The organism is Streptomyces sp. NPDC048111, assembly GCF_043202815.1.
Lineage (GTDB): Bacteria > Actinomycetota > Actinomycetes > Streptomycetales > Streptomycetaceae > Streptomyces.
Genome location: NZ_JBIDBD010000001.1, coordinates 1005586 through 1056511, shown reverse-complemented (window position 1 = coordinate 1056511; position 50926 = coordinate 1005586). Strand labels below are relative to the sequence as shown.

The following is a 50926-nucleotide window of genomic DNA, read 5'->3' as shown; positions in this document are numbered from 1 at the left end:
GGAGCTGACTGGTACTAATAGGCCGAGGGCTTGTCCTCAGTTGCTCGCGTCCACTGTGTTTGTTCTGAAGCAACGAACTCCCGCATGCCCTGAAGAGGGTGTGTGCCGGTCGAGTTCAACTTCATAGTGTTTCGGTGGTCATAGCGTTAGGGAAACGCCCGGTTACATTCCGAACCCGGAAGCTAAGCCTTTCAGCGCCGATGGTACTGCAGGGGGGACCCTGTGGGAGAGTAGGACGCCGCCGAACAAATTGTGGGGAAAGCCCCGCACCAGACCGTAAGGAATTACGGTCACGGTGCGGGGCTTTTTCGCGTTGTGGCGGGCGCGGAGGCCGGCCTCTCCCGGCCCGTACCCCCTGTGCATCCTTGGCCCTCGCTGACGGTAGGGTCAGGGGGCATCGTCGGCACATTTCCCACAGGAGGCCCCCGGGTGGAGGTCCAGGAGACTCGCGTTCAGACGGACCGGGTGCTCACCATCCCCAATATTCTCAGCATGGCGCGCCTGGTCGGCGTACCGCTGTTCCTGTGGCTGATCCTCCGCCCCGTCTTCGACGGTCCGAACAGTGACGGCTGGGCCCTGCTGGTGTTGGCGCTGAGCGGTGTCAGTGACTACTTGGACGGGAAGCTGGCCCGGCGCTGGAACCAGATCAGCAATCTGGGCCGACTGCTCGACCCGGCTGCCGACCGGCTGTACATCCTTTCCACCCTGGTGGGTCTCACCTGGCGGGAGATCCTGCCGATTTGGCTGACGGCCGCGCTCGTGGCACGCGAACTGATGCTTCTGGTGATGGTGGGAATCCTCCGCCGGCACGGCTATCCGCCGCCCCAGGTGAACTTCTTGGGCAAGGCGGCTACGTTCAACCTGATGTACGCGTTCCCGCTGCTGCTGCTCAGTGACGGGCACGGGTGGCTGGCTTCGCTCGCGGCGATTTTCGGATGGGCGTTCGCCGGATGGGGTACAACTCTGTATTGGTGGGCAGGAATCTTGTATGTGGTTCAGGTCCGCCGGCTTGTAAAGGCGGACGCCACGGCCGACTGAGCTCGGTGATCACGCGCCCCCGACGGTTCGTCGGCAGCCGCGTGCCGCACCGGAGGCCCGAGTGCACGGGCGCTGTCGGCCAGATCGCCGTCTCGCGAGGAGGACGTTTCCGACATGAAGGCCGTCGTAATGGCTGGTGGCGAGGGCACCCGCCTTCGCCCCATGACCTCGAGCATGCCCAAGCCGCTCCTGCCGGTGGTCAACCGGCCGATCATGGAGCACGTGCTGCGGCTGCTCAAGCGGCACGGGCTCAATGAGACCGTCGTGACCGTGCAGTTCCTGGCATCACTCGTCCGGAACTATTTCGGTGACGGAGAAGAGCTCGGTATGGAGCTCACCTATGCCAACGAGGAGAAGCCCCTCGGCACCGCGGGTAGCGTCAAGAATGCCGAGGAAGCCCTCAAGGACGATGCCTTCCTCGTCATTTCCGGCGACGCCCTCACCGATTTCGACCTCACCGATCTCATTAATTTCCACAAGGAAAAGGGCGCGCTGGTCACGGTGTGCCTGACCCGGGTTCCCAACCCCCTCGAATTCGGCATCACCATTGTCGACGAAGAGGGCAAGGTGGAGCGCTTCCTGGAGAAGCCGACGTGGGGCCAGGTCTTCTCCGACACGGTCAACACGGGCATCTATGTGATGGAGCCCGAGGTCTTCAACTACGTCGAGGCCGACAAGTCCGTCGACTGGTCCGGAGACGTCTTCCCGCAGCTCATGAAGGAAGGCAAGCCGATCTACGGCTATGTCGCCGAGGGCTACTGGGAGGACGTGGGCACGCACGAGAGCTATGTGAAGGCCCAGGCCGACGTCCTCGAAGGCAAGGTCGACGTGGACGTCGACGGGTTCGAGATCTCGCCCGGCGTCTGGGTCGCGGAGGGCGCCGAGGTCCACCCGGACGCCGTGCTCCGCGGGCCCCTCTACATCGGGGACTACGCCAAGGTCGAGGCCGACGTCGAAATCCGCGAGCACACCGTCGTGGGCTCGAACGTGGTCGTCAAGAGCGGCGCCTTCCTGCACAAGGCCGTCGTCCACGACAACGTCTACATCGGACAGCACAGCAATCTGCGCGGCTGTGTGATCGGCAAGAACACCGACATCATGCGGGCCGCCCGGATCGAGGACGGCGCCGTCATCGGCGACGAATGCCTCGTCGGCGAGGAGTCGATCGTCCAGGGCAATGTGAGGGTCTATCCCTTCAAGACCATCGAGGCCGGCGCATTCGTCAACACCTCGGTGATCTGGGAATCCAGAGGCCAGGCGCACCTCTTCGGTGCCCGCGGCGTCTCCGGCATCCTCAATGTGGAGATCACCCCGGAACTGGCCGTACGCCTCGCGGGCGCGTACGCGACCACGCTCAAGAAGGGGTCGACCGTCACCACGGCGCGCGACCACTCCCGTGGTGCGCGAGCGCTCAAGCGGGCCGTCATCTCGGCGTTGCAGGCCAGCGCGATAGACGTGCGCGACCTGGAGAACGTGCCGCTGCCCGTGGCGCGGCAGCAGACCGCGCGCGGCAGCGCCGGCGGCATCATGATCCGTACGTCACCCGGTGTCCCGGACTCCGTGGACATCATGTTCTTCGACGAGCGGGGCGCCGACCTCTCCCAGGCCGGCCAGCGCAAGCTCGACCGGGTCTACGCACGTCAGGAGTACCGACGGGCCTTCCCCGGCGAGATCGGTGATCTGCAGTTCCCCTCCAGCGTCTTCGACTCGTACACCGGGTCGCTGCTGCGCAAGGCCGACACCACCGGGATCGCCGAGTCCGGCCTGAAGGTGGTCGTGGACGCCTCCAACGGCAGCGCCGGCCTCGTTCTGCCGAGCCTTCTGGGACGGCTCGGGGTGGACGCCCTGACGATCAACCCGGGTCTCGACGAGTCCCGGCCGACGGAGTCGGTGGAGAGCCGGCGGGCCGGTCTCGTCCGGCTCGGCGAGATCGTCGCCTCGGCGCGGGCCGCGTTCGGCGTGCGCTTCGACCCGGTCGGCGAGCGGCTCTCGCTGGTCGACGAGCGGGGCCGGATCGTGGAGGACGACCGCGCGCTCCTGGTGATGCTGGACCTGGTCGCGGCGGAGCGCCGCAGCGGGCGGGTCGCGCTGCCGGTCACCACGACCCGGATCGCCGAGCAGGTGGCCGCCTACCACGGCACCCAGGTGGAGTGGACGACCACCTCGCCCGACGACCTGACCCGGGTCGGCCGCGAGGAGTCCACGATCTTCGGCGGCGACGGGCGCGGCGGCTTCATCATCCCCGAGTTCAGCAGCGTCTTCGACGGCGCCGCCGCGTTCGTGCGGCTCATCGGCCTGGTGGCCCGCACGCAGCTCACGCTGAGCCAGATCGACGCGCGGATACCGCAGGCGCACGTCCTGCGCCGGGACATCCCGACGCCGTGGGCGGTCAAGGGCATGGTCATGCGCCGGGTCGTGGAGGCGGCCGGCGGCCGGTCCGTGGACACCACGGACGGCGTACGGGTCGTGGAGGCCGATGGCCGCTGGGTGATGGTGCTGCCCGACCCGGCGGAGGCCGTCACCCATCTGTGGGCCGAGGGACCGGACGACGTATCGGCGCAGGCCCTCCTCGACGAGTGGGCCGCGGTGGTCGACAGCGCAGGTCACTGAGGTCGGCGGGGGGCGGGGGGGGGGGGGGGGGGGGGGGGGGGGGGGGGGGGGGGGGGGGGGCGGGGGGGGGGGGGGGGGGGGGGGGGGCCGGCCGCGCCCCCCCCCCCCCCCCCCCACCGGTGGGGCCATTCGGCGGTAGCGGCGCCGACGTGCGACGATGTGCGGCATGTCGCAGCAGCCCCCCGTTCGGAGCACGCCGTCTCCGCCTCCGCGTCCCGACGCGTCGATGTCGCTGCTGACCAACGTCATGGACCACGCGCTCGACGACGGCTACGCCGAGGCGACCGCCCGGCGCGAGGCCGAGGGCCGGGCCGGAATGCCGCGCACCCTGAAGGCCAAGCTCGGGCTCGCGGCGGGCCTCGTGCTGGCCGCTCTCGTAGTGACGGTCGGCGCCGCCCAGGCCCGGATCACCGCGCCCGTGGTCGCCAAGGAGCGTCAGGAGCTCATCGACCGCGTCGAGTCGGAGACCAAGGCCGCCGACACACTGCAGGACGACGTGGACGGGCTGCGGACCGACGTCGGCGACCGGCAGCGCAAGGCGCTTGAGAAGCACGGCGGCGACCAGGGTGAACTGGTGGCCCTGCTGTCAGGCGCCACGGAAGTGCACGGTCCCGGGGTCAAACTGGTCGTCGACGACGCCAAGGAGACGTCCCAGGGCGACGGCAGCCGGCCCCGCGAGAGCACGACGTTCGCCGACACGGGCCGGGTGCGGGACCGCGACATGCAGCGCGTGGTCAACGGCCTGTGGCAGTCCGGCGCGGAGGCGATCGCCATCAACGGGCAGCGCCTGACATCGTTTTCGGCGATCCGGGCCGCGGGCGACGCCATACTGGTCGACAACAGACCTCTGGTGCCGCCGTACACGGTGCTCGCCGTGGGGGACGGAAAGAAGCTGAGCACCGGTTTCCAGGACAGTGCGGACGGTCAGTACCTGCATGTGCTCCAGCAGAACTACGGGATCAGGTCGAGCATTTCGGCCCAGGGCGACGTGCGTCTCCCGGCGGCGCCGAGCCTGACCGTACGGACCGCAAAACCAATGGCCACGGGCGCCGGCAAGGGCGCGGCCGACACAGGGAAGGGCACATCGTGATCGCCGTACTTGGCCTCGTCGTGGGAGTCGTGGTCGGACTGTTCGTCCGGCCCGAGGTGCCTGCGGTGGTCGAGCCGTATCTGCCGATCGCCGTGGTGGCGGCACTCGACGCGGTGTTCGGCGGGCTGCGCGCCATGCTCGACGGCATCTTCGTCGACAAGGTCTTCGTGGTCTCCTTCCTGTCGAACGTGGTGGTCGCCGCGCTGATCGTCTTCCTCGGCGACAAGCTGGGTGTCGGCGCGCAGCTGTCGACCGGCGTGGTCGTGGTGCTCGGCATCCGGATCTTCTCCAACGCGGCCGCCATCCGCCGACACGTCTTCAGGGCCTGAGGCCGATGAGCGACGCGCAGAAGAACAACGGTCCCGACGGCCCCGGACAGGGACACCCGGCCCCGGAGCCGACCCCGGCCGTGGGCGAACCGGCGGACGCCCCGCCGCAGTTGACGGGACGTCAGCGGCTGGCCGCGGGCCTCTGGCCGCCGAGGGCCAGCCGGGCGCAGCTCATCGTGGCGCTGCTGTTGTTCGTGCTCGGCCTCGGGCTCGCCATCCAGGTCCGCTCGAACAGCGACGACAACGCACTGCGGGGCGCACGCCAGGAGGATCTGGTGCGCATCCTGGATGAACTGGATTCGCGTACGAAGCGTCTAGAGGATGAGAAGCAGCGTCTCGAAGGCCAGCGCACCGAGCTGGAGACCAGCTCGAACCAGGCCGAGGAGGCGCGCAAGCAGACCGTGGAGAAGGAGCAGCAGCTCGGCATCCTGGCCGGTACGGTCGCGGCACAGGGTCCCGGCATCACCTTGACGATCAGCGATCCCCGGGGCGCGGTCGAGGCCGACAAGGTCCTTGACACGGTGCAGGAACTGCGCGCGGCGGGCGCCGAGGCGATCCAGGTCAACGACGTGCGCGTGGTGGCCAACACCTACTTCTCGGACGAGACCGGCGGCATCGGGGTCGACGGCAAGAAGGTCGTGGCCCCGTACGTCTTCAAGGTGATCGGTCGGCCGCAGGATCTCGAGCCGGCCCTGAACATCCCCGGCGGGGTGGTGCAGACTCTGGAGAAGGAGCAGGCCACCGCCACGGTGGCCCGCTCTGAGAAGATCGTCGTGAATGCCTTGCGAGCCGCGAAGCGGCCTGACTACGCTCAGTCGTCCTCGCACTGATGAGGTGGGGCGTGGCTGCTGTCGCACAAGGGCAGAAGGTTGCGGGGGGTCGCCGCTCCGTAACAGGTGCGCGTGGTGGAAACTGTTTGGCGGATACGGACGTTGTGAGGATGTCCGGGTCGGCCGGTGTGTTGATTCAGGGTTCGTCCTGCCCCACGGGCGGGTCTATTTCGGTCAAGGGGAATCGCCCGTGAAGTTGTTTGCGAAGTTGTTCGGCAAGAGCGCACGCCAGGACGGTGGCAACGCCGCCAGGCACCGCGCTCAGCGCCCCGAGGGCGCGGAGGAGCAGGGTGGCGAGCGCCCCCTGTTCCGCGACGAGGTGGCGGGTTCCGGAGGAGACATTCCGGGCGCGTCGTCTGTTGACCCTGCGGGGGCCGGGCGCATAGGTTTCGGGGAACCGTCAACCTCAGGTACGGGTGGAGGGTTTGGCTCCGACCCGTATGCCACCAGTGCCCACGCGGTGCCGCCGCGGCAGGAGGATCCGTCGATGTCGGGCATGCCTGTTTGTACGAGGTGCGGGCATTCCAACCCCGCAGCCGGCCGGTTCTGCTCCAACTGCGGTGCCCCGCTGCGTCCGGGCGTCGTTCCGGAGCGTGCGTCCGAGACCACCTCGACCATCTCGATCTCCGGTCTCGAGGCGTACGACGCCGAGGTGACGGGCCAGACACAGGTGCCCTCGCTCTCCCCGGAGGCGCAGGCCGCGGTCGACGCCCTTCCGCTGGGCTCGGCGCTCCTGGTGGTGCGCCGCGGGCCGAACTCGGGAAGCCGCTTCCTGCTGGACGGTGAGCTGACCACGGCCGGCCGCCACCCGCAGAGCGACATCTTCCTGGACGACGTGACGGTCTCGCGCCGCCACGTGGAGTTCCGGCGCGGCGGGGACGGGCGTTTCACCGTCTCCGACGTCGGCAGCCTCAACGGTACGTACGTCAACCGCGAGCGCATCGACTCCGTCGCCCTGTCCAACGGTGACGAGGTCCAGATCGGCAAGTACCGGCTGGTCTTCTACGCGAGCCAGCGCGCGCTCTGACACCCGGCCAGGGAAGGTCCATGCTGCAGACACCGACGGGCGGTGCCGGATCCGGCACCGCCGCCGCGGGCGGCCGGCTGATGAGCATCGGCGGGGTGCTCAACCAGCTGCGCGACGAATTTCCCGAAGTGACGATTTCGAAGATCCGGTTCCTGGAGTCCGAGGGCCTGGTGGAGCCGCGGCGTACGCCGTCCGGCTACCGCAAGTTCAGCACCGAGGACGTCGAGCGGCTGGCCCAGGTCCTGCGGATGCAGCGGGACCACTATCTTCCGCTCAAGGTCATCCGTGAGCATCTGGACGCGCTGGACCGCGGTGAGCAGCCCGCTCTGCCCGCTCCCGGCGGCTCCCGTGAATTGCTCGACGGGCTGGTCGAGCAGGACGCCGACCGGCCGACGGCCGCCCGGGTGGGCCGAGCCGAGCTGATGGCCGCGGCCGAGGTCAGCGAGGCCGAGCTGGCCGAATGGGAGTCCTACGGGCTCGTCACACCCGGTCCCGAGGGCGGTTTCGACGCCGAGTCGGTGAACGTGGCACGCCTTGTGGCGGATCTGGGGCGATTTGGTCTGGAACCGCGGCATCTGCGTGCCATGAAGGCCGCCGCCGACCGCGAGGCGGGCCTGGTGGAGCAGGTGGTTGCGCCCTTGCGGCTGCACCGTAATCCGCAGACCAGGGCCCATGCGGAGGCCACTACGAAGGAGCTCGCGGCCCTGTCCGTACGGCTGCACGCGGCCCTGGTGCAGACCGCCCTGGGTGTCCGGCTTCACTGATCTTGTAGGTGCCCGACTACCCAAACCTGCCGAGCACGTCCTAGGGTTGCTGTGTGAACGAGCTCGACGTCGTGGGTGTCCGGGTGGAAATGCCCTCCAACCAACCGATCGTGCTCCTGCGTGAAGTGGGAGGCGATCGGTACCTTCCCATCTGGATCGGTCCGGGGGAGGCGACCGCGATCGCCTTCGCCCAGCAGGGGATGGCGCCGGCGCGGCCGCTGACGCACGACCTCTTCAAGGATGTCCTTGAGGCCGTGGGCCAGGAGCTGACCGAGGTCCGCATCACGGATCTGCGGGAAGGCGTCTTCTACGCGGAGCTGGTCTTCGCCAGTGGGGTGGAGGTGAGCGCGCGTCCGTCCGACGCCATAGCGCTGGCACTGCGCACCGGAACGCCGATCTACGGCAGTGACGGGGTCCTGGACGACGCGGGGATCGCCATCCCGGACGAGCAGGAGGACGAGGTGGAGAAGTTCCGCGAGTTCCTCGACCAGATCTCGCCCGAGGACTTCGGCACCAACAGCCAGTGACCCGGCGGCCGTCGCAGGGGTGCCGCGCGCCGCGCGTGCGCCGGAGGGGCTTCAGCGCATTCGAGTAGCCTTTCCCCCAAGAGAGACACGGGAAACCACTCTCAGGGTGATTATCACTCGGCGTGCCGAGTGTGGCGATCGTTGACGCACCCCTGGTGACTGCCTACCGTCGAGTGGGCAGGTCAAGGACGGAGGGTCGGCGTGGGAATGAGCGGCGACGGTACGGCAGGGGGTGCTCCCGGACCCGGTCCGGGGGAGAGCGGGCCGTACCCGCTCCACGGCGGTACGGCCGCCCCGGCCGCCGAAACGATCGGATACCGGGGGCCCACCGCGTGCGCGGCGGCGGGGATCACCTACCGACAGCTCGACTACTGGGCCCGCACCGGCCTGGTCGAGCCCAGCGTGCGTCCGGCCTACGGATCGGGCACCCAGCGCCTCTACAGCTTCCGGGACGTCGTCGTCCTGAAGATCGTCAAGCGCTTCCTCGACACCGGTGTGGCCCTCCAGAACATCCGCGCCGCGGTCCAGCACCTGCGCGAGCGGGGCTTTCGTGATCTGGAGCGGATGACGCTGATGAGCGACGGCGCCACCGTGTACGAGTGCTCGTCCCCGGACGAGGTCGTGAACCTGCTCCAGGGCGGCCAGGGCGTCTTCGGCATCGCGGTCGGCGTGGTGTGGCGGGACGTCGAGGCGGCGCTCTCGCAGCTGCACGGGGAACGTGTCGACACCGGGGAGACCCTGGTGGGGCACAACCCCTCCGACGAGCTGGCCAGGCGGCGCAACCGCGCGGTCTGAAGCCCGGGCCGCGCCGCCCGGGCCGATTGTCAGTGCCGTACGGCAGCATCGGTGGTGTGAGAGCCGCGCCGACCATCCTGCATCTGGACATGGATGCCTTCTTCGCCGCCGCAGAGCAGGCGTCGAAGCCGAGCCTGCGCGGAAAGCCGGTCATCGTGGGCGGGCTCGGCCCGCGCGGGGTGGTCTCGACGGCGTCGTACGAGGCACGGGTCTTCGGGGTGCGCTCGGCGATGCCGATGGCGCAGGCCCGGCGGCTCTGTCCGAACGCGGCCTATCTGGTGCCGCGCTTCCAGCTCTACCGGACGATCAGCGAGCAGGTGATGGAGCTGCTCGGCCGGCTGTCCCCGCTGGTCGAGCCGCTGAGCCTGGACGAGGCCTTCGTGGACCTGGAGGCCGGCGGGGTGGCCTTCGAGACGCGGTCGGCCCGGGAGGCCGGTGAGCGGCTGCGCAGGGACATCAGGGCGGTCACGGGGCTGAGCGGCTCGGTCGGGCTCGCCGGATCGAAGATGCTCGCCAAGATCGCGTCCGAGGAGGCCAAGCCGGACGGCCTGGTGCTGATAGAGCCCGGCACCGAGCGCGGCCTGCTCGCCCCGAAGCCGGTGCGCATCCTGCCGGGGGTCGGTCCGGCCACCGGCGAGCACCTGCGGCGGGCCGGGATGACCACGGTGGCCGACCTCGTCGAGGCGGGCGAGGACGAGCTCGTACGGCTGCTCGGCAAGTCGCACGGCGCCTCGCTGCACCGGATGGCCCGCGGATACGACGACCGGCCCGTCGTCGCCGAGCGGGACGCCAAGTCGGTGTCGGTGGAGGACACCTTCGACGTGGACCTGCACGACCGGCTGCGGATCACCCTGGAGGTGGGGCGGCTCGCCGACCGGTGCGTGGAGCGCCTGCGCGCCTCGGGGCACTCGGGACGCACCATCGTGCTGAAGGTCCGCCGCTACGACTTCTCGACGCTGACCAGGTCCGAGACGCTGCGCGGGCCCACGGACGACCCCGCGGTGGTGAGGGAGGCCGCCGCGCGCCTGCTGGACGCCGTCGACACCACGGGCGGGGTGCGCCTGCTCGGCGTCGGGGTCACCGGCCTCGCCGACTTCACGCAGGAGGACCTGTTCGCACAGGCCGCCGAGGCACAGGCCGCGCAGGCACGCGCCGCCGCGGCCGAGGAGGAGCCCGCGCCCGCGCTCACACCCACCGCCGGGGGCGCCGCACAGGAGGAGCCCGGCGGGGCCCGGCCCGCGGAGGGCGCGGCGCAGAGCGAGCCCGAGCAGGACGCGGCGCAGCGCCGCTGGCTGGCCGGGCACGACGTACGGCATGCGGAGTACGGCCCGGGATGGGTGCAGGGCAGCGGTGTGGGGCGTGTCACGGTGCGCTTCGAGACGCCGACGTCGGCCGTCCCCGGCCGGGTGCGGACGTTCCGGCTCGACGACCCCGGCCTGACGCCGTCCGAGCCCCTGCCGCTGGTCGAGCCGGCAGCGGGGGACGGTGCGGAGGCCGAAGCCGCGGCCGGGGAGGCCTCAGCCGGGCGCGCGGCCGGAGATGAGACGGGCGGCGGAACGGCCGCAGGATGGGCGGACCCGGGCGGCGAAGGGGCGGCGGGACGGGTGGGGCCGGGCGGCGAGGAGACCGCTGGGCGGTTGGAGCCGGGCGGCGCAGGGACGCAGGGGCGGGTCGGGCCGGACGGTGCGGGCCTCGCCGGGGTTCAGACGTCCCCGCCCGCGAGCCGCCCGAAGTCCCGGTCGGACGGCGGCGGGCCGGGGTCGGGGGCGCCGATGTCCAGACCGTAGTGGTGGTAGAGCTGGAGCTCCTGTTCGGGGGAGAGGTGGCGGCCCACGCCGAAGTCGGGGGCGTCCTTGATCAGGGCACGGTCGTACGGGACGTGCAGCGCCTCGTCCGTGAACGTGCTGGGTTCGAGCGGGACGAAGGCGTCCCGGCCGAACAGTCCGGTGCGTACCGCCGCCCACTCCGGGGCGCCGGTGGCGTCGTCGAGGTAGACCTCGTCCACGGTTCCGATCTTCTGTCCACTGCGGTCGTACGCCTTGCGGCCGATCAGGCTGCGCGGATCGATGTCGGTCTGCACGATTTCTCCCATGGGTCGCAATCGGTCACACCTGCTCCATAAGCCCTACGAAAGTCCACTTCCGAGGTGTTGGCCACTTGAGCAGTCGGCCCAGGAATCGCCTCGGACCTCGCTGGTAGGCTGGCAAACGGCTGCTGACCCCGTGCGGGAGAGCCCTCCGACGGCTCCTTGAGTCCCGGCGGGCGCCGAAGGAGCAACTCCTCCCCGGAATCTCTCAGGCCCACGGACCGCACGGACGAGGTCACTCTGGAAAGCAGGACGGGAGACGTACGGGCACTCGTGCCCGGCGGAACCTTTCCTCACCGACGGTGAAAGCCGGGTCGCCCCCACGCGCCCCGGTGAAGCTCTCAGGTTGAGATGACAGAGGGGGAGGCCGTCCGGGTACCCGCGCCGTGGTGCCCCTCGCAGGTCGTGCGACCAGGAGGCCTCCGTCATGACCGCCAACCGCATTCCGCTCAGCCAGCTGGAGCGTGGCATCCCCTTCGAGCAGCGCCACATCGGGCCCGATGCCGAGGCTCAGGCGAAGATGCTCGCGCAGGTCGGCTACGGCTCGCTCGACGAGCTGACCGCCGCCGCCGTACCCGACGTCATCAAGAGCGCCGGTGCGCTGGGTCTGCCCGAGGCGCGGACCGAGGCCGAGGTGCTCGCCGAGCTGCGCCGCCTCGCGGACCGCAACCAGGTGCTCGCCCCGATGATCGGTCTCGGCTACTACGGCACGTTCACCCCGCCGGTCATCCTGCGCAACGTCATGGAGAACCCGGCCTGGTACACGGCGTACACGCCCTACCAGCCCGAGATCTCGCAGGGCCGCCTGGAGGCGCTGCTCAACTTCCAGACCATGGTCGCCGAGCTGACCGGCCTGCCGACCTCCGGTGCCTCGCTGCTCGACGAGGGCACCGCGGCGGCCGAGGCGCTCGCCCTGTCCCGGCGCGTGGGCAAGGTCAAGGGCGGGGTCTTCCTGATCGACGCCGACACCCTGCCGCAGACCGTCGCCGTGATCCGGACGCGCGCCGAACCGACCGGTGTCGAGGTCGTCGTCGCCGACCTGAGCGAGGGCATCCCGGCGGAGATCGCCGAGCGCGGTGTCTTCGGCGTACTGCTCCAGTACCCCGGCGCCTCCGGCCAGGTCCGTGACCTCAAGCCGGTCATCGACGCCGCCCACGAGCTGGGCGCGATCGTCACCGTCGCCGCCGACCTGCTCGCGCTCACCCTGCTCGCCTCGCCCGGCTCGCTCGGCGCGGACATCGCCGTCGGCACCACCCAGCGCTTCGGTGTCCCGATGGGCTTCGGCGGGCCGCACGCCGGCTTCATGGCCGTCCAGGAGAAGTTCGCCCGCAGCCTGCCCGGCCGCCTGGTCGGCGTCTCCGTCGACGCCGACGGCAACAAGGCGTACCGCCTGGCCCTGCAGACCCGCGAGCAGCACATCCGCCGCGAGAAGGCCACCAGCAACATCTGCACCGCGCAGGTGCTGCTCGCCGTGATGGCCGGCATGTACGCCGTCTACCACGGCCCGGACGGCCTGCGGCAGATCGCGCAGCGCACCCACCGCTACGCCGTCGTACTCGCCGAGGGCCTGAAGGCCGCCGGTGTCGAGGTCGTCCACGGCGCCTACTTCGACACCCTGACCGTGCGCGTGCCGGGCGGGGCCGCCGCGGCCGTCGCCGCCGCCCGCGAGGGCGGGGTCAACCTGCACCTGGTCGACGCGGACACCGTCACCATCGCCTGTGACGAGACCACGACGCGGGCCCAACTGGCCGCCGTCTGGGCCGCGTTCGGGGCCTCCGCCGAGGTGGAGACGCTCGACGCCACGGCCACCGACACCCTGCCGGACGCGCTGCTGCGCACCGACGAGTACCTGACCCACCCCGTCTTCCACCAGCACCGCTCCGAGACCGCGATGCTGCGCTACCTGCGCAAGCTCGCCGACCGCGACTACGCGCTCGACCGCGGCATGATCCCGCTCGGCTCCTGCACCATGAAGCTGAACGCGACCACCGAGATGGAGCCGGTGACCTGGCCCGAGTTCGGGCAGATCCACCCCTTCGCGCCGGTCGAGCAGGCCGCCGGCTACCTCACGCTCATCCGTGAGCTGGAGGAGCGCCTGGCCGAGGTCACCGGCTACGACGCGGTGTCCATCCAGCCCAACGCCGGCTCCCAGGGCGAGCTCGCGGGTCTCCTCGCCGTCCGCGCCTACCACCGCGCCAACGGCGACACCCAGCGCACCATCTGCCTCATCCCGTCCTCCGCGCACGGCACCAACGCGGCGAGCGCCGTGATGGCCGGCATGAAGGTGGTCGTGGTCAAGACCGCCGACGACGGCGAGGTCGACGCGGCCGACCTGCGCGCCAAGATCGAGCAGTACCGCGACGAGCTCTCGGTCCTGATGATCACCTACCCGTCCACGCACGGGGTGTTCGAGGAGCACGTCGCCGAGATCTGCGGCCTGGTCCACGAGGCCGGCGGCCAGGTGTACGTCGACGGCGCCAACCTCAACGCGCTGGTGGGCCTCGCCAAGCCGGGCAAGTTCGGCGGCGACGTCTCGCACCTCAACCTGCACAAGACGTTCTGCATCCCGCACGGCGGCGGCGGCCCCGGCGTCGGCCCGGTCGGCGTGCGTTCCCACCTCGCGCCGTACCTGCCGAACCACCCGCTGCAGCCGAGCGCCGGTCCCGAGACGGGTGTCGGCCCGATCTCGGCCGCCCCGTGGGGCTCGGCCGGCATCCTGCCGATCTCGTGGGCGTACGTCCGTCTGATGGGTGGCGAGGGCCTCAAGCGGGCGACGCAGGTCGCCGTGCTCGCCGCGAACTACATCGCCAAGCGCCTGGAGCCGCACTACCCGGTGCTCTACACCGGGCCCAACGGCCTCGTCGCGCACGAGTGCATCGTGGATCTGCGTCCGCTGTCCAAGGCGACCGGCGTCAGCGTCGACGACATCGCCAAGCGCCTGATCGACTACGGCTTCCACGCGCCGACCATGTCGTTCCCGGTGGCGGGCACGCTGATGATCGAGCCCACCGAGTCCGAGGACCTGGGCGAGATCGACCGGTTCTGCGACACGATGATCGCGATCCGCGGCGAGATCGAGAAGGTCGCCTCCGGCACCTGGCCGGCCGACGACAACCCGCTCGCCAACGCCCCGCACACCGCGGCCGCGCTCGGCGGCGAGTGGAACCACGCCTACAGCCGTGAGGACGCCGTCTTCCCGGCCGGGGTGTCGGCCGCCGACAAGTACTGGCCGCCGGTCCGCCGCATCGACGGCGCCTTCGGCGACCGCAACCTGGTCTGCTCCTGCCCGCCCCTGGACGAGTACGACCACTGATCCCGGCGGGCGCGACCGCTGATCGCACCGCGCATGCGTAAGGGCCGGTTCGGGGAGTTTCCCCGGGCCGGCCCTCATGTGTGTCGGTGCCGGACGGGTCCTGGCCGGAGCCGTCCGTACCGGAACTGCCGTACGAGGCCGCCTAGGCGGCCGTCGCCACCTGTTCCGCCGTGAGCGGCCGGTGCGGGGCGATGATCTGCCCGTCCGGCAGCAGCTCACCGGTGTCCTCGAAGAGCAGGACGCCGTTGCACAGCAGGCTCCAGCCCTGCTCCGGGTGGTGTGCCACGGGCTTCGCGGCTTCCCGGTCGGCGGAGAAGGCTGTAGGGCAGGCTGGCTGGTGCTGGCACATGGATGCGTTCTTTCGCTGCGTCGTGGTGAGTGTGCTGCGGCTCGATGCGTTGTTCATGGCCGCCCCCCGTAGTCAGTCGGTCGGTCCGATCCCAGTGTTGCCCCACGGGAGTCAATCCGCAGGGATTTCGCGGCAGCGCTTCCTACTGCTTAATGACGTATCACCCGTGCGGACGGTTCAGCTCAACTGCCCTGTCTTTTCGGGTGGTTCGGGGTGGCCCGACCGGACTAGCCCGGATGGAGGAGGCCGCGCGTAGGCAGCATAGACACACCAGGCCCCGCGACCACACCGGTCGCGGGGCACTTTTTTCCTACGTCGCCGAGGACGGTCAGGCGGGCTGCCCGAGCAGGGGGGCGGGGGCCAGGCGCAGGCTGAGGACCGGGAGCAGTTCGCTGACGCGCAGCGGGCGGTGGGCGCAGATGCCGGGCGGGGCCGGAGCCAGCGGTACCAGGAGGTCGTTCGGGGCCGGAGTGCCGGACGCGCCGTCGGCGGTGGTGTCGCCGTGCAGCCACAGGGTGAGCATGTACAGCTCGGGGACCGAGAGCAGCCGGGGCTGGAAGCGCGTGGTCAGCAGCTCGGCCTGGCGCAGGGCGCGCTGTGTCGAGGCGATGTAGGGGCCTTCGAAGAAGTGCGAGAAGGCCCAGCCGTCCGGGGTGAGGCGGGTGTCCGCGGCGGCCACCGGATGCTCGCGGTCGCTGATGAGGAAGCGCCAGCCGGCCAGCCGGGAGCGCGGCGTCCGGCCACCCGGGGTGATCCCGTCCAGGACGTGCAGGGGGAGCGGCAGTTCGGGGGTGAGCGGACCTTCGGCGGAGCGGAGGGCCGGGGTGCGGGCCTCGCGCACGGCGGTGGGGGAACCGAGTGCCGCGAGGACGCTGCGCAGGGCGGGCGCGGGGGCCGGGGGGACATGCAGCGGCATGGTGGGTCGCCTCTCACTTCGGAGACACGGTGATGCGTGGGCAGTGCGGACGGCGCTGTCTGCGGTACGGGGTCAGAGGGGGGCCGGAAAGCGATCGCCGGGGCGCAACCTCTCTGCCTGTTTGCAGAGTTTATACGACACGTGTTCACTCGGTGTTTCAGCTAGCCGTCCCGGACATTGCCCGCAAGTCGGTATCCGGTCCTTGCGCGCGGGTGATTTACCCGGGGAAAACACCCGTGCGGGGTTCCCACCTGGAAAGCTCTCCCGCCGGGGGTCGGCCGATTCTCGTCGGTGTTTTTCACCATTGACAGGAGGGTGGTAACTGCACGTTGCAGTATGCCCGCTGAATGTGCCCGATGCCGTAGTCCCCGACGCTACCCCTCCGGCACTCCGCGCGCAGACGTTATGGATCAGTCAGCCTGGGCATTATCGACCAAGACGCGAGCGGCCGGTGTCACCGGCCGCCCATTCGAGGAGGGACCCTTCGATGGGGGAGAAGGTCGTGGCAGGCGGATTCGACCTGTCCGATCGGCACCGCTACCGGGACAAGCTTCAGCAGTGCCTCGAGGGGCTGGGGAAGCTGCTGGCCCAGAAGAGGTTCGATCGCCCCAGGAACATGATGGGCCTGGAGCTCGAACTGAATCTCGCGGGACCCGACGGCATGCCGCGCATGATGAATGGCGAGGTGCTGGAGCGCATCGCGAGCCGGGATTTCCAGACGGAACTCGGAATGTTCAATCTGGAAGTGAACATCGCCCCGCACCGGCTCGGCGGGCGGGTATTCGATCAGCTCGCCGAGGAGCTGCGCACCGGCCTCGGGTACGCCGACCGCAAAGCCGCGGAGGTCGATGCGGGCATCCTCATGATCGGCATTCTGCCCACCCTGACCCAGGACGATCTCGTCAGCGGGAACCTTTCCGACGTCGACCGCTACCAGCTCCTCAACGATCAGATAGTGGCCGCCCGCGGGGAGGATTTCACCCTCGACATCCAGGGCGTGGAACGCCTTGAGTGCACCTCGGCGTCGATCACCCCGGAGGCCGCCTGCACGTCGGTGCAGTTGCATCTGCAGGTGACGCCCGCGCGGTTCGCGGCGGTGTGGAACGCGGCCCAGGCGGTGGCCGCCGTGCAGATCGCGGTGGGGGCCAACGCGCCGTTCCTGTTCGGCAGGGAGCTGTGGCGCGAGTCGCGTCCGCCGCTGTTCGAGCAGGCCACCGACACCAGGCCCGCCGAGCTGCGCGCCCAGGGGGTGCGCCCGCGGACCTGGTTCGGGGAGCGCTGGGTGTCGTCCGCGTACGAGCTGTTCGAGGAGAACCTGCGCTTCTTCCCGCCGCTGCTGCCCATCTGCGACGAGGAGGAGCCCCTGCGCGTCATCGCCGACGGCGGGGTGCCGAGCCTGCAGGAACTCGTGCTGCACAACGGCACGATCTACCGCTGGAACCGACCGGTGTACGGGATCGCCGACGGCGTGCCGCACCTCAGGGTGGAGAACCGGGTGCTGCCGGCCGGGCCCACGGTCGCCGACGTGCTCGCCAACGCGGCCTTCTACTACGGCCTGGTGCGGGCCCTGGCGGAGGAACAGCGACCGGTGTGGACGCGGCTGTCCTTCGAGTCGGCTGCCTCCAACTTCGACGCGGCCTGCCGCCACGGCATCGAGGCCGAGCTGCTGTGGCCGGCACCGCGGCGCGGCGGCGGGGTGGCCCGGGTGCCCGCGGTCAAGCTCGTACGCGAGGAGCTGCTGCCGCTGGCCGCGGCCGGGCTCGACGCGTGGGGCATCGAGGCGGCGGACCGCGACCACTACCTCGGCATCATCGAGGAGCGGTGCCGGCGCGGCGTCAACGGGGCGTCCTGGCAGGTCGACACCTACCACCGGGCGCTGGCCGCCGGGCTCGGACGGGAGGCGGCGCTCGCGGCCACCACCCGGCGCTACCGCGAACTCATGCTGGAGGGTGAGCCCGTGCACACCTGGCCCACGGGCTTCCCCGGGCCCGAGGCGCGCCGCTAGGACCGGCTGACCGGCCCCGGGCCGCGCCTGCCCCGCCCGGACCGGCCCCGGCCGCGCCGCTAGGACCGGCCCCGGTGCTGGGCCTGGCCCAGGGCCATGATCGCCTTCAGGATCACGGCCTGGATGTCGGCGGGGTCGGTGACCTCGTAGCCGACCCCGCCGGTCGCCGCGGCGATCTCGCGCACCTCGGCGCGGTCGGCCTGCGGGCCGACCGCGATGGCGATCAGCGGGACCGGTTTCGAGGGATCGGTGATCTTCTCCAGCTGCGCCAGGAGGTCGGCCCGCGAAATGCTGCCCGGGTCCTCGTTGGCGCCGTCGGTGAGCAGCACCACCGCGTTGAACTTGCCGGCCACATACGTGGCGGTGGCCTCCTTGTACGCGGCGAGCGTGGTGTCGAACAGGCCGGTCGCGCCGTCCGGCACCGGTGCGAGCGCGGCGAACGCGGCCGACAGCCGGTCGCGCTGGGTGCGCCCGCCGGCCGCCGGATCGCCCAGGCGCGCGGTCGGCACCAGGCGGCGGTAGTCGCGCGCGCCGTCGAGGCGGGTGGCGAAGTCCCACAGACCGATCTCGTCCTCGGCGGTGAACTGCGAGAGCGCCTGGAGCAGCGACGCCTTGGTGACCTCCATCCGGGAGCGGCCCCCCGAGCCCGGCACCGTGGCGGCCATCGAACCCGAGGCGTCCACCACCGTCGTCAGGCGCGCGCTCTGCACGGTGATCGTCCACATCCCGAGGGCGTCCTGCAGCTCCTGGGCCGACGGCGGCTCCGCGCCGGCACTCGCGTACGGCTGCGGCGCACCGCCTCCGGCGGCGGCGACGACCGGCTCGGCCGCCGGCTGCCCCGGGGTACGAAATCCCCGGGACGTCAGGACGCGGGCGGACTCGGGATCGCCGAGCAGGGTCAGGAAGCGCATCGCGGCCCGGCTCTCGTCGGTGCTCATGCCCGTCTCGCGCACGATGGTGTACGGGTAGTCGAGCTGTGGCGCGCCGTCCTTGGGGTAGAACAGGCGCACCTGCTGGGCGGCGCCCGTCGCGGCGTGTGCGGCGTTGTACGCGAAGGCCGCCTGTTCCGACAGGACGACCGCCTGGTTGTGTGAACTGTCGCTGTTTGCAGGGGAGTTGGCGGGCGTCAGGGTGCCGGTCACCTGGTCGTCGCCGTCGGACACCCGCTGCGAGAGCACCTTGGCCAGTGCCGCGGTGTGGGTGTCGCCGTCGGGCCCCTGGCCGGCCGCGGACTTGCCGATGCAGCTCAGGGCCAGCAGGCCCGAGGCGCTGTGCGCGGGGTCGGCCGCGCCCAGGTGCGGCGTGCCGGCGGCGGTGGCCATGGCCAACTCCGCCCAGGTGTACGTCTTGTGGGGCCAGCCGAGTGCGGCGGCGGCCGTCTTGACCACGCCGACGGCGACGGGCGAACCGGCCACGTGGCCGGCGGTCACCACGGTGGCCGAGCCGCCGGCGTCCTTCGCCCGGTCCACCCACATCGAGGCGTCCGGTATCCACACCGCGAACGAGGGTCTGGTCCGCGAGCCGAACGAGGCGGCCACCTTGTAGGAGTCGCGGGCGGTCACCCGGACGTCCATGCAGGAGCCGTCCGAAGTGATCTTCTCCTGGCGCGCCCGGTCCGCCACGGCCTGGACGGCGGGAGCCACGTCCGGCGAGGCGACGAGGTCGACGCGCACGGCCGACGAGGCACAGGAGTGACCGAAGGACAGCAGTCCGCGCTGTACGGCAAGGGCGGTGCCGCCGGCCACGGAGAGGACGAGAGCGGTGGCGAGGGCGACCGTGCGGGCCCGGGCGGACACCCGGGCCGCCCCGGTGCTCCTGGTCGCGGCATCGTCGGGCAAGCTGTGACGTCCCATGGCGGTGGTGCCCCTCCTTGAATCCCGAACAAGGAAAGGGGGACCGCACCATCACGATGGCGCTCGCCCCCCGGCCTGTCGCGCGCGATCTTCGCGATTTCTGACGAGACCCTAGCGGGGCGACGGTGGGTAGGGAACGGGATGGGTCAACTGGAGGCAGGTGTGCTGGTGGAGGCCGGGCGTATGGCTGATTCTCTTCCCGACGAGGGGACTTCACGGCGAATCCTGCGGTCGGAGACCGTGCTGGTGCTCGCCCTGTCGCTCGGCGCGAGCGGGGTGTCGGCGCTGATCAGCTTCATCGGATCGCTCACCAAGCCGGGCGGGCTCAAGCAGCAGGCGGCGCACCTCAACACCTCGTACGCCCCCGGGCGCCCGTGGCTCGATCTCGCCTGGCAGCTCTTCGGTATCGCGACCGCGCTCGTGCCCGTCGCGCTGGTGGCGCACCTGCTCCTGCGCGAGCGGGCCGGCGGTCTGCGGGTGATCGGCTTCGACCGGACGCGCCCGTGGTCGGACATCGGCCGCGGTGCGCTGATCGCCGCCGGGATCGGCAGCGCGGGGCTCGCCTTCTACCTGGTGGCCCGCGCGGTGGGCGGCAACCTCACGGTCGTCCCCGAGTCGCTGCCCGGCGTGTGGTGGAAGTACCCCGTACTGATCCTCTCCGCGGTGCAGAACGCGGTGCTCGAAGAGGTGATCGTCGTCGGGTATCTGCTGCGCCGCCTGGGCCAGTTGGGCTGGACACCTATGGCAGCGCTGGTGGCGAGCTCCGTCCTGCGCGGGTCGTACCACCTCTACCAGGGCGTCGGCGGCTTCCTCGGCAACATGGTGATGGGCGTGGTGTTCGTCCTGCTCTACCGGCGCTGGCAGCGCGTCGGGCCGCTGGTGGTGGCGCACTCGCTGCTCGACATCGGGGCCTTCGTCGGGTACGCGCTGCTCGCGGGGAAGGTGAGCTGGCTGCCGACGATGTGAGGCGGGGCCGGCGGCGCGCGCGGCGCAGACCACCCGGCGGTACGCGATGACGGTAAGGGGCGCCGGCCATGGCGGTACGCCCCTTACGCGCAGAACCCCTACGGCTGGATGAGGAGTTCGCCGTCGATGACCGTGACGGCGCGACCGGTGAGCAGGGTCCGCTCGCCGCGCAGCCGGGTGCGCACCAGGCCGGACCGGGCGGAGGCCTGGAGTCCGGTCAGCTCGGTGGCGCCCAGGCGCGCCGACCAGAACGGGGCGAGCGCGGTGTGCGCACTGCCCGTCACCGGGTCCTCGTCGATGCCGACGTTGGGGAAGAAACAGCGCGAGACGAAGTCGTAGGCGCCGGACGGGTCGGCGGCCGGGGCGGTGGCGATGATGCCGCGCTTCGAGTGCCGGCCGAGGCCGCGGAAGTCGGGGGCGAGGGCGTGGACGGCCGCTTCGTCGGGCAGCTCGACCAGGAGGTCGCCGACATGGGCCGAGGTGCCGTGCACCGAGACGACCGGCGCGCCGAGCGCCTCGGCGAGCCCCGCCGGGACGGGCTCCTCCTGGAGCGCGGACGTCGGAAAGTCCAGGGTGATCGTGCCGTCGTCCTCCGCGGTCGCGGTGAGGACGCCGCAGCGCGCGGCGAACCGCACGGTGCCGGTCGCCGCGCCGGTGGAGTGCAGGACGTGCGCGGTGGCGAGCGTGGCGTGGCCGCACATGTCGACCTCGGCGGCCGGGGTGAACCAGCGCAGCGCCCAGTCGGCGTCGCCGCCCGGCGCGAGGCGGTGGGCGAAGGCGGTCTCGGCGTGGTTGACCTCGCGCGCGACGTCCTGGAGCCATGAGTCGTCCGGAAAGGCGTCGAGCAGCAGGACGCCGGCGGGGTTGCCGGTGAAGGGGCGGTCGGCGAAGGCGTCGACGATTCGGATGCGCATGGGGGCACCGTAGAGGACGGAAAAAGGGGCGGGCCAAGGCCAATCGCGGGCAACTGGACCGATTTTTGCCCACAGTGGACTTTGGGCGGCCCTGAACCGGACCTTGGCCCCGGCTCCCGGCTCCCTGAACCGGATTTTGGCCCCGGCTCCCTGCGCCCTCGACCGAACCTCGGCCCCGGCTCCCGGCGGCCCTCGATCGGACCTTCGCCCCGGCTTGTGCCTTCGGCCGGACCTCCGCCCCCGTTCCGTGCAGGCGCTCAGACAGCCAGCGGAACGGCGTGCACCTCGTCGGCGGGGTGCCCTGCCCGCTCATGGATGCGCTGAACGGCCTCCGCTGAGGGCGCCTCGGAGAGGCAGTAGACGGTGCCGGACTTCGGGTCCGCCCACGCCTTCTCGAAGTGGACGCCCTCGTCCTTCTCGATGTCGAGGTCCGCCTGGTGGGCCTGCTTCAGCTGCTCGGCCGTGATGCCCGTCATCCCGTGGTGGACGTCCATGAACTGCGACATGGCGCCGCACCCCCTTTCGCCGTCCGGCGCCGACGCGCTGAGAACCGTCAAGGAGATTTGTCGACTCCGGCCCGGCGCCGCTCCCTCCATCGTCCGCCCGCGGGGGTGCGGGGGCGAGCGGGGGCGGCCCCGGATTGCAGGCCCCCTGCACGGTTCCGGGCCCGTCCCCGCCGGACGGCTTCTCCGGGCGGTGAGGGTTGCCAAGCGAAAGTCGACGATATATCGTTGACGCATCGCGACAGATCAACGATGGAAGGAAATGAACCATGCGTTCACATGGACACGGACAGCAGGGACCCGGCCATCGCGGTCGGGGTGAGTTCGAGGGGCGCCGAGCCGCGTTCGGGCCGTTCGGGCCCGGTTTCGGCGGGGGGCCCTGGGGCGGCGGTCCCGGCGGGCGCGGCGGTCGGGGTGGTCCCCGGGGCAGGGCGCGGCGCGGCGATGTGCGCGCGTCGATCCTGGCCCTTCTGAAGGACCGGCCGATGCACGGCTACGAGATGATCCAGGAGATCGGCGAGCGCAGCGGCGGGGCCTGGAAGCCCAGCCCCGGCTCGGTCTATCCCACCCTCCAGCTCCTGGAGGACGAGGGTCTGATCACCAGTGAGAGCGAGGGCGGCAAGAAGCTGTTCACGCTCACCGACACCGGGCGCACCGAAGCCGAATCCGGAGCCGACGCTCCCTGGGAGGACGCCGGGCGCGGAGTCGACTGGGAGGCCATGCACGAGATCCGGCAGGCCGGCGTCGGGCTGATGGAGGCGTTCGGCCAGGTCTGGAAGACCGGCTCCGCCGACCAGCGCCAGAAGGCGCTCGCCGTCATCAACGACGCCCGTAAGAAGCTCTATCTGATCCTTGCCGACGAGGACTGAACCCCGCGCGGCGCGAAGCCCCCACGGCCCAACGGTCGCGGGGGCTTCACCGTTTCCTGTCCGCAGGGCGGCCCCGGAGCGGCAGGGCTCAGGCGCACAGGCCCCCGAGCTTGCGCAGCGACTCGTTGAGCGCGGCCGTCGCCGAGTCCTTGAGCTTGCCCGCCATCAGCGAGACCGCGGCGCCCGTGAACTCCCCGTCGATACGGACCGTCGTCGCGCCGCCGTCGGGAATGACCGTGTACCGGTTGGTGACGTTCACGCCCATCGGGCCCTTGCCGCGGATGCCGAAGACCCGCCCGGCCTCGAACTCGTCCACCGTCCACGCCACTTCGGCCGGGAACCCCATGAGCTTCATGTTCTCCGCGTACGTGGCCCCCAGTTCCAGCTTCTCGGGACCGCCCGCGGGGAAGTTCGTGTGCGTGGCGTTCCATTCGCCGTACGAGGAGAAGTCGGTGAGCTGGGCCCAGACCTTCTCGGCCGGAGCCTCGATGCGTGCCTGCGCGCTGACCTCGGCCATGCGACCACTCCTTCGTGGACGGTCCTTCGCGGGACGGTCTTCGGGGACGGTGGGGGATGTGCGCGGAACGTAGCGGCAGCCGGTCGAACATTCAATACTGATGAACCGTCAGATCCGCTGGGTCTCCAGCGCCCAGATCTGCGCCGAGTCGAAGAGGTCGGACGCGCGTGGCCGTGCCGACTCGTCGTGGCAGTGGAACGCGGCCCAGAACAGATCGCCGGGAAGCGCGTCGTGCGGCGCGTACACCCGGTACACGTACTGCCGTCCGTCCTGCCCGAGCAGAGCGACCATCCAGCACATCGGCGCTCCTCGCGGGCGGTGGGGACGGTTCACCCGGGGGGACGAGGCCGCCCGGCCGTGCGGTTGCGGCGGGGGCGTGGACCGCGACGTCTCGCGCCGCGAGGGGTTGCCCCCGCGCGGGAGATTTCCGAGATCTCATCCGCAAGGAGGAGAAGCCGGTCATCTGTGCCCACCTTGTGCGGGACAGTGGATGCTCCCTTGCGCCGATGTGCCGCGATCCGGCGGCTGATGAGGTGGAGGGGTGCACCGTTCCACCTCCGAGGCGTCCCGTCCCATCCCTCCCGCAGACATCGAAGGCCGGCTCACCGCGGAGCTTGCCTCGGTGGTGGCGGGCGCCCGCAGGCGCGCGTTGCGCGACGGCGACCGGCAGCTCGACACCGCCCACCTGCTGCACTCGCTGATGGAGAGCGACCCCGCGGTGCGGGCGGTGTTCGACGACGGCCGCCAGGTGGCCCGGGTGCTCGGCTACCTCGTGCAGCGCAGCATCGGCTACGGCCTGCGCTGGCAGGGATCCGTGGAGGACTCGGGGGCGGCGCCGCTGATGGCACAGCCCGGCTGGTCACCGAGCGCCCTGAGCGCGATGGAGCACGCGCTGCGCCGGGCCGCCGCCCGCGGCGACGGCGACCGTGAAGGCCGTGACGGCGATGGCGGCTACGACGGCGACGGCGCCCCTGACGGCGACCGCGTCACCGGCCCCGACCTGCTCGCCGCCCTCGCCGCCGACCCCGAGTGCCGCGCCGTCGAGGTCCTGCGCCACGCGGGCGTCGACCCGGCCGCCCTCACAGCCGCCGACCCGGTCGCCTTGCTGGCTGTCGACCCGGCCGTCCGCAGGGCCACCGGCCAGGACGACGACAGCGCCGGCGATCCGGCCGCCCTGAGGGCCATCGCCCCGCCCGACGACCCGGCGGCCCCGGTCGTACGGACCGCCTGACGCACGCGGACGCCCACGCCGGCCACGGTCCCGTCTCGACAGGTGTCACCCGGATGACGGTCCTGTCCCGGGCTGCCATGATGTGCCGATGCACGCGTCTCAGGGAAGAAGCGTCGGCCTGGGACTCGCCCTGGTGTCGGCCTTCGCGTTCGGTGGTTCAGGGGTGGCGGCCAAGCCGCTCATCGAGGCGGGGCTCGACCCGCTGCACGTGGTGTGGCTGCGGGTGACCGGCGCCGCGCTCGTGATGCTGCCCGTGGCCTGGCGCCACCGCCGTCTCGTACGCCGAAGGCCCGCCCTGCTCGCCGGGTTCGGCCTGCTCGCCGTGGCCGGCGTGCAGGCCTGCTACTTCGCCTCGATATCGCGCATACCCGTCGGCGTGGCCCTGCTCGTCGAATACCTCGCACCCGCGCTCGTGCTCGGCTGGGTCCGGTTCGTACAGCGTCGGCCGGTGAGCCGCGCCGCCGCCGTGGGCGTGGTGCTCGCCGTCGGCGGCCTCGCCTGCGTCGTCGAGATCTGGTCCGGGCTCGGCTTCGACGCGGTCGGGCTGCTGCTCGCGCTCGGCGCCGCCTGCTGCCAGGTCGGCTACTTCGTCCTGTCCGACCAGGCCGGGGAGGGCGAGGGCGCCGCCGACCCGCTGGGCGTCATCGCGTACGGACTGCTCATCGGCTCGCTCGTCCTGACCGTGGTGGCCCGGCCCTGGGGCATGCGCTGGTCGGTGCTCGGCGCCGACGCCGACATGAACGGCTCCCCGGTGCCCGCGGCCCTGCTGCTGTGCTGGATCGTGCTGATCGCGACCGTGGCCGCCTATGTCACGGGCGTCATCTCGGTGCGCAAGCTCTCCCCGCAGGTGGCCGGCGTCGTCGCCTGTCTGGAGGCGGTGCTCGCGACCGTCTTCGCCTGGGTGCTGCTCGGCGAGCACCTCTCCGCGCCCCAGATCGTCGGCGGGGCCGTGGTCCTCGTCGGCGCCTTCATCGCCCAGTCGTCGGCCCCCAAGGACGCGTCGGGACCCCTCGCGTCGGGCGGACCCGCGCCCGCCGAAGGGGAGTTGTCGGCCGGGCAGTCCGCCGCCTAGGGTGGCGATCGTGCACGCGACCGTACTGCCGCCTCCCGCCGCGTAACGCGGGCGGCCGCCTTCTTCGACGAGGACCCGGCTCGGGCAGTCCCCGAGCGGCTCGTCGCTGCCCGCGTACTCCAGGACAGCGAACAGCCACCGTCATCCTCCTCGGAGCGCGTACGTGTCGACATCCTCAACGGGGCCGGTCACCGGCCCCTCCACCGCCCTGCCCGTCGGCCGGGGCCTGCTCTACCTCGCCGTCGCCGGAGTCGCCTGGGGCACCGCGGGCGGAGCCGCCGCCCTGGTCTTCCGGGACAGCGACCTCGGCCCCCTGGCCCTGTCCTTCTGGCGCTGTGCCGGGGGGCTCGCCCTGCTGCTCGGCGCGATGGCCCTGCGTCGCCGCCCCGCCGCCACCTCCCCGAAAGCGCCCGCGTCGGCGGCACCGACGCCGACCGCCGCACCGGCAACACCCGCACCCGCACCGGCCGTGTCCCCCCTCCCCGCCATCACCGCCGCGCCCGTGTCCGTCATCGCGCCGACGGCCACGAGCACGCCGAACAAGGGCACATCCACCGAATCCCGCCCCCGCAAGCTGCTGCGCATCCTCGGCAACGGCATCGGTCTGATGGTCTTCCAGAGCGCGTACTTCGCGGCCGTCGAGGCCACCGGGCTCGCGGTCGCCACCGTGGTGACCCTCGGCGCGGGGCCCGTCCTCATCGCGCTCGGCGGCCGGCTCGCCCTCGGTGAACGCATCGGCCGGGCCGGCGCCGCGGCCGTCGTCGGCGCGCTCACCGGTCTCACCGTCCTGTGCATCGGGAACGGCGGCGGTACGGTCCGGCCCGCCGGGGTCGTCCTGGCGCTGGTCTCGGCCGCCGGATACGCGGCCCTCACCCTGCTGACCAGGTGGCTCGGCCGGGACGGCCGCGCAGGCGATCCCTCGGCCACCACCGCCTGGGCCTTCGGCGTCGCCGCGCTGTGTCTGCTGCCGTTCGCGGGCGCGGAGGGACTGCTGCCGCACACTGTGGAGCCGGTGCGGGTCGCCGCCCTGCTCCTGTACGTGGCGGCGGTGCCCACCGCACTCGCGTACGCCCTCTACTTCGCGGGCGCCGCGGTCGTCCGGGCCGCGACGGTCTCCGTGGTCATGCTGCTCGAACCGGTCAGCGCGGCCGTGCTCGCGGTCGCCGTGCTGGGTGAGCGGATCTCCGCCGCCACGGTCCTCGGCACCGCCCTGCTGCTGCTCGCGGTGCTCGGCCTGGCCGCGGCCGAGACCCGGCAGGCCGCGAAGGACCGCCGCGCGCCGGCCGTCCTGTGACCGGGGGCGCGCGGCGGGGCGGACCGGCTCAGAGCGCGGTCAGATAGTCCGGGACGGCCAGCGCCGGGTCCAGGTCGTCCGCCGGGAGCGGCGTGCCGTAGCCCGGGGCGAGCGGCAGGACGCCGGCCCAGTGCGGCAGCGCCAGGTCCTCGGCGTCGTCGTTGGGGCCGCCGGTGCGGAGCTTGGCCGAGACCTCGTCGAGGTCCAGGCTGATCACCGCGGTGGCGGCCAGCTCCTTCGCGTTCGCGGGGCGCGAGTCGCCGGCGCGGCCCGGCACGACGTGGTCCACGAGGGCGTCGAGCGCGGTGCGCTTCTCCTGTGCGTCCGTGACCTCGTGGGCGATGCCGTGCACCACCACCGAGCGGTAGTTGATCGAATGGTGGAAGGCGGACCGGGCGAGGACCAGCCCGTCGACATGGGTGACCGTCAGACAGACCGGAAGCCCCGGGTCCGCCTGGCCCGCCGCGCGCAGCGGACGCGAGCCGGTCGAGCCGTGTATGTAGAGCCGCTCGCCGACCCGGGCGAACAGCGTCGGCAGCACGACGGGCGCGCCGTCACGGACGAAGCCCAGGTGGCAGACGTAGGCGGTGTCGAGGATGCCGTGCACCAGTTCCCGGTCGTACGAGGCCCGCTCGCGCGAGCGGGTCGGTACGGTGCGGTCGGTCGCCTGGTAGGGGGCTGCGGTCGCGGTGTCCGACATGCGTTCTCCATTGCACTAGTGCATAATGTTGTTTGTGCTAGGAGAATATCGGATCGAAGGGCGCCGCGCATCGGAGATTGCCGAGAGCGTGGAGCGGGCGGTGGGCTCGGGCGGGCTCGAACCGGGTCAACTGCTGCCTCCACTCAGGGAGTTGGCGACCCGGCTCGGGGTGAACCCCAACACCGTCGGCGCCGCCTACCGCCTGCTGCGCGAGCGCGGGGTGATCGAGACGGCGGGCCGGCGCGGCAGTCGCGTACGCCCGAGGCCCGCCAGCACCGCGCGCGACCTCATCCGCGCGGACGTGCCGCCCGGCGTGCGCGACATCGCGGACGGCAACCCCGACCCGCGGCTGCTGCCCCCGCTCGCCGAGGCGCTGGCCGCCGCCGCGCGGGCCACCGCCGAGGACCCCGGCCGCTATCTCTACGGGCAGGCGCCCGTGGACGAGGAACTCGCCCGGCTCGCCCGCGCCACCTTCGACGAACAGGGGGTCCCGGACGGCCCGGTCGGGGTGCTCTCGGGCTCGCTCGACGCCATCGAGCGCGTCCTCACCGCCCATCTGCGGTCGGGCGACGCGGTGGCGATCGAGGACCCGGGCTGGGGCGCGCTGCTCGACCTCGTGCCGGCGCTCGGCCTGCGGCCCGAGCCGATGGCGCTCGACGACGAGGGGCCGCTGCCCGAGGCGCTCGAACGCGCCCTCGCGGCGGGCGCCCGGGCCGTCGTGATCACCTGCCGGGCCCAGAACCCGACCGGCGCGGCCGTGAGCGCGGCCCGCGCCCGGGCGCTGCGCGGCGTCCTCGCCCGCCACCCCGGGGTGCTGCTCGTCGAGGACGACCACGGCCACGGCATGGTCGACCTGCCGCTGCACCCCGTCTCCCCGGTCACCGAACACTGGGCCTTCGTGCGGTCGGTGGCCAAGGCGTACGGTCCCGACCTGCGGCTCGCCCTGCTCACCGGTGACGCCGTCACGCTCGACCGGGTGCGCGGACGCCAGCGGCTCGGGCCCGGCTGGGTCAGCAGGCTGCTCCAGCGGGCCGTCGTGCACCTGTGGACCACCGACGCCATCGAGCCCGACCGGGTCGCCCGCTCCTACCGCGAGCGGCGCGAGGGCCTGCTCGCGGCGCTGCGGGCGCGCGGGGTCGAGGCCCACGGGCGCAGCGGCTTCGTGGTGTGGGTGCCGGTGCCCGACGAGACGGGGGCGGTGTCCCGCCTGCTGCACGCGGGCTGGGCCGTGGCACCCGGCGCGCGTTTTCGGATGGCCTCGCCGCCGGGGGTGCGGATCACCGTGTCCCGTCTGAGCCCGGAGGACATCGTGCCGGTCGCGGACGCCGTCGCGTCCGCGACCGGCCCGGGGCCCGGATCCCGCTACGCCTACTGAACGCCCGGCCTCGCCCGCGGGCGGCTCTGGGTGAGCGCGGCGCCCACCAGGACCACGGCCGCGCCGACCGGCGTGTTCCAGCTGAGGCCCTCACCGAGGACCGCGACGCCGGCGGCGGTGGCGATGACCGGGATGAAGTAGGTGACCATCTGGGCCGTGGTCGGGCCCACTTCGTTGACGAGCCCGTACTGGACGAGCACCGCGAGCCCCGTGCCGAGCGCCCCGAGCGCGGCGACGGCCAGCAGCGGCACCACCGGGAAGGACGCCGGGAAACCCGCGAACAGCGGGGTGACCAGGGCGAGTTGGAGCGTGGCGACGCCGAGCTGGGAGCCGATCAGGGACAGGTTGGAGTGCCCGCTGCCCGCGAGGGTGCGCCGTACGTAGATCCAGCCGATCGGGTAGCAGAGCGAGGCGAGCAGCGCCAGGGCGGTGCCCGTGACGTCCAGGCCGTGGAAGCCCTGCCACGCGCCGAGCACCGTCAGCACCCCGACGAAGCCGAGGCCGAGGCCCGCCACCCGGCGCCGGGTCGGCCGGTCCTCGGAGAGCGCCACCATCGACAGGGCCATGCCCCACAGCGGGGAGGTGGCGTTGCAGATGCCGGCCAGCGTGGAGGGGATGCTCAGTTCCGCGTAGGCGAACAGCGAGAACGGCGCCGCGTTCAGGAGCAGCGCCGCGACCGTCACATGGAGCCAGGTGCGCCGGCCGCGCGGCAGCCCCTGCCGCTTGACCGCCATCGCCGCCGCCAGGACCAGGGTGCCGAAGAGCAGCCGGCCGAAGGTGACCTGGAACGGCGCGTAGCCGTCGGTGCCGACCTTGATCAGGAGGAAGCTGAAGCCCCAGATCAGCGAGAGCCCGGTGAACCGGAGGCGCCAGTCGAGGGCGGGACGGCGTCCGGCGGCCGGGGGTGCGGTCGCTTCGGCGGTCGAGGGAAGCGAGGGGGAGGAGGGCCGGGGCGGAGTGGCGGTGCTCATGACGACCACGATGAGGCCCAGCACCGCGTAGCACAAGCGAGACTTGGCCGAGGTCATCGGTTAGCATCGCTTACATGTTGAATCTGGAGCGTCTGCGCACCCTCGACGCGGTGGCCCGGCACGGCTCGGTGGGCGGCGCCGCCGACACCCTGCACGTGACCACCTCCGCCGTCTCCCAGCAGCTCGCCAAGCTGGAGCGCGAGGCCGGTCAGCCGCTGCTCGCCAAGAACGGCCGGGGCGTGCGGCTCACCGACGCGGGGCGTCTGCTGGCCGAGCACGCCGCCCGCATCCTCTCCCAAGTGCAGGTGGCGCAGGCCGAGTTGGAGGCGCAGCGGGACCGCGTCGTCGGTGAGCTCAGGATCGCGGGCTTCGCCACCGCGGCCCGCGGCCTCTTTCCCGCGGCGCTCGCCGCGCTGCGCGCCGAACACCCGCAGCTCGCCGTCCGCTCCGAGGAGCTGGAGGCCGACGAATCGGTGCGCGGGGTCCTGCTCGGCGACCTCGACCTCGCCCTCGTGCTCGACTGGTACAACAAGCCGCTGCCGCTGCCCGACGGGCTCGCCAAGCGGGCCGTGCTCGACGACCTGGCGGACGTGGCCGTGCCCGCCGGCCATCCGCTGGCCGGGCGCGAGGCGGTGGACCTGGAGGAGTTCGCCGACGACGAGTGGATCACCTGGCCCGACGGCGAGTTCTGCAACGAGTGGCTCCTGTTCACCCTGCGCGGCAAGGGGATCGAGCCGAGGATCGCCCATGTGGCGCGCGAGCACGCCACCCAACTCGCCCTGGTGGAAGCGGGGTTGGGCGTCAGCATCGCCCCGCGTCTGGGCCGTGGCCCGATCCCCGACGGGGTCCGCGTGGTCCCGGTGCGGGCCGCGATGAGCCGGCATGTGTACGCGGTCTGGCGCGCGGACGCCGACCGCAGGCCCTCGATCAGGGCCGCGGTCGACGCGCTCGCGGAGGCCGGGGCGCGGCTGGTCCGACCCGGTCGCGGGCAGGGCTAGCGCGCGAAGTTCCCGCCCAGCTTGCGGAAGTCCCACGACACCACGGTGTCCGGCGTCAGGCGCAGCCAGGCGTGCCGGCCGTCGTGCACCATCTCGGTGAGGCCGAAGTTCTTGGCCGCGAACAAGAGCTCCACGGCGTCGAGTTCGGGGCAGGGCTCCCCGGTGCGCGGTGTCTCGCCGACGGGCACGACGCTGCCGCCGAGTTCCACTCCGCGCAGTTCCCCGTACTCCGTCCCGTCGTCCACCACGACGGCCACCCTCGGATCCTTGCCGAGCTGGGCCCAGCGCCGGCTGCGGGTGATCGAGTACAGCCACAGCGAGCCCTCGTGCCAGACGTACCAGAGCGGCGCCACGTGCGGGCTGCCGTCCGCCGAGACCGTGGCGAGCCGGCAGGTGCGCTGCTCGCCGAGGAAGGCGTCGAGCTCCTCCTCGCTCATCATGATCCGGCGGCCCCTGCGCTGTGTGACGGCCATGGCGCCTCCCCTTCCGCGAACCCCATGGGCCCGCACCCATCGGCCTTCTGACGCTACGTCAGGAATCATGGCGCGCTCTTCCCCCGGCACGCAATGGGGGTTAGCCTCCCGCGCCATGGCGACGAAGGAACTCCTCGCGGAACAGCTCGACCCCGCCTCGACGGTCCTGATGACCGTGGAGTGCCAGCAGGGCGTGGTCGGGGCGGACAGCGCTCTGCCCGAACTCGCCCGGCAGGCAAGGGAGTCGGGGGTGCTGGCCAATGTGGCCCGGCTCGTGGCCGGGGCGCACGAGGCGGGCGTCCAGGTGCTGCACGCCGTCGCCGAACGCCGCCCCGACGGGCGCGGCGCCAATCGCAACGCCCGGCTGTTCCGGGCCGCCGAGCGCCTGCCCGTGCAGCAGTACTCGGGCTCGCGCGCGGTGCGCGTCGCGGAGCCGATCGAGGTGTCCGAGGAGGACATCGTCGTGCGCCGTCTGCACGGCCTCTCGCCGGTGTCCGGCACCGACGTGGACCCGCTCCTGCGCAACCTCGGCTGCCGCACCCTGATCGTCACCGGCGTGTCGGCCAATGTGGCGATCCCCAACGCGGTCTTCGACGCGGTCAACCTCGGCTACACCGCCGTGGTCCCCGCCGACGCCATCGCGGGGGTGCCGGCCGACTACACCCCCGCGATGATCCGCCACACCCTGGCCCTGGTCGCCACGGTGAGCACCACCGACGACATCCTGGGCTGTCTCAGGGCGGGCCGCCGGATCACGCGAGCCTGATCGAACCGCCCTCCACCGAGATGGCCGCCGCGGGCAGCGGGGACGGTGCGGGACCGCCCTTGACGCTGCCGTCCGCGACATCGAACTTGCTGCCGTGGCACGGGCAGTTGATGGTGCCGTCCGACACCGACGACACCGCGCAGCCCTGGTGCGTGCACTTCGCGGAGAACGCCTTGAACTGGCCGGCGGCCGGCTGGGTGACCACCACGCCCTCCTTGGCGAAGACCTTCCCGCCGCCCTGCGGGATGTCCGACGTCCTGCCCAGCACGCTCCCGCCGTCCTTGCCGCCGCCGTTCCCGGCCGGCGCGGCGGCCGGGTCGCCGCCGTCCGAGCCGCTCCCGCACGCGGTCAGCGCGGCGGCGAGCCCGGCCGCGCCGACACACGCGATGACGGTGCGGCGCGCGGGCGCCGCCCCGGGTACGGCCTGCGTTTCGGTGCTCATGCTGACTGTCCTCTCGATCTACGACGCGTAGCTGCGTGGGGGAGTACGGGAGGAAGGCCCGGGGCGTTCAGCGGCCGGTGGGCCGGTGGGGCGCGAAGTAGCCTGTGCCCATGCTCACTGAAGTCACCGCGACCCGGTACGTCACGCCGTTGCGTGAGGGCGGGTCACTGCCCGGCATCGTCGAGGCCGACGATCTCGGCACGTACGTCATGAAGTTCACCGGGGCGGGCCAGGGCCGCAAGACGCTGGTTGCGGAGGTCGTCTGCGGGGAACTCGCCCGCCGGCTCGGGCTGCGCGTGCCGGAGCTCGTCACCATCCAGCTCGACCCGGTCATCGGCCTGTCCGAACCCGACCAGGAGGTGCAGGAACTCCTGAAGGCGAGCGGCGGCCTGAACCTCGGCATGGACTACCTGCCGGGGTCGCTCGGCTTCGACCCGCTCGCCTACGAGGTGGACGCGGCCGAGGCGGGCCGCGTCGTGTGGTTCGACGCGCTGATCAACAACGTCGACCGCTCGTGGCGCAACCCCAACATGCTGGTCTGGCACGGCGACCTGTGGCTCATCGACCACGGCGCCACCATGATCTGGCACCACAACTGGCCCGGCGCCCAGGCCTCGGCGGCCAAACCGTACAACGCCTCCGACCACGCGCTCGCCCCGTTCGGCCCCGATGTGGCCGCCGCGGCCGCCCGGCTCGCGCCGCTGGTCACCGAGGAACTCCTGACCGAGGTCACCGCGCTCGTCCCCGACGAGTGGCTGGTCGACGAGCCCGGCTTCGCGACGACCGACGAGCTGCGCCGCGCCTACATCGAGCCGCTGCTCGCCCGCGCCGCGACCATCCACGAACGCATCACGCTCGACGCCCCGGCCGCGCCCCGGCCCTCCCGCGCGCCCGGCTGGCTGACCGACCACCTCAAGCCGTGGCCGCACCCCACGAAGAACAGCGGCGACAGCGAGCACACCATCACGACCAGCACGAAGGACGACGACCGGTGAGCAAGCGCGATGTCTTCGAGTACGCGCTGCTGCGCGTGGTGCCACGCGTCGAGCGCGGTGAATGCTTCAACGCGGGCGTCCTGGTCTACTGCCGCGCCCACTCCTTCGTCGCGGCGCGCACCCACCTGGACGAGGCCAAGCTGAAGGCGCTGGACCCGGCCGCCGACGTGCCGGGCGTGCGGGCCGCGCTGCGCGCCGTCGAGGGCGTGTGCGGCGGCGGCGAGGGGGCGGGCCAGGCGGCGGGCGACGACGCGGGCCGGCGCTTTCGCTGGCTGATCGCGCCGCGCTCCACCGTCGTGCAGCCCGGCCCCGTGCACACCGGTCTGACCACGGATCCGCGGGCCGAGGCCGAGCGGCTGCTCGACCTGCTCGTGCGCTGAGGCCGGCCCGCCGGCGGGTGTGACATGCGCCGGGGAATCCGTGTGCCGTTGACACCGGGTGCCAGGGCTTCTAGCGTCACGTCTGCTGAAGCTACTAAGCGGTTGCTCAGTGACTGAGGGCCGCGGATCCCAGGGCGAGGAGAACAGCATGTCCACCACCGAGCAGCGTGTCGCCATCGTGACCGGGGCGGCGCGCGGCATTGGCGCCGCGACCGCCGTCCGGCTTGCGGCCGAGGGCCGGGCCGTCGCCGTACTCGACCTCGACGAGGCGGCCTGCAAGGACACCGTCGACACGATCACCGCGGCGGGCGGCCGGGCCGTCGCGGTCGGCTGCGACGTCTCCGACAGCGCCCAGGTGGAGGCGGCCGTCGCACGCGTGGCGGCCGAGCTCGGGGCTCCGACCATCCTCGTCAACAACGCCGGCGTGCTGCGCGACAACCTCCTCTTCAAGATGAGCGAGTCCGACTGGGACACCGTGATGAACGTCCACCTCAAGGGCGCGTTCCTGATGGCCAAGGCCTGTCAGAAGCACATGGTGGACGCCCAGTGGGGCCGCATCGTCTCGCTGTCGTCCTCCTCCGCGCTCGGCAACCGCGGCCAGGCCAACTACTCCGCGGTCAAGGCCGGGCTCCAGGGCTTCACCAAGACCCTCGCCAAGGAACTCGGCAAGTTCGGCATCACCGCCAACGCGGTCGCGCCCGGTTTCATCGTCACCGAGATGACCGCGCAGACCGCCGCCCGCGTCGGCATGGGCTTCGAGGAATTCCAGGCCGCCGCCGCCACCCAGATCCCGGTCCAGCGCGTCGGCTTCCCCGAGGACATCGCCAACGCCATCGCCTTCTTCACCGGCGACGCCGCCGGTTTCGTATCCGGCCAGGTCATGTACGTGGCCGGCGGACCGCTCAACTGATGCCGGGGACGAGCGACATGACTGAACTTCCTGAACTGTCCGGCAAGGTCGCCCTGATCACCGGGGCCAGCCGGGGCATCGGATACGGCGTCGCCGAGGCGCTCGTGGCCCGCGGTGACCGGGTGTGCATCACCGGCCGAGGCGAGGACGCCCTCAAGGAGGCCGCCGAGAGGCTCGGCTCCGACCGGGTCGTCGCGGTGGCCGGCAAGGCCGCCGACGAGGCCCACCAGGCGCACGCGGTCGAGCGGACCATGGAGGCCTTCGGGCGGATCGACTTCCTGGTCAACAACGCCGGAACCAATCCGGTGTTCGGCCCGATGGCCGACCTCGACCTGAACGTCGCGCGCAAGGTGTACGAGACGAACGTGATCTCCGCGCTCGGCTTCGCGCAGCGGACCTGGAAGGCGTGGCAGAAGGAGAACGGCGGCGCGATCGTGAACATCGCGTCCATCGCCGGCGTCTCGCCCTCGCCCTTCATCGGCGCGTACGGCATGAGCAAGGCGGCCATGGTCAATCTGACCCTCCAGCTGGCGCACGAGTTCGCGCCCGCGGTCCGGGTCAACGCCATCGCCCCCGCCGTGATCAAGACCAAGTTCGCACAGGCCCTGTACGAGGGCCGCGAGGAGGAGGCCGCCGCGGCCTACCCGATGGGCCGGCTCGGCGTGCCGTCCGACATCGGCGGCGCCGCCGCCTTCCTCACCTCCGAGCAGTCGGCGTGGGTCACCGGACAGACGCTGGTCGTCGACGGCGGTCTGTTCCTGAACGTCGGAGTGCACTGAGGGAGCGGTCCGTCACCCCTGAGCCGGTTTGCTCCTGTATATGCCAAGTGCCCCGCTGAGACGGTCGGTTGACCCAGCGGGGCGCTGCGGTATGGTCTGCCGATCCACGGCCGATCGAGGAGCGTGCACGTGTTCAGACGGACCAGCCGCCGGCGCACATTCACGGCTTTTGCGTCCTTGTCCCTATTGGCCGGCTGCGGACTGCTGCCGAGCGGCGGTTCGCAGGCGCAGCAAGGGATCACGATCGGTACGACGAGCGAACCGAGCACGCTCGACCCGGCGGCGTCCTGGGACGGTTCGTGGGAGTTGTACCGGAATGTCTTCCAGACCCTCGTGGCGTTCCCGACCGGCAGCAACACCCCGCAGCCCGACGCCGCGCAGTCCTGCGGCTTCCAGGACAAGTCGAGCCGCACCTTCAGCTGCACGTTGCGCAAGGGAATGACCTTCTCCGACGGGACGAAGCTCGACGCGCGGGCCGTCAAGTACTCGATCGACCGGATCGTGCGGATCAATGTGAAGGCGGGCCCCAAGGGCCTGCTCAGCAGCCTGGACCACGTCACCGCCGACAGCGAGCTGGGCGTCACCTTCCACCTCAACAAGCCCGACGCGACCTTCCCGTACGTGCTCGGCGCTCCCGCCATGTCGATCGTCGACCCGGCCCGCTACCCGGCCGACAAGCTGCGCGACGACGGCGGGCTCACCGGCTCGGGCCCCTACACCCTGGACTCGTACGAGCCGGGGGACCGGGCCGTGCTGAAGCGGAACGACAGCTATCGGGGCTTCGCCCAGCCCCAGAACGACGGCGTGACCATCCGCTACTTCCGCGACTCCACCACCATGGTGGACGCCCTCAAGGACCGGCGGATCGACGTCACCTACCGCGGCATCACCGCCGACGAGGTCGAGGACATACGCGCGCAGAAGGCCGCGGGCAAGCCCCTCCAGCTCGTCGAGAACACCGGCACCGAGATCCGCTTCCTGGTGTTCAACCCCAAGGACCCGCACGCCGCCAACCCGGCGGTGCGCCGCGCGGTCGCGCAGGTCGTCGACCGGGACGCGCTGGTCGCGAAGGTCTACAAGGGCACCGCCGAACCGCTGTACTCGATGGTCCCGACCGGCGTCACCGGACACACCACGAGTTTCTTCGACACCTTCGGTTCGCCCAGTGTCCCCAAGGCCAAGGACATCCTGGCCAAGGCCGGCGTCACGGCGCCCGTCCCGCTCACCTTCTGGTACACCACCGACCGCTACGGCTCCTCCATGGCCGCCGAGTTCCAGGAACTCAAGCGCCAGCTCGACGCCTCCGGCCTCTTCACCGTGACGCTCAAGAGCCGCCCCTGGAAGACCTACACGGAAGGCTTCCAGGCCGGCGACTTCCCCGTCTTCGGACGCGGCTGGTTCCCCGACTTCCCCGACCCGGACAACTTCATCGCGCCGTTCGTCGGCAAGGACAACGCGGTCGGCACCCCCTACGAGCCGCGCGAGATCATGCAGCTCATCCCGCAGTCCCGGCAGATCTCCGACCGGGGCGCGGCCAGCCGGCAGTTCGAGCGGGCCCAGGACGTCCTCGTCGACGACGTACGCCTGCTGCCGCTGTGGCAGGGCAAGCTCTACATCGCGGCGAGCGACGACATCGCGGGCGGCGAGCGCGCGATGGACCCGCAGACGGTCATGCAGCTGTGGGAGCTGCACCGCAAGACCAGCTGGTAGCCGACGGGCACGGACGGCGCTGTCAGTGGCGGCGGGTAGGTTCGGAGATCCGCAGCGAGGGTTGCGGTGACCGTATGTCCCACGGAGGTTGTTGACGTGACCGATATCGCCATGCTGCCCGAGTCCTGGCAGGGCGTCCTCGGCGAGGAGCTCCAGAAGCCGTACTTCAAGGAGCTCACCGCGTTCGTCGAGGAGGAGCGGGCGGCGGGCCCCGTCTTTCCGCCGCGCGACGAGGTGTTCGCGGCGCTCGACGCGACGCCGTACGACAAGGTCAAGGTCCTGGTCCTCGGTCAGGACCCGTACCACGGCGAGGGCCAGGGGCACGGCCTGTGCTTCTCGGTGCGGCCCGGTGTGCGGACACCGCCCTCGCTGCGCAACATCTACAAGGAGATGCGCGACGAGCTGGGGTACGAGATCCCGGACAACGGCTATCTGATGCCGTGGGCCGAGCAGGGCGTGCTGCTGCTCAACGCGGTGCTCACGGTCCGGTCCGGCGAGGCCAACTCGCACAAGGGCAAGGGCTGGGAGAAGTTCACCGACGCGGTGATCCGCGCCGTGGCCTCGCGCCCCGACCCGGCGGTGTTCGTGCTGTGGGGCAACTACGCGCAGAAGAAGCTCCCGCTGATCGACGAGGAGCGCCACGTCGTGGTCAAGGGCGCCCACCCCTCGCCGCTGTCCGCCAAGAAGTTCTTCGGCTCCCACCCGTTCTCCCAGATCGACGCGGCGGTCGCGGCCCAGGGCCACACCCCGATCGACTGGCGCATCCCGAACCTGGGCTGAGCCCGGTCCGGGCGGACGGGGGCGTCCGGCTGACAGGCCGGCCCGCCCGCCCGAGCCTCGGACCGATTGTCAGTGGCGGCGGCTAGCGTCGAGGACGTTCGGTTCGGTGGACGTGCGACGACTGGTGGAGACCGTGGTGACGGACAGGCAGAAGGCCCTGGGGGACATCGTGATGACCCGGATCGGGCAGACGATGATGCTGCTCCACGGCGGGGACCGCGAGGAGGCCCGCAACCGCTTCGCCGCCCTCTGGTCGGAGATCGGGGCGGACGGAGACGCGCTCCACCGCTGCACCCTGGCCCACTACATGGCGGACGCCCAGGACGACCCCGAGGACGAACTGGCCTGGGACATAAGGGCGTTGGCGGCGGCGGACGGCCTGAGCCAGGCCCGGCTCGCCGAGCACCACGACTCGCTCGCGGTCCGCGCCTTCTATCCCTCGCTCCACCTCAACCTCGCGGCCGACTATGTGAAGCTCCACCGCCCCGAGCAGGCCCGCCGCCACCTCGACCGGGCCCATGACGCGCTGGACGCGCTCGCCGACGACGCGTACGGAAACGACATCCGCGAAGCGGTACGCCGTCTGGAGCGGCAGCTGGACGCGGTGTAGCCGGCGCGGGGTGACGGACCGTCAAAAGCTGTGCACGCGCGGGCGCGTGGCCGCGGGCGGCCCTCAGTCCCCGGTCGTGCCGTCGATCGCCTCACGGAGCAGATCCGCGTGGCCGTTGTGGCGGGCGTACTCCTCGATCATGTGCGTGTAGATCCAGCGCAGACTGAAGTGCTTGCCGCCCCGCGCGGTGCCGACGCTCAGCTCGTCCAGGCCGCGCCCCGCCGCGCTCTCGCGGGCGGACGCCACCTCGGCGGTCCAGGTGGCCAGGGCCTCGGCGTAGGTGTCGTCGGGGCCGAAGTGGAAGTCGCCGTCCGGGTCCTCGTCGGTGCCGTACACGCCGTCGGTGGTCCCGCCCGCGTACACCGAGACGAACCACCAGCGCTCGACCTCGGACAGATGGCGCAGCAGCCCGAGCAGGGTGAGCGCGGACGTCGGGACGGGGGTGCTCTTCAGCTGCTCGTCGGTCAGCCCGGCACACTTCATCGCGAGGGTCCGGCGGTGGTATTCGAGCCAGCCGTCCAGCATGGCCCGCTCGGTCGCGTCCAGGGCCGGCTCGGTGCGCGCGTCGGTCTCGGCCGACGGTACTTCTGAGGTCGTCATGGCGCCATCCTGGCCCGTGACCAGGGTCTTGGCCAACGGTTATCCGAGCGTCGACCCGGCCGAGGAGCGCGCGCCGGCCCAGCCCACCCCGCCCCGCCCGGGACCCGGTGTGGCGGGAATCGGCCGCACGTATGCTGACCAGGCAAGCAAGCAGCACACCGCTCGGCGACAGGAGAACCCCGTGAAGGTCGGATGCATCGGGCTCGGGGACATCGCGCAGAAGGCCTATCTGCCGGTTCTGACCATGCTGCCGGGCACGGAACTGCATTTGCAGACCCGCACCCCCGCCACCCTCGCCGCGGTGGCCGACGCCCACCGGATACCGGCCGCGCAGCGCCACACCGACCTCGCCTCGCTCCTGGCGCAGGGCCTGGACGCGGCGTTCGTGCACGCCCCGACGGCGGTGCACCCGCAGATCGTGACCCAGCTCCTCGAAGCGGGCGTTCCGACCTATGTCGACAAGCCGCTCGCCTACGAACTCGCCGAGTCCGAGCGCCTGGTGGCGCTCGCCGAGGAGCGCGGCGTCAGCCTCGCCGTCGGTTTCAACCGGCGGCTGGCCCCCGGTTACGCGCAGTGCGCCGACCACCCGCGCGAGCTGATCCTGATGCAGAAGAACCGCGTCGGTCTGCCCGAGGACCCGCGCACCCTGGTGCTGGACGACTTCATCCACGTCGTGGACACCCTGCGCTTCCTGGCGCCCGGCCCCGTCGAGCACACCGTGGTGCGGGCCCGGGTCCGCGCGGGACTGATGGAGCACGTGGTCCTCCAGCTCTCGGGCGACGGCTTCACCGCCATCGGCACCATGAACCGGATGAACGGCTCCACCGAGGAGATCCTGGAGGTCTCCGGCCAGGACACCAAGCGCCAGGTCCTCAACCTGGCCGAGGTGGTGGACCACAAGGGCCAGCCCACCCTGCGCCGCCGTGGCGACTGGGTGCCCGTGGCGCGCCAGCGCGGCATCGAGCAGTCCGTGCTGTCCTTCCTCGACGCCGTACGGGCCGGAAAGACGCTCAGCGCACAGGACGCGCTCCTGACGCACGAGCTGTGCGAGCGGGTGGTGCGGGAGGCCCTGGAGCAGGCTTCCTGAACGCCCGCGCGCCCGCGGCCGCCGCGTACAGGACGAGGGCGGCGAGAGCCGCGTACACCGCCCAGTCGCCGAAGCGCACATAGGGCGTGGTGCCGGTGGTCAGCGGCACGTCGTACACCGCCGCCGTGCTCGCGGACGTGGGCAGCCAGGAGCCGATCCGCCCGCCGTCGGGGCCGTATACCGCGCTGATGCCGGTCAGCGTGGCGTGCACCATCGGGCGGCCCGTCTCGGCGGCGCGCAGCGCGGCGAGCGAGGCGTGCTGCGCGGGCGCCCAGGTGTCCTGGAACGAGGAGGTCGAGGACTGCGCGACGAGCAACTGGGCCCCGCCGCGCACCAGATGACGGCTCATGTCGGGGAAGGCCGACTCGAAGCACACCAGCGGCCCCACCCGCACCGCGTCCGGCAGCGTCATCACCACCGGCGTCGTGCCGCGCCTGCGGTCCTCGTCCGCGGCCTTGCCGACCGAGGTGGCCCAGCCGAGCAGGGAACGGGCCGGGACGTACTCGCCGAACGGCACCAGCCGCATCTTGTCGTAGCGCTGCCCGGTCGGCCCGCCGGGCCCCACCAGCACCGAGCTCTTGAAGATCCCCGGCCGGTCGGACCGGCGCGCGTCCACGTTCACCAGGATGTCCGCGCCGACCTGGGAGGAGAGCCGCGCGATCCGTGCCGCCAGGTCCGGCCGGGCCGCCAGGTCCTGCCCGACACTGCTCTCGCCCCACACCACGAGATCCACGTGCTGTCCCGCGAGCGCCCGGGTCAGCGTCTCGCTGCGGGCGAACCGGGCGTCACCGTTCTCGATCACCCCGGGCTGGACCACGGCCACCTTGAAATGACCGTCCCGCGTCATGTGCGGAGCCCACACCGCCACCGCCGCCACGGCGAGCGCACCCACCACGAGTAGCGACACCGTCGCCGTTCGAAGGGGTGGCCACACCACAAGGAGCGCCACCGCTGTGTTGACCCCCACCACCAGCAGGCTGACCAGCCACACTCCGCCCACCGACATCAGCCGCAGCGCCCAGGGCACCTGCCACTGACTCGCGCCGAGCAGACCCCAGGGGCCGCCGAGCCCCTGCCACGAGCGGACGAGTTCCACCAGGAGCCATCCCGAGGGCACCACCGCGAGCGCGGCCAGGGCACGCGCCACCGACGGCCCGCCGCCCAGCGCCGCACGCACCAGGACGCCCCACGGCGCCCACAGCAGTCCGAGCAGCGCGGCGAGCACGACGATGAAGACGTTGAGGCTCGGCAGCAGCCAGTGGTGCACCGCGAACATGAAGCCCGTACCGCCGAGCCAGCCGTCGAGCGCCGCCCGCCGGACGCTGCCCGCCGACCGTACGAGCAGCAGCAGCGGCACGAGCGCCACCCAGGCGAGCCACCACAGCGCGGGCGCGGGGAAGGCGAGCGAGGGCAGTGCCCCGGCGAGCAGCGCCGCCGCGCCGCGCCACCAGGCAGAGCTCGACCGCGGGCCGTGGCCGACCGGGATCCGCATGCAGCGCCTCCTTGTCCACCCCCGTGATCAGTGGTGTACCGCACTGCCAGTGTGCGGGAGAGGAGCCGGGCCGCACAGACGGCCCCGCGCCCGGCGCGCCCCGCCCGCCCTCAGGCCCCGGCGAGCGCCCCCGACATCCGCCGCCACTTCTCGTGCACCGTCACCGACCGCAGGCGCCAGCCCTCGTCCGTACGGATCAGCGAGAACGCGTAGCGTCCGCCGGACTCGAAGGCCGGCTCGGGCGGCGCGGCCGGGTCGTCGGCGCCGAAGCACATGGGGTTGAGGTAGTCGGCGCGCAGCTCGGCCCGGTCTCCCGGATAGCCGCCGAGGTCCTGGAGGGTGAGCAGCCGGTTGGCGATCAGGTGCTGGCGCACCGGGAAGAGCCGCATCGTCTCCGCGAGCCACCGCGCCACGTCCTCGGCCGGCCCCTCGATGCCGCCCGCCGGGCGGTAGTCCGCGCGGCCGTCGGCGGCGAACAGGGCGCGGTAGGCCGCCCAGTCCCCGTCGTCGACCGCCCCCGCGTATCCGGTGATGAGTTCGTCGATGGCCAGGCGGTCCAGCAGGGTCCCGAGATCCACGCGCTGCGTCATCGGCACAGTGTCCGCCGACAGACCGCCCACGCCAAGAGGCGCGCACTTGTGGCTGGTTGGGGCCGCGTGCTACCGCTGGCGCCATGACTGACGAAACGGCCCCCGCGGTACGCAGCGAACGCCGCGGCCCGGTCACCACGGTGATCCTGTCCCGTCCCGCCGCGCGCAACGCGGTGGACGGACCGACCGCACGGGCGCTGGCCGACGCCTTCCGGGCGTTCGACGCGGACGAACAGGCCGCGGTGGCGGTGCTGTGGGGCGAGGGCGGCACCTTCTGCGCGGGCGCGGACCTCAAGGCGATCGGCACCGAACGCGGCAACACGGTGGCCGAGGACGGCGACGGGCCGATGGGCCCGACCCGGCTCCGGCTCGGCAAGCCGGTGATCGCGGCCGTGTCCGGGCACGCGGTGGCGGGCGGGCTCGAACTCGCGCTCTGGTGCGACCTGCGGGTGGTGGAGGAGGACGCCGTGTTCGGTGTCTTCTGCCGCCGCTGGGGGGTGCCCCTGATCGACGGCGGGACGGTGCGGCTGCCCCGGCTGATCGGGGCGGGCCGCGCCATGGACCTCGTCCTGACCGGGCGGCCCGTGGACGCGGCCGAGGCCCGTGCCATCGGCCTGGCCGACCGCGTCGTGCCCCCGGGCACCGCCCGCGCGGCGGCCGAACGGCTCGCCGCGCAGCTCGCCGCCTTCCCGCAGACGTGTCTGCGCCACGACCGGATGTCCCTGCTCGAACAGGAGGGCCTCGGTGAACACGACGCCCTGCGCAACGAGGTGCGGCACGGCGTCCGCGCACTGGGCGAGGCCGCCGAGGGCGCGCGGCGGTTCGCGGCGGGGGAGGGCCGGCACGGCGCCTTCGACGCCCCGGCCTGAGAACAGGACGGGCGCGGGACGGGGGTGGGGGCCCGTGCGGGACCTGTGCGGGACGGCTGCGGGGGCCCTGCGGGACGGTCCCAGGGACCCCCGCGGGTGGGCGGGGCGGCCCGCCGCGCGCTGCGTACCTGCTGCGTGACCTGCTGCACGGAGCCGGCCCCGCGAGCCCAACTGCCTTACGGGCGGCGGATGTACGGGGTGGTCGCCGTCAGCGGAGTGAAGCCGAGGCGCCGCAGGATGGGGCGGCTCTGGTCGGAGGCGTCGACCTGGAGGTAGCGGAAGCCGCGCTCGGCCGCGATCCGGGCGCGGTGGGCGACCAGGGCGCGATAGATGCCCTTGCCGCGCCACGCGGGCAGGGTGCCACCGCCCCACAGGCTCGCGAAGTCGGTTCCGGGGTGGACGTCCATGCGGGCCGAACTCACCGGCTCGTCCCCGGCCATGGCGACCACCGCGACGACGGTGTCGGGCGCCTCGGCGAACTGGCTCAGCAGCCGCTCACCGAGCCGGGCGGACGGGGTGCCGAAGGCCCCTTCGTGGGCCCGGACCATCAGTTCCACCCCGGCCTCGTCGGTCACCGGGCGCAGGGTGATCCCGGGCGCGGGAGCCACGTCGTGGGGCAGGTCGGCGACCCGGGCGACCATGACCGTCTCCTCGGGCTCGGCCTCGAACCCGGCGGCCAGCAGCCGCCGTCCGAGGTCGGCGGGCCGGTCATGGGCGTACAGCTTCCACTCCCACTCGGTGCCGAGCGCCTCGAAGTGCCGTATCTGCGCGGCGATTTCGCCGTCCGCGTCCGCCGCGGTGAGGGCGGACCACAGGATGCCGTTCCACACCGGTTCGGGGCCCACCTGCCGCACGACGCTCCCGCTGCGCTCCACCCTGGCGCTCGGTCCCTCGGGACGGGCGTCGCGGCGCAGCTGCCGGTCGAAGACCGCGAGCAGGTCGTCATCGGGGGCGCCACTCGGCGCGTTGGTGTGCATCGGGCCAGTGCAGCACCGTGCCGTGAGCGGCGGCAACCGAAAATGCGGTGGCTCGGGCTCGGGCTCGGGCTCGTGATTGGGCTCAGGCGCAGGGCTCGGCGCCGGCTCCGGCGGCCAGCGGGGCCCGTTCACCGACCGCCGCCGCCCACTCGGCGAGCAGGCGCTCGTACTCCTCCGCGGGCCACTGACCGTCCGCGCCGTCGACGAGCGCACGGATGGCGTCGTTGGCGGCATCCGCGTCGGACGGCGCGGGGCCGGGCCGGTCGGGGGAGGAAGTCATGGGTTCAGGCTACGGGCCGGGTCGGACACCCGGCCAGGCCATAAACGCCGAAGCGCAGGTGACAGCGGTGCGGGGTGGGCAAGGTCACAGGCGGGAGGGGGTTTGGAGCGATGTGCGTCACGCCGCCTGGACGGCGCCGCCGCGCACGGCGGCCGCCCATTCGACCAGGAGCCCGTGATAGCGCTCCTCCTCGTCGGGCGTGAGGCGGCCGTCGGACTGCTCCCAGAGCGAGCGGATCTCCGCGTTCACCACGTCGGCGGGGCGGAGGAATCGGTGGTCGGGTGTCGGGGGCATGGGACAAGCCTACGGCCACGAGGTGACCCAGCGCCACGGAGTGGGAACTCTCAGCCATTTTCCGGCCGTTGAACGGGAAGAGACGACCGGTACGAGCCGTTCCGGGAGCGCGAACCGGACAGCGGGAACGGGCCGCCGCCGCGCCCGCCGCCACAACTGTCCGGCGCGGCCGGTCCGTTGACCGGCACCCCGGCGGGCGGCGGCGCCTATCCTCGCGGGATGGAGCAGAGCGAGGTTCTCAAGCGCGTGATCGGCATTCTCACCGAGGCCGGCGACTACCGCCGGCGACTGGAGCAGGACGGCGAACGGGCGCCCCAGGAAACGGAGATCGGCATCGTGACCGCTCTGCTCAACGAGACGATGCCGCACATCGAGATCCCCGCCGACGCGACCCCGCAGGAGGTGGCCACCCTGGTGGCGCGGGATGTCGGCGGCGCCATCCGCCAGTTGGTGGCCGCCTTCAGCCTGGCTTTCATGGCGCTGGCCCAGGTCCATGACTCCGGGGAGCAGGACGTGACGTCGGCCGACGTCCTGCAGGACCTGGCGCTGCGCTCGGAGGAGCTCAGGGGCGAGGGGCCGGCGGCGGACTGACGCGGTCGACCCCCACCTGCGGCGGCCGCACCGGGCGGGTCACGGACCACCGCCCGCGTCCGGGACTCAGCGTGCCGAGCCGGACGAGGACGATCCGTGCCGAGCCGGACGAGGACGAACAGGGCGGTGGGACCGTGTCGATCTTCGTCGAGCCACTCCCCAGCCCCCGGGAACCGTTCACCTTCGCCGTCGCGGGGGCGTGGGGCGGCCTGCGCTTCCCGCTCGCGAAGCCGAGGCTCGGCGCCAGGGAGGGGCGGTCAGGGCACGAGGCTGTCGAGATCGATGTCGAGGAGGATGGGGACGGAGACCCTCAACCGGTTGCGGTGGATGCCGGTGGCCACGTAGGTGCTGGTCATGGTGTCGAGTTCGTAGGTGTGGACGGTGGGAGCGCCGGTCTCGTCCTCGACGCGCCAGAAGTGGGGGATCCCGGCCTGTGCGTACTTGAAGGGCTTCAGGGAGCGGTCGCGGTCCGCCGACTCCTCCGAGACGACCTCGACGACCAGGACGACGTCCTCGGGCGCGTACCACGTCCGGTCGGGGTCGTACGGGGCGGTCGTGACCAGGATGTCCGGCTCGGGGCGGCTTTTCTTGTCGAGCCTGACGGTCATCTCACGCTCGGCGTCGAACCCGACCGGGGCGGCCTGGCGCAGGGCGAAGGTCAGGTTCTCCACCAGCCGGGCGTGCCAGGACCGCTGCGGCGACATCATGAAGATCAGGGCTCCGTCGATGAGTTCGGTGTGCCGCGGTGCCTGGGAGAGGAGGTCGAGGTCATCGGCTTCCCAGCCGCTGATCCTGGGCGGGATCATCCAGTCGGGGAGTTCGGCGGTCACGGCTTCCTCCAGGGGCCTCGAAGAGGTCAGGGGCCCTCATCCCGGATCTCGGACACGGGCGCAACGCTGGTGGCAGCATAGTCCAGCGCGGACCTCGCACGCGGCCCGAGCGGGTCCGAGGGGCCGGAGGCCGGTGATCATCTCGGTGTGGATCCGGACGGTCTGGTCCGTGGACGAGCTGTCAGCTTGGCGCCGGGTCGTATCCCGGCTCCCTGCGGGGAGATGCGGGGAAGGCAAGCGGAAGGCGACCTCGGAGTGGCGCTGCAGTCGGGCGCTGGGAAAGGCTCGGCAGCGCTACCTGCGCGGTCCTGGTTCAGCCGCCGGATTCGCCCGCGTGCGGGCTCAGCACACCCATGCTGACCAGCACGAACAGCAGGATGCCGAGGGCAATGCGGTAGACCACGAACGGCAGGAAACTCTTGCTGGAGATGAACTTCATGAACCAGGCGATGACCGCGTAGCCGACCGCGAACGCGACCACGGTGGCGAAGAGCGTGGGCAGCATCGGCGCCTGCCCCGGGCCGCCCGCGTCCTTGAGTTCAAAGACCCCGGAGGCGAGCACGGCCGGGATCGCGAGCAGGAACGAGTAACGGGCCGCCGCCTCGCGGGTGTAGCCCATGAGGAGCCCGCCGCTGATGGTGGCGCCGGAGCGGGAGACGCCCGGGATGAGCGCCATGGCCTGGCAGATGCCGAAGACCAGGCCGTCCTTCGTGCCCAGTTCGCGCAGCGACTTGCGTTCCCTGGCGGCGCGGTGGCGTCCCCCCGTCTCGTCGCGCGCGGCGAGCCGGTCCGCCACGCCGAGCACGACGCCCAGCGCGACCAGCGTGGTGGCGATCACCCGCAGATCGCGGAACGAGGTGTCGATCTGGTGCTTCAGGACGATGCCGAGCACTCCGATCGGGATCGAGCCCACGATGACGAGCCAGCCCATCCGGGCATCGTGGTCGCCGCGGCAGGACCGGTCGGTGAGCGAGCGGAACCAGGCCGAGACGATCCGCGCGATGTCGGAGCGGAAGTAGATGAGGACGGCCGTCTCGGTGCCGATCTGGGTGATCGCCGTGAAGGCGGGACCCGGGTCCTGCCAGCCCGCGAACGCGGCGGTCAGCCGCAGGTGCGCGCTGGAGGAGACGGGCAGGAACTCCGTGAGCCCCTGGACGAGCCCGAGTATGAACGATTCGAACCAGGACATGGGTTGTTGCGCCATCCAAGGGGGTCGGGGCCACGGCCGGCGGGCACGCCGAGGCCGGCCCGGCCCCGGGCGGCCCGGCCGCACCGGTGATCTTGCTGCGGGTCGAGGGGGACGCTAACGAGTCCCGGTTAACGGCCGGTTGACGCAGGGCGGCCCCTGGGATGCGGGATGGCGCAGGGGGCGCGGCGGTCTCCCGACCGCATACGCACGGGTCGTCCGCGATGCACCGGCCGCGTACGCACGGGTCGTCCGCGACGCACGGGCCGCCCGGAGGCCGCTACCGCTTGCGCAGCCCGTGCCGCTTGCGCCAGGCCACCGCCGCCGCGGCGGCCCCGCTCAGCACGATGAACCCCATCGCGATCAGGAACGCGGGCGACGTCGGGGACGAGGCACTGCTGCCGGCGACCACATAGGCAAGGGTGTTGGGCACCGAGCCGAGGCCCGTCGCCACCAGGAACGCCGTCCAGCTCATGTGGGAGACGGCGGCGCAGTAGTTGGCGGCGGCGAAGGGCACGCCGGGGAAGAGGCGGATCGCGAGCATCGAGCGGAACCCGTGCCGCGACAGCTGCCCGTCCGCGGCCTTCAGCCAGCGGCCCCGTACCAGCGGCCGCAACGCGTCCTGGCCGAGCAGCCGTCCGAGCCCGAACGCGATGCCCGCGCCCAGCACCGTGCCCGCGAGCGAGGACGCGAATCCGGCCCAGGTCGAGAAGAGGGCGCCGGCCGCCAGATTGAGGATCGGGCGGGGGACGAACGCCGCCGTGCACAACCCGTACGCCACCGCGAAGAGCACCACCGCCCCGGCCCCGCCCACCTGCGGCGGCCAGCCGTCCGCGAGCATCCGCTGGGGTTCGAGGACCAGCACCGCGCTCCCGGCCGCGACGAGCACCACCACGAGCAGCGCGAGCCGCGCCCAGGGGGAGAGCAGTGCTCTCCCGCAGCGGGCGGCGAGACCTGGCGTCGGTCGGGCAACGGGCTCGAACATCAAGGGAGCCTAACCGACCCGGGCGAATCCCGCCGTAAGCAACGTCCCACCGCCCCCTGCCCGTACGGTGGCCCCATGACGCCCCGCGTGCCCCGCAGCCCGCTCGCCGACGACGTGCTCGACCGGCTGGTTCGGGTCTATCCCGGCGGGGGCGACCCGCACCGTGCGGCCGAGATGATCGCGTACATGAAGGGCGCCGCCCCCTTCCTCGGCATCCGCAGCCCCGAGCGGCGCGCGCTGTCGCGGACGGTGCTCGACGGTGTGCCCCGGCCCACCGAGCAGGACTGCGCCGCCGTGGCGCTGCGGTGCTGGGAGCTGCCCGAGCGCGAGTACCACTACTTCGCGGTCGACTATCTGCGCCGTCATGTGCGGGTGTGCTCGTCCGCCTTCCTGCCGGTGGCCCGCCACCTCGTGACCACCACCTCCTGGTGGGACACCGTCGACCATCTGGCCGCCCATGTCGTCGGCCCGCTGGTGGCGGCCGACGACGCCCTGACCGCCGTGATGGACCGGTGGATCGACGACGACGACCTCTGGCTGTCCCGGACCGCCCTGCTCCACCAGCTCACCTACAAACAGCGCACCGACGCCGACCGGCTCTTCGCCTACTGCCTGCGCCGCGCGGCTCACCCGGACTTCTTCATCCGCAAGGCGATCGGCTGGTGCCTGCGCGAGTACGCCAAGAGCGACCCGGGCGCGGTCCGCGCCTTCGTCACGGCCGAGCAGCACCGCCTGTCGCCGCTGTCGGTGCGCGAGGCGCTGAAGAACCTGTAGCGCAGCGCGCCGGGCCGCCCTCACAGCCGCCAACTCCCGTCCGCGGAAAACCATTCGACGCGTCGCCGCCCACCAGGGATGATCGGCGGCATGTCCAGGTACGCCTTCCTCGCAGCGGAGCCCGCAGTCGCGGGCGCGCCGAAGGCTGCCGTCTTCACAGCGGCCGACGCAGTCGTGACCGTGGCGCCCCTCGGCGGCGCCCGAAGCTGACCCTTCCCGGATCGTCCGGCGGACCCCGTACGGGGAGGGTCGGCCGGACCCAGGGGTCCCAGCAACCGCTACGCGACCACGCGAGGGACACTCAGCCATGCCCAAGACGGCATACGTACGCACCAAGCCCCACCTCAACATCGGCACCATGGGCCACGTCGACCACGGCAAGACCACCCTGACCGCCGCCATCACCAAAGTGCTCGCCGAGCGCGGCACCGGCACGTTCGTGCCGTTCGACCGCATCGACCGGGCCCCGGAGGAGGCCGCCCGCGGCATCACCATCAACATCGCGCACGTCGAGTACGAGACCGACACCCGCCACTACGCGCACGTCGACATGCCGGGCCACGCCGACTACGTCAAGAACATGGTCACCGGCGCCGCCCAGCTGGACGGCGCGATCCTGGTGGTCTCCGCGCTCGACGGGATCATGCCGCAGACGGCCGAGCACGTCCTGCTCGCCCGCCAGGTGGGCGTCGACCACATCGTCGTCGCGCTCAACAAGGCGGACGCGGGCGACGAGGAGCTGAGCGACCTCGTCGAGCTGGAGGTGCGCGAACTGCTCTCCGCGCACGGATACGGGGGAGACGCCGTGCCCGTGGTGCGGGTGTCCGGCCTCAAGGCCCTTGAGGGCGACCCGCGGTGGACCGAAGCGATCGGCGCGCTGCTCGACGCCGTCGACACCTATGTGCCGATGCCGGAGCGCTATGTCGACGCGCCGTTCCTGCTGCCTGTCGAGAACGTGCTCACCATCACCGGACGCGGCACCGTCGTCACCGGAGCCGTCGAGCGCGGCACCGTGCGGATCGGCGACCGCGTCCAGGTTCTGGGCGCGGACGTCGAGTCGGTGGTCACCGGTCTGGAGACGTTCGGCAAGCCGATGGAGTCGGCGCAGGCCGGCGACAACGTCGCGCTGCTCCTGCGCGGCGTGCCCCGCGACGCGGTCCGCCGCGGCCACGTGGTCGCCGAGCCGGGCAGCGTCACACCGAGCCGGAGGTTCACCGCCCGGGTCTACGTCCTGTCGACCCGCGAGGGCGGCCGGTCCACACCGATCGCCACCGGCTACCGTCCGCAGTTCTACATCCGCACCGCCGACGTGGTCGGCGACGTGGACCTCGGCGAGCTCGCCGTCGCCCGGCCCGGCGACACGGTCGCCATGACCGTCGAGCTCGGCCGGGACACGCCCCTGGAGCCGGGCCTCGGCTTCGCCATCCGCGAAGGCGGTCGCACGGTCGGCGCCGGAACGGTCGGCACGCTCCTGTGACCGGGCGGCCCCCCCCCCCCCCCCCCCCGGCCGCGGCGGGGGGGCCCCCCCCCCGCGGGGCCGGCCGCCGCTGGCCGCGCCGGGGGCCCACATCGGGCAGGGTCTCC

At 72.1% G+C, this 50926-nt stretch carries 53 protein-coding genes, 1 rRNA gene and 1 riboswitch; of the genes, 33 read left to right on the top strand and 21 right to left on the bottom strand.

All coding sequences use genetic code 11. The features are described from left to right. Window positions 1-130: 130 nt before the first annotated feature. From rrf to ACGF3I_RS04660, 11 genes are all read left to right on the top strand, one after another. Window positions 131-247 (top strand): 5S ribosomal RNA (gene rrf, locus ACGF3I_RS04710). A gap of 182 nt (window positions 248-429) precedes the next feature. Next, window positions 430-1038 (top strand): CDP-alcohol phosphatidyltransferase family protein, encoded by a 609-nt coding sequence (locus ACGF3I_RS04705; protein ID WP_393129067.1) that lies wholly within the window; start codon window positions 430-432, stop codon window positions 1036-1038. A gap of 114 nt (window positions 1039-1152) precedes the next feature. Further along, entirely contained in the window at window positions 1153-3648 is a 2496-nt protein-coding gene (locus tag ACGF3I_RS04700) for a sugar phosphate nucleotidyltransferase (RefSeq protein ID WP_393129066.1), read from the top strand. Between the two features lie 166 nt (window positions 3649-3814). Beyond that, window positions 3815-4738 (top strand): DUF881 domain-containing protein, encoded by a 924-nt coding sequence (locus ACGF3I_RS04695; RefSeq protein WP_393129065.1) that lies wholly within the window; start codon window positions 3815-3817, stop codon window positions 4736-4738. Beyond that, window positions 4735-5067: a small basic family protein gene (locus tag ACGF3I_RS04690; RefSeq protein WP_031069011.1), complete on the top strand. Its 333-nt coding sequence runs from the start codon at window positions 4735-4737 to the stop codon at window positions 5065-5067. Before ACGF3I_RS04695 ends, ACGF3I_RS04690 begins: the two co-directional genes overlap by 4 nt. Window positions 5068-5072: 5 nt before the next feature. Beyond that, window positions 5073-5897: a DUF881 domain-containing protein gene (locus ACGF3I_RS04685; protein ID WP_393129064.1), complete on the top strand. Its 825-nt coding sequence runs from the start codon at window positions 5073-5075 to the stop codon at window positions 5895-5897. Between the two features lie 82 nt (window positions 5898-5979). Continuing rightward, complete coding sequence (locus ACGF3I_RS04680) at window positions 5980-6924, top strand: FHA domain-containing protein (RefSeq protein WP_393129127.1); 945 nt, start codon at window positions 5980-5982, stop codon at window positions 6922-6924. Window positions 6925-6944: 20 nt separating this feature from the next. Beyond that, the gene (locus ACGF3I_RS04675) at window positions 6945-7688 is read left to right on the top strand and encodes a MerR family transcriptional regulator (RefSeq protein ID WP_393129063.1); all 744 of its coding nucleotides are present in this window, start codon (window positions 6945-6947) and stop codon (window positions 7686-7688) included. A gap of 53 nt (window positions 7689-7741) precedes the next feature. After that, the gene (locus ACGF3I_RS04670; RefSeq protein ID WP_006123076.1) at window positions 7742-8215 is read left to right on the top strand and encodes a bifunctional nuclease family protein; all 474 of its coding nucleotides are present in this window, start codon (window positions 7742-7744) and stop codon (window positions 8213-8215) included. Between the two features lie 207 nt (window positions 8216-8422). Beyond that, on the top strand, window positions 8423-9010 hold the full coding sequence (locus ACGF3I_RS04665) for a MerR family transcriptional regulator (RefSeq protein ID WP_393129126.1): 588 nt from the start codon (window positions 8423-8425) through the stop codon (window positions 9008-9010). Window positions 9011-9066: 56 nt separating this feature from the next. After that, a complete protein-coding gene (locus tag ACGF3I_RS04660; RefSeq protein ID WP_393129062.1) occupies window positions 9067-10797 on the top strand; it encodes a DNA polymerase IV in 1731 nt (576 codons plus the stop codon). On the opposite strand, the gene ACGF3I_RS04655 is transcribed toward ACGF3I_RS04660, so the two are convergent. Beyond that, window positions 10713-11090 (bottom strand): PRC-barrel domain-containing protein, encoded by a 378-nt coding sequence (locus ACGF3I_RS04655; protein WP_393129061.1) that lies wholly within the window; start codon window positions 11088-11090, stop codon window positions 10713-10715. The two genes, ACGF3I_RS04660 and ACGF3I_RS04655, sit on opposite strands and share 85 nt — an antisense overlap. 135 nt (window positions 11091-11225) lie before the next feature. After that, window positions 11226-11330, top strand: a riboswitch (glycine riboswitch). Window positions 11331-11523: 193 nt separating this feature from the next. Here ACGF3I_RS04655 and gcvP point away from each other — a divergent pair. Then, a complete protein-coding gene (gene gcvP, locus ACGF3I_RS04650) occupies window positions 11524-14409 on the top strand; it encodes an aminomethyl-transferring glycine dehydrogenase (protein WP_393129060.1) in 2886 nt (961 codons plus the stop codon). A gap of 142 nt (window positions 14410-14551) precedes the next feature. Here gcvP and ACGF3I_RS04645 read toward each other — a convergent pair whose 3' ends face one another. Further along, entirely contained in the window at window positions 14552-14758 is a 207-nt protein-coding gene (locus ACGF3I_RS04645) for a DUF5999 family protein (protein ID WP_393129059.1), read from the bottom strand. Between the two features lie 328 nt (window positions 14759-15086). Beyond that, window positions 15087-15674: a hypothetical protein gene (locus tag ACGF3I_RS04640; protein ID WP_393129058.1), complete on the bottom strand. Its 588-nt coding sequence runs from the start codon at window positions 15672-15674 to the stop codon at window positions 15087-15089. A gap of 487 nt (window positions 15675-16161) precedes the next feature. On the opposite strand from ACGF3I_RS04640, the gene ACGF3I_RS04635 reads away from it, so the two are divergent. Then, window positions 16162-17679, top strand: a complete 1518-nt coding sequence (locus tag ACGF3I_RS04635) for a glutamate--cysteine ligase (protein ID WP_393129057.1) — start codon at window positions 16162-16164, stop codon at window positions 17677-17679. A 59-nt stretch (window positions 17680-17738) separates the two neighbouring features. Here ACGF3I_RS04635 and ACGF3I_RS04630 read toward each other — a convergent pair whose 3' ends face one another. Next, entirely contained in the window at window positions 17739-19532 is a 1794-nt protein-coding gene (locus tag ACGF3I_RS04630) for a hypothetical protein (protein ID WP_393129056.1), read from the bottom strand. Window positions 19533-19715: 183 nt separating this feature from the next. Here ACGF3I_RS04630 and ACGF3I_RS04625 point away from each other — a divergent pair, with 183 nt between their 5' ends. After that, entirely contained in the window at window positions 19716-20498 is a 783-nt protein-coding gene (locus tag ACGF3I_RS04625; protein WP_393129055.1) for a CPBP family intramembrane glutamic endopeptidase, read from the top strand. A 98-nt stretch (window positions 20499-20596) separates the two neighbouring features. Here the strand turns inward: ACGF3I_RS04625 and ACGF3I_RS04620 are convergent, their stop codons facing one another. Beyond that, window positions 20597-21412, bottom strand: coding sequence for a PhzF family phenazine biosynthesis protein (locus ACGF3I_RS04620; protein ID WP_393129054.1), 816 nt, complete (start codon window positions 21410-21412; stop codon window positions 20597-20599). A 257-nt stretch (window positions 21413-21669) separates the two neighbouring features. After that, window positions 21670-21918 (bottom strand): SCO4226 family nickel-binding protein, encoded by a 249-nt coding sequence (locus tag ACGF3I_RS04615; protein ID WP_393129053.1) that lies wholly within the window; start codon window positions 21916-21918, stop codon window positions 21670-21672. A 266-nt stretch (window positions 21919-22184) separates the two neighbouring features. On the opposite strand from ACGF3I_RS04615, the gene ACGF3I_RS04610 reads away from it, so the two are divergent. Then, window positions 22185-22784: a PadR family transcriptional regulator gene (locus tag ACGF3I_RS04610; protein WP_393129052.1), complete on the top strand. Its 600-nt coding sequence runs from the start codon at window positions 22185-22187 to the stop codon at window positions 22782-22784. An 88-nt stretch (window positions 22785-22872) separates the two neighbouring features. Here the strand turns inward: ACGF3I_RS04610 and ACGF3I_RS04605 are convergent, their stop codons facing one another. Together ACGF3I_RS04605 and ACGF3I_RS04600 are read right to left on the bottom strand one after the other, a co-directional pair. Beyond that, window positions 22873-23301, bottom strand: a complete 429-nt coding sequence (locus ACGF3I_RS04605) for an SRPBCC family protein (protein ID WP_393129051.1) — start codon at window positions 23299-23301, stop codon at window positions 22873-22875. Window positions 23302-23409: 108 nt separating this feature from the next. Beyond that, entirely contained in the window at window positions 23410-23601 is a 192-nt protein-coding gene (locus tag ACGF3I_RS04600; protein ID WP_393129050.1) for a hypothetical protein, read from the bottom strand. Between the two features lie 241 nt (window positions 23602-23842). On the opposite strand from ACGF3I_RS04600, the gene ACGF3I_RS04595 reads away from it, so the two are divergent. The 3 genes from ACGF3I_RS04595 (at window position 23843) to ACGF3I_RS04585 (ending at window position 26898) form a co-directional block, all read left to right on the top strand. Then, complete coding sequence (locus ACGF3I_RS04595) at window positions 23843-24532, top strand: Clp protease N-terminal domain-containing protein (protein WP_393129049.1); 690 nt, start codon at window positions 23843-23845, stop codon at window positions 24530-24532. A gap of 88 nt (window positions 24533-24620) precedes the next feature. Further along, complete coding sequence (locus ACGF3I_RS04590) at window positions 24621-25604, top strand: DMT family transporter (RefSeq protein WP_393129048.1); 984 nt, start codon at window positions 24621-24623, stop codon at window positions 25602-25604. A gap of 163 nt (window positions 25605-25767) precedes the next feature. Then, on the top strand, window positions 25768-26898 hold the full coding sequence (locus ACGF3I_RS04585) for a DMT family transporter (RefSeq protein WP_393129047.1): 1131 nt from the start codon (window positions 25768-25770) through the stop codon (window positions 26896-26898). 28 nt (window positions 26899-26926) lie between these two features. Here the strand turns inward: ACGF3I_RS04585 and ACGF3I_RS04580 are convergent, their stop codons facing one another. Then, entirely contained in the window at window positions 26927-27598 is a 672-nt protein-coding gene (locus ACGF3I_RS04580) for a pyridoxamine 5'-phosphate oxidase family protein (RefSeq protein WP_393129046.1), read from the bottom strand. A gap of 34 nt (window positions 27599-27632) precedes the next feature. Here ACGF3I_RS04580 and ACGF3I_RS04575 point away from each other — a divergent pair, with 34 nt between their 5' ends. After that, window positions 27633-28973: an aminotransferase class I/II-fold pyridoxal phosphate-dependent enzyme gene (locus tag ACGF3I_RS04575; protein WP_393129045.1), complete on the top strand. Its 1341-nt coding sequence runs from the start codon at window positions 27633-27635 to the stop codon at window positions 28971-28973. Here ACGF3I_RS04575 and ACGF3I_RS04570 read toward each other — a convergent pair. Next, window positions 28967-29944 (bottom strand): DMT family transporter, encoded by a 978-nt coding sequence (locus tag ACGF3I_RS04570; RefSeq protein ID WP_393129044.1) that lies wholly within the window; start codon window positions 29942-29944, stop codon window positions 28967-28969. The two genes, ACGF3I_RS04575 and ACGF3I_RS04570, sit on opposite strands and share 7 nt — an antisense overlap. A gap of 74 nt (window positions 29945-30018) precedes the next feature. On the opposite strand from ACGF3I_RS04570, the gene ACGF3I_RS04565 reads away from it, so the two are divergent. After that, on the top strand, window positions 30019-30942 hold the full coding sequence (locus ACGF3I_RS04565) for a LysR family transcriptional regulator (RefSeq protein WP_393129043.1): 924 nt from the start codon (window positions 30019-30021) through the stop codon (window positions 30940-30942). On the opposite strand, the gene ACGF3I_RS04560 is transcribed toward ACGF3I_RS04565, so the two are convergent. Continuing rightward, window positions 30939-31415, bottom strand: coding sequence for a pyridoxamine 5'-phosphate oxidase family protein (locus ACGF3I_RS04560; RefSeq protein WP_393129042.1), 477 nt, complete (start codon window positions 31413-31415; stop codon window positions 30939-30941). The genes ACGF3I_RS04565 and ACGF3I_RS04560 overlap by 4 nt on opposite strands. Window positions 31416-31530: 115 nt before the next feature. On the opposite strand from ACGF3I_RS04560, the gene ACGF3I_RS04555 reads away from it, so the two are divergent. Further along, a complete protein-coding gene (locus tag ACGF3I_RS04555; protein WP_393129041.1) occupies window positions 31531-32181 on the top strand; it encodes a cysteine hydrolase in 651 nt (216 codons plus the stop codon). Here ACGF3I_RS04555 and ACGF3I_RS04550 read toward each other — a convergent pair. Continuing rightward, window positions 32168-32623 (bottom strand): Rieske (2Fe-2S) protein, encoded by a 456-nt coding sequence (locus tag ACGF3I_RS04550; RefSeq protein WP_393129040.1) that lies wholly within the window; start codon window positions 32621-32623, stop codon window positions 32168-32170. The genes ACGF3I_RS04555 and ACGF3I_RS04550 overlap by 14 nt on opposite strands. Before the next feature lie 110 nt (window positions 32624-32733). On the opposite strand from ACGF3I_RS04550, the gene ACGF3I_RS04545 reads away from it, so the two are divergent. The 7 genes from ACGF3I_RS04545 to ACGF3I_RS04515 all read left to right on the top strand — a co-directional run bounded on the left by ACGF3I_RS04545 (window position 32734) and on the right by ACGF3I_RS04515 (window position 38787). Continuing rightward, window positions 32734-33618, top strand: coding sequence for a HipA family kinase (locus ACGF3I_RS04545; protein WP_393129039.1), 885 nt, complete (start codon window positions 32734-32736; stop codon window positions 33616-33618). Beyond that, on the top strand, window positions 33615-33998 hold the full coding sequence (locus tag ACGF3I_RS04540; protein ID WP_393129038.1) for a DUF3037 domain-containing protein: 384 nt from the start codon (window positions 33615-33617) through the stop codon (window positions 33996-33998). The genes ACGF3I_RS04545 and ACGF3I_RS04540 overlap by 4 nt, the downstream gene beginning before the upstream one ends. A 148-nt stretch (window positions 33999-34146) precedes the next feature. Then, window positions 34147-34908: a 3-oxoacyl-ACP reductase FabG gene (fabG, locus tag ACGF3I_RS04535; protein WP_393129037.1), complete on the top strand. Its 762-nt coding sequence runs from the start codon at window positions 34147-34149 to the stop codon at window positions 34906-34908. A gap of 17 nt (window positions 34909-34925) precedes the next feature. Further along, complete coding sequence (locus ACGF3I_RS04530; protein ID WP_393129036.1) at window positions 34926-35687, top strand: SDR family oxidoreductase; 762 nt, start codon at window positions 34926-34928, stop codon at window positions 35685-35687. Window positions 35688-35816: 129 nt separating this feature from the next. Continuing rightward, window positions 35817-37397, top strand: coding sequence for an ABC transporter substrate-binding protein (locus ACGF3I_RS04525; protein ID WP_393129035.1), 1581 nt, complete (start codon window positions 35817-35819; stop codon window positions 37395-37397). 96 nt (window positions 37398-37493) lie between these two features. Beyond that, on the top strand, window positions 37494-38177 hold the full coding sequence (gene ung, locus ACGF3I_RS04520; protein ID WP_393129034.1) for a uracil-DNA glycosylase: 684 nt from the start codon (window positions 37494-37496) through the stop codon (window positions 38175-38177). 172 nt (window positions 38178-38349) lie between these two features. Next, complete coding sequence (locus ACGF3I_RS04515; RefSeq protein ID WP_393129125.1) at window positions 38350-38787, top strand: hypothetical protein; 438 nt, start codon at window positions 38350-38352, stop codon at window positions 38785-38787. A 63-nt stretch (window positions 38788-38850) separates the two neighbouring features. Here ACGF3I_RS04515 and ACGF3I_RS04510 read toward each other — a convergent pair whose 3' ends face one another. Further along, the gene (locus ACGF3I_RS04510; RefSeq protein ID WP_393129033.1) at window positions 38851-39387 is read right to left on the bottom strand and encodes a DinB family protein; all 537 of its coding nucleotides are present in this window, start codon (window positions 39385-39387) and stop codon (window positions 38851-38853) included. Between the two features lie 181 nt (window positions 39388-39568). On the opposite strand from ACGF3I_RS04510, the gene ACGF3I_RS04505 reads away from it, so the two are divergent. Next, the gene (locus ACGF3I_RS04505; protein WP_393129032.1) at window positions 39569-40474 is read left to right on the top strand and encodes a Gfo/Idh/MocA family protein; all 906 of its coding nucleotides are present in this window, start codon (window positions 39569-39571) and stop codon (window positions 40472-40474) included. On the opposite strand, the gene lnt is transcribed toward ACGF3I_RS04505, so the two are convergent. Both lnt and ACGF3I_RS04495 read right to left on the bottom strand, forming a co-directional pair. Continuing rightward, complete coding sequence (lnt, locus tag ACGF3I_RS04500) at window positions 40398-41966, bottom strand: apolipoprotein N-acyltransferase (RefSeq protein WP_393129031.1); 1569 nt, start codon at window positions 41964-41966, stop codon at window positions 40398-40400. The two genes, ACGF3I_RS04505 and lnt, sit on opposite strands and share 77 nt — an antisense overlap. A gap of 110 nt (window positions 41967-42076) precedes the next feature. Beyond that, window positions 42077-42556, bottom strand: coding sequence for a nuclear transport factor 2 family protein (locus ACGF3I_RS04495; protein WP_393129030.1), 480 nt, complete (start codon window positions 42554-42556; stop codon window positions 42077-42079). Window positions 42557-42639: 83 nt separating this feature from the next. Between ACGF3I_RS04495 and ACGF3I_RS04490 the strand changes: the two genes are divergently transcribed. Continuing rightward, window positions 42640-43425, top strand: a complete 786-nt coding sequence (locus ACGF3I_RS04490; RefSeq protein ID WP_393129029.1) for a crotonase/enoyl-CoA hydratase family protein — start codon at window positions 42640-42642, stop codon at window positions 43423-43425. Between the two features lie 176 nt (window positions 43426-43601). Here ACGF3I_RS04490 and ACGF3I_RS04485 read toward each other — a convergent pair whose 3' ends face one another. The 3 genes from ACGF3I_RS04485 to ACGF3I_RS04475 form a co-directional block, all read right to left on the bottom strand. After that, window positions 43602-44402: a GNAT family N-acetyltransferase gene (locus ACGF3I_RS04485; RefSeq protein ID WP_393129028.1), complete on the bottom strand. Its 801-nt coding sequence runs from the start codon at window positions 44400-44402 to the stop codon at window positions 43602-43604. Between the two features lie 82 nt (window positions 44403-44484). Next, the gene (locus tag ACGF3I_RS04480) at window positions 44485-44682 is read right to left on the bottom strand and encodes a hypothetical protein (protein ID WP_393129027.1); all 198 of its coding nucleotides are present in this window, start codon (window positions 44680-44682) and stop codon (window positions 44485-44487) included. A 117-nt stretch (window positions 44683-44799) separates the two neighbouring features. Then, complete coding sequence (locus ACGF3I_RS04475) at window positions 44800-44976, bottom strand: hypothetical protein (protein WP_393129026.1); 177 nt, start codon at window positions 44974-44976, stop codon at window positions 44800-44802. 219 nt (window positions 44977-45195) lie between these two features. On the opposite strand from ACGF3I_RS04475, the gene ACGF3I_RS04470 reads away from it, so the two are divergent. Then, complete coding sequence (locus ACGF3I_RS04470; protein ID WP_393129025.1) at window positions 45196-45567, top strand: hypothetical protein; 372 nt, start codon at window positions 45196-45198, stop codon at window positions 45565-45567. 257 nt (window positions 45568-45824) lie between these two features. On the opposite strand, the gene ACGF3I_RS04465 is transcribed toward ACGF3I_RS04470, so the two are convergent. The 3 genes from ACGF3I_RS04465 to ACGF3I_RS04455 all read right to left on the bottom strand — a co-directional run bounded on the left by ACGF3I_RS04465 (window position 45825) and on the right by ACGF3I_RS04455 (window position 48568). Continuing rightward, window positions 45825-46373, bottom strand: coding sequence for a Uma2 family endonuclease (locus ACGF3I_RS04465; RefSeq protein WP_393129124.1), 549 nt, complete (start codon window positions 46371-46373; stop codon window positions 45825-45827). Window positions 46374-46710: 337 nt separating this feature from the next. Further along, the gene (locus ACGF3I_RS04460) at window positions 46711-47586 is read right to left on the bottom strand and encodes an undecaprenyl-diphosphate phosphatase (protein WP_393129024.1); all 876 of its coding nucleotides are present in this window, start codon (window positions 47584-47586) and stop codon (window positions 46711-46713) included. 277 nt (window positions 47587-47863) lie between these two features. Next, window positions 47864-48568: a TVP38/TMEM64 family protein gene (locus ACGF3I_RS04455; RefSeq protein WP_393129023.1), complete on the bottom strand. Its 705-nt coding sequence runs from the start codon at window positions 48566-48568 to the stop codon at window positions 47864-47866. A 75-nt stretch (window positions 48569-48643) separates the two neighbouring features. Between ACGF3I_RS04455 and ACGF3I_RS04450 the strand changes: the two genes are divergently transcribed. Further along, window positions 48644-49342 carry a DNA alkylation repair protein gene (locus ACGF3I_RS04450; protein ID WP_393129022.1) on the top strand — a complete coding sequence of 233 codons (699 nt, stop codon included), beginning with the start codon at window positions 48644-48646 and terminating at the stop codon, window positions 49340-49342. 307 nt (window positions 49343-49649) lie between these two features. Then, window positions 49650-50819 carry an elongation factor Tu gene (gene tuf / locus ACGF3I_RS04445; RefSeq protein WP_393129021.1) on the top strand — a complete coding sequence of 390 codons (1170 nt, stop codon included), beginning with the start codon at window positions 49650-49652 and terminating at the stop codon, window positions 50817-50819. Window positions 50820-50926 lie beyond the last annotated feature (107 nt).

Bases quoted from the DNA above. Each gene is read 5' to 3' on its own strand.
- ACGF3I_RS04480 (WP_393129027.1), bottom strand. From the start codon at position 44,682: ATGACTTCCTCCCCCGACCGGCCCGGCCCCGCGCCGTCCGACGCGGAT.
- ACGF3I_RS04490 (WP_393129029.1), top strand. From the start codon at position 42,640: ATGACTGACGAAACGGCCCCCGCGGTACGCAGCGAACGCCGCGGCCCG.
- ACGF3I_RS04555 (WP_393129041.1), top strand. From the start codon at position 31,531: ATGGCGACGAAGGAACTCCTCGCGGAACAGCTCGACCCCGCCTCGACG.
- ACGF3I_RS04560 (WP_393129042.1), bottom strand. From the start codon at position 31,415: ATGGCCGTCACACAGCGCAGGGGCCGCCGGATCATGATGAGCGAGGAG.
- ACGF3I_RS04615 (WP_393129053.1), bottom strand. From the start codon at position 21,918: ATGTCGCAGTTCATGGACGTCCACCACGGGATGACGGGCATCACGGCC.
- ACGF3I_RS04620 (WP_393129054.1), bottom strand. From the start codon at position 21,412: ATGCGCATCCGAATCGTCGACGCCTTCGCCGACCGCCCCTTCACCGGC.
- ACGF3I_RS04630 (WP_393129056.1), bottom strand. From the start codon at position 19,532: ATGGGACGTCACAGCTTGCCCGACGATGCCGCGACCAGGAGCACCGGG.
- ACGF3I_RS04510 (WP_393129033.1), bottom strand. From the start codon at position 39,387: ATGACGACCTCAGAAGTACCGTCGGCCGAGACCGACGCGCGCACCGAG.
- fabG (WP_393129037.1), top strand. From the start codon at position 34,147: ATGTCCACCACCGAGCAGCGTGTCGCCATCGTGACCGGGGCGGCGCGC.
- tuf (WP_393129021.1), top strand. From the start codon at position 49,650: ATGCCCAAGACGGCATACGTACGCACCAAGCCCCACCTCAACATCGGC.
- ACGF3I_RS04515 (WP_393129125.1), top strand. From the start codon at position 38,350: ATGACCCGGATCGGGCAGACGATGATGCTGCTCCACGGCGGGGACCGC.
- ACGF3I_RS04530 (WP_393129036.1), top strand. From the start codon at position 34,926: ATGACTGAACTTCCTGAACTGTCCGGCAAGGTCGCCCTGATCACCGGG.
- ACGF3I_RS04600 (WP_393129050.1), bottom strand. From the start codon at position 23,601: ATGTGCTGGATGGTCGCTCTGCTCGGGCAGGACGGACGGCAGTACGTG.
- ACGF3I_RS04700 (WP_393129066.1), top strand. From the start codon at position 1,153: ATGAAGGCCGTCGTAATGGCTGGTGGCGAGGGCACCCGCCTTCGCCCC.
- ACGF3I_RS04695 (WP_393129065.1), top strand. From the start codon at position 3,815: ATGTCGCAGCAGCCCCCCGTTCGGAGCACGCCGTCTCCGCCTCCGCGT.
- ACGF3I_RS04565 (WP_393129043.1), top strand. From the start codon at position 30,019: ATGTTGAATCTGGAGCGTCTGCGCACCCTCGACGCGGTGGCCCGGCAC.
- ACGF3I_RS04635 (WP_393129057.1), top strand. From the start codon at position 16,162: ATGGGGGAGAAGGTCGTGGCAGGCGGATTCGACCTGTCCGATCGGCAC.
- ACGF3I_RS04665 (WP_393129126.1), top strand. From the start codon at position 8,423: ATGAGCGGCGACGGTACGGCAGGGGGTGCTCCCGGACCCGGTCCGGGG.
- ACGF3I_RS04645 (WP_393129059.1), bottom strand. From the start codon at position 14,758: ATGTGCCAGCACCAGCCAGCCTGCCCTACAGCCTTCTCCGCCGACCGG.
- ACGF3I_RS04550 (WP_393129040.1), bottom strand. From the start codon at position 32,623: ATGAGCACCGAAACGCAGGCCGTACCCGGGGCGGCGCCCGCGCGCCGC.
- ACGF3I_RS04625 (WP_393129055.1), top strand. From the start codon at position 19,716: ATGGCTGATTCTCTTCCCGACGAGGGGACTTCACGGCGAATCCTGCGG.
- ACGF3I_RS04640 (WP_393129058.1), bottom strand. From the start codon at position 15,674: ATGCCGCTGCATGTCCCCCCGGCCCCCGCGCCCGCCCTGCGCAGCGTC.
- ACGF3I_RS04460 (WP_393129024.1), bottom strand. From the start codon at position 47,586: ATGTCCTGGTTCGAATCGTTCATACTCGGGCTCGTCCAGGGGCTCACG.
- ACGF3I_RS04450 (WP_393129022.1), top strand. From the start codon at position 48,644: ATGACGCCCCGCGTGCCCCGCAGCCCGCTCGCCGACGACGTGCTCGAC.
- lnt (WP_393129031.1), bottom strand. From the start codon at position 41,966: ATGCGGATCCCGGTCGGCCACGGCCCGCGGTCGAGCTCTGCCTGGTGG.
- ACGF3I_RS04580 (WP_393129046.1), bottom strand. From the start codon at position 27,598: ATGTCGGACACCGCGACCGCAGCCCCCTACCAGGCGACCGACCGCACC.
- ACGF3I_RS04495 (WP_393129030.1), bottom strand. From the start codon at position 42,556: ATGACGCAGCGCGTGGATCTCGGGACCCTGCTGGACCGCCTGGCCATC.
- ACGF3I_RS04570 (WP_393129044.1), bottom strand. From the start codon at position 29,944: ATGAGCACCGCCACTCCGCCCCGGCCCTCCTCCCCCTCGCTTCCCTCG.
- ACGF3I_RS04605 (WP_393129051.1), bottom strand. From the start codon at position 23,301: ATGGCCGAGGTCAGCGCGCAGGCACGCATCGAGGCTCCGGCCGAGAAG.
- ACGF3I_RS04590 (WP_393129048.1), top strand. From the start codon at position 24,621: ATGCACGCGTCTCAGGGAAGAAGCGTCGGCCTGGGACTCGCCCTGGTG.
- ACGF3I_RS04610 (WP_393129052.1), top strand. From the start codon at position 22,185: ATGCGTTCACATGGACACGGACAGCAGGGACCCGGCCATCGCGGTCGG.
- ACGF3I_RS04545 (WP_393129039.1), top strand. From the start codon at position 32,734: ATGCTCACTGAAGTCACCGCGACCCGGTACGTCACGCCGTTGCGTGAG.
- ACGF3I_RS04465 (WP_393129124.1), bottom strand. From the start codon at position 46,373: ATGATCCCGCCCAGGATCAGCGGCTGGGAAGCCGATGACCTCGACCTC.
- ACGF3I_RS04470 (WP_393129025.1), top strand. From the start codon at position 45,196: ATGGAGCAGAGCGAGGTTCTCAAGCGCGTGATCGGCATTCTCACCGAG.
- ACGF3I_RS04675 (WP_393129063.1), top strand. From the start codon at position 6,945: ATGCTGCAGACACCGACGGGCGGTGCCGGATCCGGCACCGCCGCCGCG.
- ACGF3I_RS04485 (WP_393129028.1), bottom strand. From the start codon at position 44,402: ATGCACACCAACGCGCCGAGTGGCGCCCCCGATGACGACCTGCTCGCG.
- gcvP (WP_393129060.1), top strand. From the start codon at position 11,524: ATGACCGCCAACCGCATTCCGCTCAGCCAGCTGGAGCGTGGCATCCCC.
- ACGF3I_RS04685 (WP_393129064.1), top strand. From the start codon at position 5,073: ATGAGCGACGCGCAGAAGAACAACGGTCCCGACGGCCCCGGACAGGGA.
- ACGF3I_RS04455 (WP_393129023.1), bottom strand. From the start codon at position 48,568: ATGTTCGAGCCCGTTGCCCGACCGACGCCAGGTCTCGCCGCCCGCTGC.
- ACGF3I_RS04475 (WP_393129026.1), bottom strand. From the start codon at position 44,976: ATGCCCCCGACACCCGACCACCGATTCCTCCGCCCCGCCGACGTGGTG.